This window comes from Sphingomonas asaccharolytica NBRC 15499, assembly GCF_001598355.1.
GTDB lineage: Bacteria > Pseudomonadota > Alphaproteobacteria > Sphingomonadales > Sphingomonadaceae > Sphingomonas > Sphingomonas asaccharolytica.
This window is the reverse complement of record NZ_BCYU01000023.1, coordinates 1-53482: the sequence shown is the minus strand read 5'-3', so window position 1 is coordinate 53482 and position 53482 is coordinate 1. Positions and strand designations below refer to the sequence as shown.

At 62.3% G+C, this 53482-nt stretch carries 65 protein-coding genes and 1 tRNA gene; 49 read left to right on the top strand and 17 right to left on the bottom strand.

From position 1 onward, the window contains the following. Positions 1–384 precede the first annotated feature (384 nt). Together SAS01S_RS08620 and SAS01S_RS08615 are read right to left on the bottom strand one after the other, a co-directional pair. A complete protein-coding gene (locus SAS01S_RS08620) occupies positions 385–1584 on the bottom strand; it encodes a tyrosine-type recombinase/integrase (protein ID WP_066807173.1) in 1200 nt (399 codons plus the stop codon). Next, on the bottom strand, positions 1565–2629 hold the full coding sequence (locus SAS01S_RS08615; RefSeq protein WP_066807171.1) for a hypothetical protein: 1065 nt from the start codon (positions 2627–2629) through the stop codon (positions 1565–1567). The genes SAS01S_RS08620 and SAS01S_RS08615 overlap by 20 nt, the downstream gene beginning before the upstream one ends. 152 nt (positions 2630–2781) lie before the next feature. Here SAS01S_RS08615 and SAS01S_RS08610 point away from each other — a divergent pair, with 152 nt between their 5' ends. From SAS01S_RS08610 to SAS01S_RS08560, 10 genes are all read left to right on the top strand, one after another. Then, positions 2782–2970 (top strand): helix-turn-helix domain-containing protein, encoded by a 189-nt coding sequence (locus SAS01S_RS08610; RefSeq protein WP_066807170.1) that lies wholly within the window; start codon positions 2782–2784, stop codon positions 2968–2970. 256 nt (positions 2971–3226) lie between these two features. Then, positions 3227–3847: a DUF1376 domain-containing protein gene (locus SAS01S_RS22165; RefSeq protein WP_169804922.1), complete on the top strand. Its 621-nt coding sequence runs from the start codon at positions 3227–3229 to the stop codon at positions 3845–3847. Continuing rightward, complete coding sequence (locus SAS01S_RS08600; RefSeq protein WP_066807166.1) at positions 3844–5310, top strand: DEAD/DEAH box helicase; 1467 nt, start codon at positions 3844–3846, stop codon at positions 5308–5310. Before SAS01S_RS22165 ends, SAS01S_RS08600 begins: the two co-directional genes overlap by 4 nt. After that, on the top strand, positions 5307–6263 hold the full coding sequence (locus tag SAS01S_RS08595; RefSeq protein WP_084238680.1) for a DUF7146 domain-containing protein: 957 nt from the start codon (positions 5307–5309) through the stop codon (positions 6261–6263). Before SAS01S_RS08600 ends, SAS01S_RS08595 begins: the two co-directional genes overlap by 4 nt. A gap of 2 nt (positions 6264–6265) precedes the next feature. After that, the gene (locus SAS01S_RS08590) at positions 6266–6631 is read left to right on the top strand and encodes a hypothetical protein (RefSeq protein WP_066807163.1); all 366 of its coding nucleotides are present in this window, start codon (positions 6266–6268) and stop codon (positions 6629–6631) included. After that, positions 6631–7275, top strand: coding sequence for a hypothetical protein (locus tag SAS01S_RS22480; RefSeq protein ID WP_169804921.1), 645 nt, complete (start codon positions 6631–6633; stop codon positions 7273–7275). Before SAS01S_RS08590 ends, SAS01S_RS22480 begins: the two co-directional genes overlap by 1 nt. A gap of 127 nt (positions 7276–7402) precedes the next feature. Beyond that, entirely contained in the window at positions 7403–7726 is a 324-nt protein-coding gene (locus SAS01S_RS08575) for a hypothetical protein (protein WP_066807160.1), read from the top strand. Between the two features lie 9 nt (positions 7727–7735). After that, complete coding sequence (locus SAS01S_RS08570; RefSeq protein WP_157082732.1) at positions 7736–8215, top strand: hypothetical protein; 480 nt, start codon at positions 7736–7738, stop codon at positions 8213–8215. After that, the gene (locus tag SAS01S_RS08565) at positions 8212–8781 is read left to right on the top strand and encodes a terminase small subunit (protein WP_066807156.1); all 570 of its coding nucleotides are present in this window, start codon (positions 8212–8214) and stop codon (positions 8779–8781) included. The genes SAS01S_RS08570 and SAS01S_RS08565 overlap by 4 nt, the downstream gene beginning before the upstream one ends. Beyond that, entirely contained in the window at positions 8762–10261 is a 1500-nt protein-coding gene (locus tag SAS01S_RS08560) for a terminase (protein WP_066807155.1), read from the top strand. The genes SAS01S_RS08565 and SAS01S_RS08560 overlap by 20 nt, the downstream gene beginning before the upstream one ends. A gap of 55 nt (positions 10262–10316) precedes the next feature. On the opposite strand, the gene SAS01S_RS08555 is transcribed toward SAS01S_RS08560, so the two are convergent. Continuing rightward, entirely contained in the window at positions 10317–10562 is a 246-nt protein-coding gene (locus tag SAS01S_RS08555; RefSeq protein ID WP_066807154.1) for a hypothetical protein, read from the bottom strand. Further along, positions 10555–10839, bottom strand: coding sequence for a hypothetical protein (locus SAS01S_RS08550; RefSeq protein WP_066807152.1), 285 nt, complete (start codon positions 10837–10839; stop codon positions 10555–10557). The genes SAS01S_RS08555 and SAS01S_RS08550 overlap by 8 nt, the downstream gene beginning before the upstream one ends. A 193-nt stretch (positions 10840–11032) precedes the next feature. Between SAS01S_RS08550 and SAS01S_RS22160 the strand changes: the two genes are divergently transcribed. From SAS01S_RS22160 to SAS01S_RS08515, 8 genes are read left to right on the top strand one after another with little or no spacing between them, the layout of a single operon-like run. Continuing rightward, complete coding sequence (locus SAS01S_RS22160; RefSeq protein WP_084238678.1) at positions 11033–11230, top strand: hypothetical protein; 198 nt, start codon at positions 11033–11035, stop codon at positions 11228–11230. Beyond that, positions 11230–12870 (top strand): portal protein, encoded by a 1641-nt coding sequence (locus SAS01S_RS08545; RefSeq protein WP_369405724.1) that lies wholly within the window; start codon positions 11230–11232, stop codon positions 12868–12870. The genes SAS01S_RS22160 and SAS01S_RS08545 overlap by 1 nt, the downstream gene beginning before the upstream one ends. Next, positions 12870–13292, top strand: a complete 423-nt coding sequence (locus SAS01S_RS08540) for a hypothetical protein (protein ID WP_066807148.1) — start codon at positions 12870–12872, stop codon at positions 13290–13292. The genes SAS01S_RS08545 and SAS01S_RS08540 overlap by 1 nt, the downstream gene beginning before the upstream one ends. Then, complete coding sequence (locus tag SAS01S_RS22770; protein WP_066807146.1) at positions 13289–13645, top strand: hypothetical protein; 357 nt, start codon at positions 13289–13291, stop codon at positions 13643–13645. The genes SAS01S_RS08540 and SAS01S_RS22770 overlap by 4 nt, the downstream gene beginning before the upstream one ends. Beyond that, positions 13581–14267 carry a hypothetical protein gene (locus tag SAS01S_RS08530; RefSeq protein WP_157082731.1) on the top strand — a complete coding sequence of 229 codons (687 nt, stop codon included), beginning with the start codon at positions 13581–13583 and terminating at the stop codon, positions 14265–14267. Before SAS01S_RS22770 ends, SAS01S_RS08530 begins: the two co-directional genes overlap by 65 nt. Before the next feature lie 16 nt (positions 14268–14283). After that, positions 14284–15309 carry a major capsid protein gene (locus SAS01S_RS08525; protein WP_066807142.1) on the top strand — a complete coding sequence of 342 codons (1026 nt, stop codon included), beginning with the start codon at positions 14284–14286 and terminating at the stop codon, positions 15307–15309. 23 nt (positions 15310–15332) lie between these two features. Next, on the top strand, positions 15333–15752 hold the full coding sequence (locus tag SAS01S_RS08520) for a Bbp16 family capsid cement protein (RefSeq protein ID WP_066807141.1): 420 nt from the start codon (positions 15333–15335) through the stop codon (positions 15750–15752). Positions 15753–15766: 14 nt separating this feature from the next. Beyond that, positions 15767–16132 (top strand): hypothetical protein, encoded by a 366-nt coding sequence (locus SAS01S_RS08515; RefSeq protein ID WP_066807140.1) that lies wholly within the window; start codon positions 15767–15769, stop codon positions 16130–16132. A gap of 84 nt (positions 16133–16216) precedes the next feature. On the opposite strand, the gene SAS01S_RS22475 is transcribed toward SAS01S_RS08515, so the two are convergent. Together SAS01S_RS22475 and SAS01S_RS08510 are read right to left on the bottom strand one after the other, a co-directional pair. Beyond that, positions 16217–16378, bottom strand: coding sequence for a hypothetical protein (locus SAS01S_RS22475; RefSeq protein WP_157082730.1), 162 nt, complete (start codon positions 16376–16378; stop codon positions 16217–16219). Positions 16379–16594: 216 nt separating this feature from the next. Next, entirely contained in the window at positions 16595–17170 is a 576-nt protein-coding gene (locus SAS01S_RS08510; protein WP_066807139.1) for a hypothetical protein, read from the bottom strand. Positions 17171–17409: 239 nt separating this feature from the next. Between SAS01S_RS08510 and SAS01S_RS08505 the strand changes: the two genes are divergently transcribed. From SAS01S_RS08505 to SAS01S_RS08475, 7 genes are read left to right on the top strand one after another with little or no spacing between them, the layout of a single operon-like run. Further along, on the top strand, positions 17410–18057 hold the full coding sequence (locus tag SAS01S_RS08505) for a phage connector family protein (RefSeq protein ID WP_066807137.1): 648 nt from the start codon (positions 17410–17412) through the stop codon (positions 18055–18057). Continuing rightward, complete coding sequence (locus tag SAS01S_RS23010; protein WP_084238676.1) at positions 18057–19076, top strand: phage tail protein; 1020 nt, start codon at positions 18057–18059, stop codon at positions 19074–19076. The genes SAS01S_RS08505 and SAS01S_RS23010 overlap by 1 nt, the downstream gene beginning before the upstream one ends. Continuing rightward, positions 19076–20872 carry a phage tail protein gene (locus SAS01S_RS08495; RefSeq protein WP_066807135.1) on the top strand — a complete coding sequence of 599 codons (1797 nt, stop codon included), beginning with the start codon at positions 19076–19078 and terminating at the stop codon, positions 20870–20872. Before SAS01S_RS23010 ends, SAS01S_RS08495 begins: the two co-directional genes overlap by 1 nt. Beyond that, complete coding sequence (locus SAS01S_RS08490; RefSeq protein ID WP_066807133.1) at positions 20850–21320, top strand: hypothetical protein; 471 nt, start codon at positions 20850–20852, stop codon at positions 21318–21320. The genes SAS01S_RS08495 and SAS01S_RS08490 overlap by 23 nt, the downstream gene beginning before the upstream one ends. Further along, positions 21313–21816: a virion core protein, T7 gp14 family gene (locus SAS01S_RS08485; protein WP_157082729.1), complete on the top strand. Its 504-nt coding sequence runs from the start codon at positions 21313–21315 to the stop codon at positions 21814–21816. Before SAS01S_RS08490 ends, SAS01S_RS08485 begins: the two co-directional genes overlap by 8 nt. A 56-nt stretch (positions 21817–21872) precedes the next feature. Further along, complete coding sequence (locus SAS01S_RS08480; RefSeq protein WP_066807130.1) at positions 21873–23996, top strand: transglycosylase SLT domain-containing protein; 2124 nt, start codon at positions 21873–21875, stop codon at positions 23994–23996. Further along, a complete protein-coding gene (locus tag SAS01S_RS08475) occupies positions 23996–30121 on the top strand; it encodes an LPD22 domain-containing protein (RefSeq protein ID WP_066807128.1) in 6126 nt (2041 codons plus the stop codon). The genes SAS01S_RS08480 and SAS01S_RS08475 overlap by 1 nt, the downstream gene beginning before the upstream one ends. Here SAS01S_RS08475 and SAS01S_RS08470 read toward each other — a convergent pair. Both SAS01S_RS08470 and SAS01S_RS08465 read right to left on the bottom strand, forming a co-directional pair. Next, positions 30096–30383, bottom strand: a complete 288-nt coding sequence (locus SAS01S_RS08470) for a hypothetical protein (protein ID WP_157082728.1) — start codon at positions 30381–30383, stop codon at positions 30096–30098. The two genes, SAS01S_RS08475 and SAS01S_RS08470, sit on opposite strands and share 26 nt — an antisense overlap. 41 nt (positions 30384–30424) lie before the next feature. Next, the gene (locus SAS01S_RS08465) at positions 30425–30796 is read right to left on the bottom strand and encodes a hypothetical protein (RefSeq protein ID WP_157082727.1); all 372 of its coding nucleotides are present in this window, start codon (positions 30794–30796) and stop codon (positions 30425–30427) included. A gap of 105 nt (positions 30797–30901) precedes the next feature. Between SAS01S_RS08465 and SAS01S_RS08460 the strand changes: the two genes are divergently transcribed. From SAS01S_RS08460 to SAS01S_RS08435, 6 genes are read left to right on the top strand one after another with little or no spacing between them, the layout of a single operon-like run. After that, positions 30902–33721, top strand: coding sequence for a hypothetical protein (locus SAS01S_RS08460; protein WP_157082726.1), 2820 nt, complete (start codon positions 30902–30904; stop codon positions 33719–33721). Between the two features lie 11 nt (positions 33722–33732). Then, positions 33733–33942, top strand: coding sequence for a hypothetical protein (locus tag SAS01S_RS08455; protein ID WP_066807123.1), 210 nt, complete (start codon positions 33733–33735; stop codon positions 33940–33942). Further along, the gene (locus tag SAS01S_RS08450; protein WP_157082725.1) at positions 33939–34268 is read left to right on the top strand and encodes a hypothetical protein; all 330 of its coding nucleotides are present in this window, start codon (positions 33939–33941) and stop codon (positions 34266–34268) included. The genes SAS01S_RS08455 and SAS01S_RS08450 overlap by 4 nt, the downstream gene beginning before the upstream one ends. Continuing rightward, on the top strand, positions 34265–34756 hold the full coding sequence (locus SAS01S_RS08445; RefSeq protein WP_066807117.1) for a D-Ala-D-Ala carboxypeptidase family metallohydrolase: 492 nt from the start codon (positions 34265–34267) through the stop codon (positions 34754–34756). The genes SAS01S_RS08450 and SAS01S_RS08445 overlap by 4 nt, the downstream gene beginning before the upstream one ends. Further along, positions 34753–35043, top strand: coding sequence for a hypothetical protein (locus SAS01S_RS08440; protein ID WP_066807115.1), 291 nt, complete (start codon positions 34753–34755; stop codon positions 35041–35043). The genes SAS01S_RS08445 and SAS01S_RS08440 overlap by 4 nt, the downstream gene beginning before the upstream one ends. Then, positions 35040–35408, top strand: coding sequence for a hypothetical protein (locus SAS01S_RS08435; protein WP_066807113.1), 369 nt, complete (start codon positions 35040–35042; stop codon positions 35406–35408). Before SAS01S_RS08440 ends, SAS01S_RS08435 begins: the two co-directional genes overlap by 4 nt. A 241-nt stretch (positions 35409–35649) precedes the next feature. On the opposite strand, the gene SAS01S_RS08430 is transcribed toward SAS01S_RS08435, so the two are convergent. From SAS01S_RS08430 to SAS01S_RS08420, 3 genes are all read right to left on the bottom strand, one after another. Beyond that, a complete protein-coding gene (locus SAS01S_RS08430) occupies positions 35650–36297 on the bottom strand; it encodes an SOS response-associated peptidase (RefSeq protein WP_066807111.1) in 648 nt (215 codons plus the stop codon). A 61-nt stretch (positions 36298–36358) separates the two neighbouring features. Continuing rightward, entirely contained in the window at positions 36359–36610 is a 252-nt protein-coding gene (locus tag SAS01S_RS08425) for a hypothetical protein (protein WP_157082723.1), read from the bottom strand. 71 nt (positions 36611–36681) lie between these two features. Beyond that, positions 36682–37344 (bottom strand): SOS response-associated peptidase family protein, encoded by a 663-nt coding sequence (locus SAS01S_RS08420; protein WP_066807107.1) that lies wholly within the window; start codon positions 37342–37344, stop codon positions 36682–36684. A 129-nt stretch (positions 37345–37473) separates the two neighbouring features. Between SAS01S_RS08420 and SAS01S_RS08415 the strand changes: the two genes are divergently transcribed. The 4 genes from SAS01S_RS08415 (at position 37474) to SAS01S_RS08405 (ending at position 39348) form a co-directional block, all read left to right on the top strand. Beyond that, positions 37474–37677 (top strand): hypothetical protein, encoded by a 204-nt coding sequence (locus tag SAS01S_RS08415; protein ID WP_066807105.1) that lies wholly within the window; start codon positions 37474–37476, stop codon positions 37675–37677. Beyond that, a complete protein-coding gene (locus SAS01S_RS08410; RefSeq protein WP_157082722.1) occupies positions 37677–37925 on the top strand; it encodes a hypothetical protein in 249 nt (82 codons plus the stop codon). Before SAS01S_RS08415 ends, SAS01S_RS08410 begins: the two co-directional genes overlap by 1 nt. 526 nt (positions 37926–38451) lie before the next feature. Continuing rightward, positions 38452–38628: a hypothetical protein gene (locus SAS01S_RS22460; RefSeq protein ID WP_157082721.1), complete on the top strand. Its 177-nt coding sequence runs from the start codon at positions 38452–38454 to the stop codon at positions 38626–38628. Between the two features lie 66 nt (positions 38629–38694). Beyond that, positions 38695–39348, top strand: coding sequence for a Fic family protein (locus tag SAS01S_RS08405; RefSeq protein ID WP_066807100.1), 654 nt, complete (start codon positions 38695–38697; stop codon positions 39346–39348). 59 nt (positions 39349–39407) lie between these two features. Here SAS01S_RS08405 and SAS01S_RS08400 read toward each other — a convergent pair whose 3' ends face one another. The 4 genes from SAS01S_RS08400 to SAS01S_RS08385 all read right to left on the bottom strand — a co-directional run bounded on the left by SAS01S_RS08400 (position 39408) and on the right by SAS01S_RS08385 (position 41856). Beyond that, positions 39408–39707, bottom strand: a complete 300-nt coding sequence (locus SAS01S_RS08400) for a hypothetical protein (RefSeq protein WP_066807098.1) — start codon at positions 39705–39707, stop codon at positions 39408–39410. A 502-nt stretch (positions 39708–40209) separates the two neighbouring features. After that, the gene (locus SAS01S_RS08395; protein ID WP_066807096.1) at positions 40210–40608 is read right to left on the bottom strand and encodes a retropepsin-like aspartic protease; all 399 of its coding nucleotides are present in this window, start codon (positions 40606–40608) and stop codon (positions 40210–40212) included. Between the two features lie 132 nt (positions 40609–40740). Next, a complete protein-coding gene (locus SAS01S_RS22455; RefSeq protein ID WP_157082720.1) occupies positions 40741–41106 on the bottom strand; it encodes a hypothetical protein in 366 nt (121 codons plus the stop codon). Positions 41107–41412: 306 nt separating this feature from the next. Continuing rightward, positions 41413–41856 (bottom strand): hypothetical protein, encoded by a 444-nt coding sequence (locus SAS01S_RS08385; protein WP_066807090.1) that lies wholly within the window; start codon positions 41854–41856, stop codon positions 41413–41415. Positions 41857–41982: 126 nt separating this feature from the next. Between SAS01S_RS08385 and SAS01S_RS08380 the strand changes: the two genes are divergently transcribed. Beyond that, positions 41983–42258 (top strand): helix-turn-helix domain-containing protein, encoded by a 276-nt coding sequence (locus SAS01S_RS08380; protein ID WP_245656815.1) that lies wholly within the window; start codon positions 41983–41985, stop codon positions 42256–42258. A 7-nt stretch (positions 42259–42265) separates the two neighbouring features. Then, entirely contained in the window at positions 42266–42460 is a 195-nt protein-coding gene (locus SAS01S_RS08375; RefSeq protein ID WP_066807087.1) for a DUF6961 family protein, read from the top strand. Positions 42461–42757: 297 nt separating this feature from the next. On the opposite strand, the gene SAS01S_RS08370 is transcribed toward SAS01S_RS08375, so the two are convergent. Next, positions 42758–42831: transfer RNA gene (locus SAS01S_RS08370), tRNA-Gln, on the bottom strand. Positions 42832–43001: 170 nt separating this feature from the next. Between SAS01S_RS08370 and SAS01S_RS08365 the strand changes: the two genes are divergently transcribed. From SAS01S_RS08365 to SAS01S_RS08315, 11 genes are all read left to right on the top strand, one after another. After that, complete coding sequence (locus tag SAS01S_RS08365; RefSeq protein WP_245656814.1) at positions 43002–44054, top strand: Ppx/GppA phosphatase family protein; 1053 nt, start codon at positions 43002–43004, stop codon at positions 44052–44054. Next, on the top strand, positions 44051–44719 hold the full coding sequence (locus SAS01S_RS08360) for an RlmE family RNA methyltransferase (RefSeq protein ID WP_066807086.1): 669 nt from the start codon (positions 44051–44053) through the stop codon (positions 44717–44719). The genes SAS01S_RS08365 and SAS01S_RS08360 overlap by 4 nt, the downstream gene beginning before the upstream one ends. A 294-nt stretch (positions 44720–45013) precedes the next feature. Next, complete coding sequence (locus SAS01S_RS08355) at positions 45014–45475, top strand: PAS domain-containing protein (RefSeq protein ID WP_245656813.1); 462 nt, start codon at positions 45014–45016, stop codon at positions 45473–45475. Between the two features lie 107 nt (positions 45476–45582). Next, positions 45583–46905: a glutamate--tRNA ligase gene (gltX, locus tag SAS01S_RS08350; protein ID WP_066807083.1), complete on the top strand. Its 1323-nt coding sequence runs from the start codon at positions 45583–45585 to the stop codon at positions 46903–46905. Positions 46906–46985: 80 nt separating this feature from the next. Continuing rightward, entirely contained in the window at positions 46986–47663 is a 678-nt protein-coding gene (locus tag SAS01S_RS08345) for an energy transducer TonB (protein WP_066807082.1), read from the top strand. Further along, the gene (locus SAS01S_RS08340; RefSeq protein WP_157082719.1) at positions 47660–48067 is read left to right on the top strand and encodes a hypothetical protein; all 408 of its coding nucleotides are present in this window, start codon (positions 47660–47662) and stop codon (positions 48065–48067) included. Before SAS01S_RS08345 ends, SAS01S_RS08340 begins: the two co-directional genes overlap by 4 nt. Before the next feature lie 169 nt (positions 48068–48236). After that, positions 48237–49187, top strand: a complete 951-nt coding sequence (gene ribD / locus SAS01S_RS08335) for a bifunctional diaminohydroxyphosphoribosylaminopyrimidine deaminase/5-amino-6-(5-phosphoribosylamino)uracil reductase RibD (RefSeq protein ID WP_066807187.1) — start codon at positions 48237–48239, stop codon at positions 49185–49187. Positions 49188–49217: 30 nt separating this feature from the next. Then, positions 49218–49823 (top strand): riboflavin synthase, encoded by a 606-nt coding sequence (locus SAS01S_RS08330; protein ID WP_066807079.1) that lies wholly within the window; start codon positions 49218–49220, stop codon positions 49821–49823. A 54-nt stretch (positions 49824–49877) separates the two neighbouring features. Then, positions 49878–51164, top strand: a complete 1287-nt coding sequence (ribB, locus tag SAS01S_RS08325) for a 3,4-dihydroxy-2-butanone-4-phosphate synthase (protein ID WP_066807078.1) — start codon at positions 49878–49880, stop codon at positions 51162–51164. Further along, a complete protein-coding gene (gene ribH, locus SAS01S_RS08320; RefSeq protein WP_066807073.1) occupies positions 51164–51583 on the top strand; it encodes a 6,7-dimethyl-8-ribityllumazine synthase in 420 nt (139 codons plus the stop codon). Before ribB ends, ribH begins: the two co-directional genes overlap by 1 nt. 1 nt (position 51584) lies before the next feature. Continuing rightward, positions 51585–52193, top strand: coding sequence for a hypothetical protein (locus tag SAS01S_RS08315; protein ID WP_066807071.1), 609 nt, complete (start codon positions 51585–51587; stop codon positions 52191–52193). A gap of 4 nt (positions 52194–52197) precedes the next feature. Here the strand turns inward: SAS01S_RS08315 and SAS01S_RS08310 are convergent, their stop codons facing one another. Next, positions 52198–52854, bottom strand: coding sequence for a TMEM175 family protein (locus SAS01S_RS08310; protein WP_066807069.1), 657 nt, complete (start codon positions 52852–52854; stop codon positions 52198–52200). A 177-nt stretch (positions 52855–53031) separates the two neighbouring features. On the opposite strand from SAS01S_RS08310, the gene SAS01S_RS08305 reads away from it, so the two are divergent. Then, positions 53032–53482: acetyl-coenzyme A synthetase N-terminal domain-containing protein (locus SAS01S_RS08305; RefSeq protein ID WP_157082718.1), on the top strand; the 451-nt coding region annotated here is incomplete at its 3' end.

The following is a 53482-nucleotide window of genomic DNA, read 5'->3' as shown; positions in this document are numbered from 1 at the left end:
CGGATCAGCCGATCCGGCTGATGCTAATTCGCGCCTGGGTATCCCGCATTCGTGCGCGCGCAAGGACCGGGCGAAGCCGCCCGGCCGCTACGTCGAGAATCGCGCGCATGGTCATGCCGATCGTTTAGAGTCGCATTTTGGCTTTGGCTAGCCGAACGTCCGCAGACGGATGCCCTCGCACGGGAACAGCGCCACGCGACTCCGCGAGCGCGGACGGCTGCGATGACGGCCTGCTTATCTGAAGATTGCTGGATGCCCCGTGAGGATTCGAACCTCAATTGACGGAGTCAGAGAACGTGCATGAAGCACGGTTTTCTGCGGGTTTCCGGGCTCGTGTCGCGTCCTTGTTGCACACACGCGCAAGCGAGATGCAACAAGGGGCGCTTAGGCAATGGCCTTAGGGGCGCTTTTCGGTTCTGTCATCACTGCCGCTTCGAGTTCGCCCATGACCGCCGCGTCATCATCCAGCGCGGCAAACAAGTGGCCGTAAGTGTCGAATGTGATCTGGATCGAGCTATGGCCCATCCACGTCTGAACGCGCTTCGCGTCAACCCGGCGCTCGATCCACAACGAGGCACAGGCGTGCCGTAGATCGTGCAGACCGTAGAGGCCCTCCATGAGGGGCGCGCCGTCCTTGTCCACCGCAGGCGCGCCGTTTTTGATGCTCGGTCGGCATAGCCCCGCCGCGATCTGTAATGGCTCCTGGAAGCCAATAACGAGGTTGGCGTGAAAGATCGGCGTCCCCTTCTGGCTGGGGAACACCAGCCTATCGGGGGAGGGCGGACACGCCAGCTTCCAGACGCGCAGCGCCGCAACGACCATCGGTGGGATCGGGATCGTGCGGAAGCCCGACTGCGACTTGGGCGGGCCGATGACGTTCTGGAAGTCGGCGCGACGATCGACGGTTATCTGGGCCCGCTGTAAATCGACGTTCGGCCACGGGAGCGCCCTCAATTCGGAAGCGCGCAACCCTGCGAACACGAATACCAGCGCCATCGGCAGGTCCATTGGTCGCCCGCCCTTGGCGGCGCCGATCAGCAGTCGGATATGCTCTTTCGACGGCGGGACGATCTTGGCCTTATCGCGACCGCTAACCTTGACCGTTACGTCCTCGGCGACGTTCTTGGACACGTAGCCCAGACGCTTCGCTTCTTTGATGATCGAATAGAGCGAGCCAAGCACGCGCTTGGCCATTGGTCGCGATCGGCCGCCGTCCAGTAGGTCATCGCGGAACTTCTCGACCATCGGCTGGGTGAGCTGGCTTAACTTTCGGGCACCCAGGAACGGGTTGATATGGAGTTTAACGTGCTGGCCGTAGGCGTCCAACGTCGACTGCTCCAATTGCTCCCGAGCGCCTCTGGCGAGCCAGTTTTCACCGGCCTTCGCGATCGTGATACTCTGGCTGTCGGCCGTGTGCGTGCCTGTTGCCACTTCATGCTTGGCAGTTGTGGCCCAAGCTTCCGCATCCTTCTTACGATCAAATTGCTTGGCGCGGCGCTTGCCCTGCGGGTCGCGATAATCGACCAGCCATGCCGTGCGGGCCTCGCCGCGCGGCGTCGTCCATTCACGCTTCCTGATCGACATCCGATCCTCCGGGAACTTCGGCAGCAATACGCAGAGCGGCTTGCCCGAATGGTGAGAGTTCGAAACTGAACGCCGACAGATCGTCGGTCGTCTCGAAGGCTTCAAAGACACCAAAATCTATTAGCTCGTGCATCCCCTCGCGCTTGGCGTCGGTGTCAATTAGGAAGTGAACGACACCGTTGCGAACGAACGTGCTGCTATATTCATCGATCATCGCCCGCGCCGTGGGGGATAGGCGGGGCATCATTTCACGCGCCCTTGCTTCTAGCGCCGCAGACGAAGTGGGCGGGTTCGTGGAGTAATCCGCCCTGTCGGCATCGCGAAAGGCTTGGGCAATTTCCGCACGCTTCTCGTCAGTAAGGTTCGCCCGAAATTCGCGCAGCTTATCGTCCAGACCCTCGATGCTGCGGCGCAGTTCATCCTCTTCGGCCAGAAGATCATCGCGCAATTCTGCGACGCTGGCGAATTTCAATTGGAAGGCGATCAGGTGGACTGCGTACTGCGTCAGCGACCCGCCATAAATGAACAGGGTTCGCTTGCGCTTGCTCAATACCGACCCTGCAACCGAAAGGTGCTTTGAGGCGTCGGCAGCCGGAACCGGGCGGATCGCTTCGTAGTCGTCGTACTCGCTAACACCATGCGCGGTGAGTTCAGCGAGAGCCTCTAGGTCAATCATCCAGAGCCAATCGGTGCCCTCGGTAAATTCGTCGGCTCCATAGCCTTCGGACGCTGCCTCTACTCTCTCCGCTTGGGTGAAAGTGCTGAGATAGACGGTCGAGCGCAGCGCAGACCAGTTGTGCTTCACGAGTGACGCGGCACGCTTTTGATCCATACCTGCCTGCATCAACTCAACCGCAATGGCGAGCTGCATCAGGTCACAAAAGGAGTAGGACGCCGCCTTACCCTTGCCCGGTCGCTCTCCGGTAGGAAGTCCGTTCTTAAGCAGGAACTTAAGCCTTCCCATGAAAGCAATCCGCTTGTCGATCGCGATGCCGTTTAAGGCAGACAACACTGCGTCGACCTGGCTGAAATTGAACTCAGTCATAGTCCCTTCCTAGCCGCCGCGCGCGCGGCGTTCTCAAATCGTTCCACGCGTGGGGCTTGCGCCCAACGGCACATTCTGGCAGAAGAACGGTTGCCGCTTTCTCAAGCCGCCTTTGGAAGCACAGAACGGTAATAGACGGAATAGGATGCAACATGCAAGAGCTTTCTGACGACCTGCTGGAAGGCGCCCAGGGCGCTGCTGCCTTCCTCAAGCTGCGCGGTGGACCGCGTGCGGTTTATCGGATGACCGAGGCGGGCCATTTGCCTGTCATCCGGAAGGGGCGCCGCCTCTTCTATCGCAAGTCTGACCTGACCAAGGCTTTTAGCGCCGAGGCAGCGTAATGGGTGCAGTCGGACACCTGCGGCCGAACGGCCAAGAGGTAGAGGAAGCGTGGAACGCGTTTCGCCTGCTTGTGCGGCAGGGGTTGGCCGAGCCTCGCTTGTTCTGGGACTGCGCCTGGATCAACCAGTATGCAGTCGCGGAAAGCCGCTTCCACGACCTGTTCGTTCGTTGGCAGCCACGCACTGAGGCCTGCTGAGCGAGATGGCGCGAGGCGGGCAATCTTTGGGCAGGCGCAAAGCAGCGGCGCGGGAACCGATGGTCCCTGCCGACTGCGATCTGCGCGATCTCCCCGGCGTGCTTCTCGATCGCACGTTGTCGACCAGTACGCTGGCGGCGGTGGCTTCGGCTGAGGAGTTTCGCGGCGCAATCCTGCTTTATCTCGCTGCGTACGAAGAAGTCCCTGCGGGATCGCTGCCGGATGATCCGCGCGTCCTGGCATTCAAGGCCCGGATACCGAACGAGCGCTGGTCCGCTTCGGCCGAGACCGTGCTGCGCGGCTGGGAGCTTTGCGCCGATGGCCGGTACTACCACCCTGTCACGGCCGAAAAGGTACTGGGTGCCTGGATCGGTCGCCTTACCAGTCGAGCCCGCAGCGCGTTAGGTAACGCGGCCCGCTGGGGCCGAGAAATTGATGCCGCCGATATTCAACGGCAATTAGAAGAGGCCGCCGCTGCGCTGGCCCGATTGGCCCCGGACTCGCCGATTCTGGCGAAGCTCAAAACTTCCCGCAGCGATCCCGCAAGGAATGCTCGGGCGATCCCACAAGGAAACCCAGACGGACTCCCCGCTGGATCGCAAGCTAAAGGTGAAGGTCTAGATAAGGGTCCTAGCCATAACAGCGCTCATGTTATTGAGTTAGGGAGTGCGCGCGGATGATGCGCGACCCCCGCGAGCATCAAACCAAAGCGGTGGCGCTGCTGCGCGACGGGTATCGTCGCGGCAAGCGCCGGCTGATACTCGAACTCGCCACTGGCGCGGGCAAGACTTTCATTGCCGCGATCATGATCGAAGCGGCGCGATTGAAAGGCATCCGCTGCCTGTTCATCGTCGATGCGATCAGCCTGATCGATCAGACGGTGGAAGCCCTCTACAGGGAGGGATTGACCGGGATCGGGGTGATCCAGGCCGATCATCCGATGACAGACTGGTCGAAGCCTATTCAGGTGGCATCGGTGCAAACGCTTCGACGGCGCGGCATGCCTGCCGGCATTGGGCTGGTCATTGTCGATGAAGCGCACTGCCAAGACGCATGGCTGACCGGGATCATGCAGAGCGGCGAATGGGCTGACACTCCCTTCATCGGGCTGTCGGCGACGCCGTGGGCGAAAGGTCTGGGCCTGACCTATGAGGAAAAGGTCACGCCCATCACAATGCGTGAGCTGATCGACCTGAAATTGCTTTCGCCGTTCCGGGTGTTCGCCTCTGCGCATCCCGATTTGTCGGGCGTCAAAATCGACCGCGGCGATTACCACGAAGGCCAGCTCGCGGACGTGATGAGCGACGCCAAGCTGATCGCGGACATTGTCCGAACATGGAAATCCCTGGGCGATAACCGCCCGACCGTCGCGTTCTGCGTCGATCGCGCGCACGCCAAAAAGGTCAAGACCCGCTTTATCGAGGCCGGGATACCGTGGGGTTACATCGACGCCTACACGGACCGAACGGAGCGCAAGCTTATCCGCGATCAACTCGATCGTGGTGAGATCAAGGGCGTTGCCAACGTCGGATGCCTGACGAAGGGCGTCGACTGGGCGCTAGGCTGCATCATTCTGGCGAGGCCGACGAAGTCGGAAATGCTGTTCGTCCAGATGGTGGGGCGCGGCCTGCGGGTGAACGATGGCATCCCCGACTGCGTCATCCTCGATCACGCAGACAACACCCTGCGCATGGGGTTCCCAACCGACATCCGGCACGAAGAGCTATGCAAGGCCGAGAAGGGCGAGCGGGCAAAGCGCGTCAACGAGGCGCCGCTGCCCAAGGAGTGCTCGGCCTGTTCCTACCTGAAACCGGCCAAGGTCCATCAATGTCCGGCATGCGGGTTCAAGCCTGAAAAGCAATCCGACGTCGAAGAAGCTGATGGCTTCCTGGTCGAGATCACCAAAACCAAAAAGCGCGCGACACTGGAAGAGAAGCAGGATTGGCACGCGATGCTGCGGTCGATCCAACGGGGCCGCAACTACGCCGCCGGCTGGGTAGCCAACACCTACCGCAAGCGGTTCGGCGTCTGGCCCAGGGGCATCGACGAGTCCGCCAGCAAGCCGCCTTCTCAGGAAGTGCTCAACTTCGTGCGCGGCCACACCATTCGATACGTCAAAGGCAGGGAGAAACAGGCGGCATGAAGCCTGAACTATCATCACAGACCCAAAACCGCTGGCGCTCGATCCTCCCAATGTACGGAATCGGCGACGGCTTCCTTACTGGCAAGCACGGGCCATGCCCGATCTGTGAGGGTAAGGACCGCTTCCGGTTTGACGACAAGGAAGGCCGGGGCACGTTCATATGCAGCGGTAACTGCGGCGCCGGTGACGGGGTCAAGCTCGTCATGCTCAAGACGGGCCGGTCGTTCGCTGAGGTTGCGGCTGACATTCGGCAGCGACTTGGCGAGACGTCCGCAGACGAGCCACGCGTTGCTCCCGACCGCGATCGGCAGCAACGGAATGCGGGCGCACTATGGGCGCAGGCCTCCCCGGTGTTCCGGGATGATGCGGGCACGTACCTGGCGCTACGTGGATTGAGCGGCGAATATCCCACAGCGCTGCGCTTTCATCCGGCTGCGCATGTTGTTGGCCACCCGACCCGCCGATCATTGCCGGCACTGCTCGCGTTGGTGACTGATAGTCAGGGCAATCACATCAACGTTCATCGGACCTTTCTCGAGAACGGTCGGAAGTCGGCGATTGAAGAACCGCGCAAGATGATGCCGGGAACGCTCCCGGACGACGCCGCGATTAGGCTTGGGAAGCACGATGGGCGGCTGGGCGTTGCGGAAGGGCTCGAAACCGCGCTGGCAGTGAAACAGCGGTTCGGGATCATGTGCTGGTCGCTGATCGATGCCGGCAAGCTCAAGAAATTCGCCATCCCGGATGGTGTCCGCGAACTGCATGTTTTCGGCGACAACGACGCCAATTTCGTTGGGCAAGCTGCTGCATTCGAGTTGGCGCGGCGCGCGAAGATGACGCCCGGCGGGCCAGAGGTGGTCGGTGTCCACATTCCCCCAGTCGTCGGCACCGACTGGGCTGATGCCCAACCCGACGAACTGACCCAATCCCTCGCGCCCCTGAAAGGAAATTGATCATGAGCGATGATCTATTCAGTTACTCGGCCGCGTCCGGCCCCGCCGCCGAAGCCGCTGGTATCGGGATCAAGCAAGCTGTCGACCATGCCGATCGAGTAGATCCCGGTTGGAGTGACCGGGCATTCGAAATGCTCGAAGGCTATGCGCTGACGCACTTCGAATTCATGACCGAGGAAGTTCGGGTCTGGGCGACTGAGGCAGGTTTGCCCCCGCCACCTGATGGCCGGGCTTGGGGCGCCGTTACGCTGCGGGCCGCGAAGGCCAAACTGATCGTTGTGTCGCGTTATCAGAATACCCGCGTGCCGCCCGCGCACGCAGCGCCGCGCGCCGTGTGGCGCAGCCAGATTTATCAGGAGGCAGCATAATGAGGCACCTTGCACCCGAACATCACGAACAGCGTCTGGCGCTCTATCGCCAAGGCGCGTCCGACCCCGAGATTGCGCGCCACGCTGGCGTTCATCGTGTGGCGATCCGTCTTTGGCGCGTGACGCACAATCTGCCGACCAACCGCCCCGATGCCGTCCATCTCAAAGCTGATGTTCGGCAAGAGCGAGCCCGCCAAGTCTTGGCCGCCGTGCCGACGCGAGAGATCGCGGCATCGCAAGGAGTTTCAGCCGAAGCGATATCCAGGTGGTGGCGGAAACGGGGGATTAAGCGCCCGCCGCGCCCGAAGAAGGCGCGACCAGCGGCCAAGGCGTTTCCTCCCATGCGTCGTCACCCGACGATGATCCGAATCCGAGAGGCGATCGGCTGGGGGCTCGCGCCCGACATTGTCGATGAAGTCGTTAGCGAAATGACGCTCGCGATTATCGAAGGAAAGCTGCGCGAGGACCGGATTGAAGCGGAGGTATCGCGCTACGTCAAAGCCGCCTTCGGCATGTTCGCCAGTCGTTACGGTCCCAGGTCGATTGATGAAGTGATCGGCAATGACGGGTTTCGCCTTGTCGACCTGATCCCGGATCAGAGCGCGAACGCTTGGCTAGAAGAAATGGGGGCGGTCTTCGGATGAGGCTCGCCACCACTGGTAGGAACAATTGATCTGAGCGGCGTCGGTCTGAACAAATGGCCGGCGCCGCCAATGAGCGGGGCGCACAATGGAACCTAGATTTAACACGCCGAAGCCGGTCCCGGCATACATGATGGACCTTCAAGCGGACCACAGGGCTGGTCCGCTGGAATCGCGACGGATTATTCTGGAAGCGATCTCGCGCGCGGCCGAGCGTGACGATATCTGTCCGAGCAGTGAGATACTGGCCGAACTGACCGGCCACGCGTCGTTGTCGACATTGGTCTATCACGTCCGCCAGCTTGAGGCCTTCGGGAAGATTAGCGTCATCCGCTATCAGCGGAGTCGCGTCGTCAGGGTTTCTGCGACAGGAAAGAGCACGGCGCGCTCTACCGAGACGCTTCCCCATTGGCGCGCACGTGGTTCGATTCACCGTGCCGCGCTTGCCGGGTAGGGGGCGTCAATGACTACGATTGCCACGGACGGAAAGAGCATGGCCGGCGATGGCCTATGTCTCGATCATACGGATACGATCGTCGACAAGGAGCGCCGCAAGGTGTTTCGGTTGAAGGATGGGCGTATCGTTGGTGGGGCGGGCAACAGCTTCGATGTGCGTGCGTGGATCGATTGGCTGGAAAATGACAAGGGCGGCGACTGCCCGATCTCGTCGGACCGCTTCGTCGGCCTGATCCTCAACCCAGACGGAACGGTGGACTGGGTTGACCACAAGGGGCGCGAGATCCGCACGCCGGCTCCATGCGCCTGCGGGACGGGTCAAGACTATGCCTACGGCGCGATGGCCACTGGTGCACCGCCAGCCAGGGCCGTGGCGGCTGCCTGCGAGCGTGACCCATACAGCGGCGGCGCCATCGTCGTTGAATATTGTGACGGCCGGGAAGGGGACGGCGGCGTCCTGTCTCTCGTGGGGCAGGTTGCCGCATGACGCCCAAGCAACAGCGCTTCGTCCAGGAATACCTCATCGACCTGAATGCCACCCGCGCATACCGAGCGGCTGGCTATTCGGGCAACGACAACGTGTGCGGTGTTGAAGGGCATAAGCTCCTAAACAACCCTAAGGTCGCCGCAGCGATTGGCGCTGCTCAGCAACGGCGGTCCGAGCGCACCGAAATCACCGCTGATCGCGTGCTGCAAGAGCTGGCCAAGATTGGCTTCGCGGACATGCGCCGTCTGCTGAAATGGACGGGCAATGATCCCCAGATGGACGAGAGCAAGAGCGAGGAAACAGGCGACGTCCAGATCAGCGTCGCTAACCTCGTCACGCTGTTCGACAGCGGGCAACTTGACGACGATACCGCCGCCGCGATTTCCGAGATCAGCCAGACGAAAGACGGCGCGCTCAAGGTGAAGCTGCACGACAAGCAAGCCGCGCTGGTCGCGATCGGCCGTCACCTGGGCATGTTCAAGGATCAATTGGACGTCAACGTAAGGGGATCGCTTGCCGAGCGTGTGGCAGCGGCAGAAAGCCGGTATGGATCAGGCCGAGATTGAGGCTCAAGAGCTTCTGGTGAAGCGCCTGCAAGGGTTCAAATATGACCCTCGCGGCTATGCCGAATATATCTTCCCTTGGGGATCGCCCATCCTGCCGGCGCCTGGGCTGCGGGAGTGGCAGGGCGAATGTCTCGACTACATTGGATCGCGCCTGCGAAACCCAGCGACGCGGTATCATCCGATCCGGCTCGCGGTCGCATCTGGCCACGGCGTCGGGAAGTCCGCAGAAATATCCATCATCGCCAAGTGGGCTATGGACTGCTTCGCTGATGCCCGCGTCGTCATCACCGCGAACACCGAAAGCCAGTTGCTTACCAAGACCGGCCCCGAGCTGGCGAAGTGGTGCGGGATGGCGCTTACGGCCGAGATGACCAAGTGTAATGCGACGTCCATCGTTTCCACTGCGCCGGGCCATGAGAAGAATTGGCGCGCCGATCTGGTGACGTGGAGCGCGAACAATCTCGAAGCGTTCGCCGGCCTGCACAATCAGGGCCGGATCATCGTCGTGATCTATGACGAAGCCAGCGGCATCGACGATCGTGTGTGGGAAGTGACGTTGGGCGCCCTGACCGACGAAGACACGATCATCATCTGGCTGGCGTTCGGGAACCCGACGAAGAACACGGGCAAGTTTCGCGAGTGCTTCGGGCGCTATCGCAATCTGTGGGCCGTGATGCAGCTCGACAGCCGCGAAGTGGAGGGCACAAACAAGGCTTATCTGGATGAGATCATCCGCACCTATGGCGAAGACAGCGATATCGCCAAGGTCCGGGTCAGGGGGCAGTTCCCTGCGGCGTCGTCGATGCAGTTCATCGCGTCCGATGTGGCGACGGCGGCACAGAAACGGGCTGCGACGCACTTGCCGAGCGATCCTGTGATCTTCGGGGTCGACTGTGCCCGGTTCGGCGACGATCATTCGACCTTGGCCATCCGCTGCGGGAAGGATGCTCGGTCGCGACCGTGGAAGCGGTGGCAGGGACAAGACACGATGTTGGTCGCGGGTGATATCGCCACCCAGGCGAACCTATGGCATCCGGACGCGATCTTCGTTGACGTAGGCGCGATGGGCGCCGGTGTCGTCGATCGGCTTCGCCAGCTTGGCTTCACCAACGTGATTGAAGTGAATTTCGGCGGGAAGGGCAGAGAGGCGGAATGGGCTGCCGGCGTACGCATCGCGACCGCGAACAAGTCGGCTGAGATATGGTCATCAATGCGGGCCTGGCTCAACACCGGCGCGATCCCTGACGAGCAACAGGTGTTCGATGATCTGACCGGCCGAGAGTACGGGTACAACGCTGAGCAGCAAATCCAGCTTGAGCGCAAAGAGCATATGAAGGCGCGCGGTCTCCCGTCGCCGGACGATGCTGACGCGCTGGCCTGCACCTTTGCGGAGCCCGTGCAGCCGCGCGCTGTGCCGGCGTATCTCAACCCTGCGAGCTATGTGAAGTCGAAGGGGTTTGATCGATACGAGGGGTTGTAACGCTGACTTCCGGCGCCAAAGCTCTCACGCCCTTGAGACACGGGCTTGCGGGTTATTACGCCCTCTTCCGCTTGGGCTTCGCCTTCCGACGAACATGGGCGTAAACCTTGCGGCTAGACACCTTGCCCGTCGAATAGGTGGATGGATAGCGCACCGTGCCCGACGTTACTGCCTTGTACAGCCCTGTCAGCGGCGCAAGGAAGGTGCGCGCACCCTCTGCTAATTCACGCTTAATGTAGTTGCCGTCAATCACGAAGCTGCCTTCGTGGCCGCGGGGCGCCTGCTTATCGCTATCAACCATCACGAACCTCGCGCCAAGAGCTCTTGCCGAATTTGATGAGTTCGGTGAGCAGAAACAGAAACCCGATTAGCACGTCGAATGCAAATAGGCCTCGCTCGGTCACCTCCGAAGCGGCCGGAAACCACGTTGGAGCGAACGGTGCCATACCGATCAGCTTAATGAATCCAGCAAGGAGCAGTTCCACCACCAAGATACCGCCCAACATAATGGCTCCGATGACGATGTGAACCACTAAGTCCCAAACCGGACGCAAGCTCTCCGGCACTTTGATTTGCATCACGACCCCCGTCTCACGGCGTCGTGTCCATCTTGATCGCGCCTGTCAATCCGGCCCTTGCTCGGAAATTGGTCCGAACTGGTTGAGTTGCCGTGGAGGCACCAAATCCCCCAGCGGCTCATGCACCGGCGAGCCTTCGATTCAACGCTCGCGAACTAGCCAATAACTGGGCTGCGGAACTGGAGCAGCCCGCATGTGCATTAGCACGCCCAAAACCCCCGACGTCCCTACAATCCCGGAGCGTCAGCCGACCAAGCTGCCCGACAACGGCGCGACTGCTGGTGTCGTCGACCAGAACGCGCGTCGCCGTCGCGGGCTTTACGCGTCGGTCTTCACCAATCCCCAGGGCTTAGGTGCTCCCTCCACCACGTCGACGAGCGTCCTCGGCTAATGGCCGAGAGCGTCCGCGCCTGCTGCTCCCGTCGCCTCGTGGAAATGAAGGCCTCGCGCATGCCGTTCGAGGCAGAGTGGAAGGACATCGCGAAATACGCAGCGCCGTCGCGCTCGCGGTTCCTCAATGGCGATAGCAAGCGCATTCGCTCGCCAAAGATGCTCGATGAGCACGGTATCTACGCATTCCGTACGTTGACCGGCGGAATGACGAGCGGGCTGTCGTCGCCGTCGCGCCCCTGGTTCACGCTCGCAACCTCCGAAGACCTGATGGAGGATTACGAGGTCAAAGCGTACCTCTCGGACGTGGAACGCGAGATGTACGCGTTCCTGGCGCGGACGAACTTCTACGCCGCCGCAAAGACCGGCTACACTGAGCTAGGCCTGTTCGGCACAGAAGCGTGCTTCATGGAGGAGCATGCTGAGCGCGGGGCCGTTTGCCACGCCCTCACCGCCGGCACGTACTGGGTCGCAACCTCCAATGCCTTGACTGTGGACACGCTCTATCGGCGCTCGCCGATGACGGTGAAGCAGGCGGTCGACAAGTTCGGAAACGCCGTCTCGCCGACCGTCCGCGCGGCGTACGACAGCTCGAAATACGATCAGATGGTCCCGGTATTCCACGCTCTGGAGCCGCGCACCGAATACGACGACAGCAAGATGGACTCGCGCAACATGCCGTGGCGGTCCGTCTACTGGGAGGAAGGCAGCGACCACGATGCCGTCCTGCGAGAGAGTGGCTATCGTGAACAGCCGTTCTGGGCGCCGCGCTGGGACACAATCGACAACGACCCGTGGGGCTATTCGCCCGGCATGGACGCGCTCCCGTCGCTGCGTGAGCTGCAAGCCCAAAACCGGCGCCGCAACGAGGCGATCGACCAGCTAGTCAAGCCCGAGAAGGTCGTTGACGCCAAGGTTCAGTTGACCGGCATGCCGGGCAGCATCGTGTCGGTGCCGGCGATCACTGAGCGCATGGCGATGGTTCCGTACCCCATGCCGTATCAAGCGGTCGCTGCGATCGAAACCCAGATCCAGAACAGCCGCGGTCAAGTCGATCGCGCCGCTTATGCCGATCTGTTCATGGCCATCACGAACATGCAGGGCATCCAGCCCCGCACCGTCGAAGAGATCGCCAGCCGCAACGAAGAGAAGCTGACCCAGCTCGGTCCCGTGATCGAGCGGGTGAATACCGAAAAGCTGGAAGTCGGCATCGACCGGACGTTCGGGATCATGCAGCGCAACGGCCTGTTGCCGCCCGCGCCCGACAAGCTCCACGGCGTCAATCTGCGCATCGATTTCGTGTCGATCCTGACCCAGATGCAGCGGATGGTTGGGCTCGGTCAGATCGAACGCACTGTGGCGTTCGTGGGTAACCTGGCGGCCCGCTTCCCTGAGGCGGCCGATAACCTCGATATCGACGAAACGGTCAACGAGTATGCCGATCGCGCGGGCATGCCCAAGAAGCTGATCCGCTCGGGCGATGCGGTGAAAGCTATCCGTGCTCAGCGGGCGCAACAGCAACAGGCGCAACAGATGGCGGCCGCCGCCCCGGCGATGCAACAGGGCGCTGACGCGGCTCGGTTACTCTCGGAAGCCGACGCGCACGGCACGTCGCTGCTCGATCGTGTGATGCCAGCCTGATGCCTCGCCAAGATTACACGGCGTGGTTCAACACCAGCCTGTCCCCAGAGGACGAGAAGAAATTCGAGGCGTGGGCGAAAGCGAATGGACGGACCGCCGACGTCGCCGACTACGATCTTAGGGGCGCGTGGAAGGATAATGCCAAGGAGGCCGAGAACGGCCACCTTCCCGACACGTACAAGAAGCCGAACCATCCGACCTTCTCGGACGAGAGCAAATACAGCAACCCCACGAACGGCGTCGGCGGCAAGTGGGAGCAGGATGCGAAGGGCAAGTGGGCCTACTACCCCAGCGACGCAAACCTCAAGAACATGAGCGCTGATGAGCTTCGCGCCTATTTCGCGAAGGAGGAGCCTGACGCATCCCTCGTGATGCCCCTCAATCAAAACCAAGCATGGTTCGCGCGGAAGCCGGTGAAATGACCGACCAGACCGACGCCGACATGAAGCAACTGATGGAGCTGCCGTCCTTTCGGCGCTTCTTATTTCGTTCGATTCAAACCGCCGGGCTTCTGTCGCACACAGCGTACGGGACCAATGGGTCAGATGGGCGTGATCTCGCTTTCAACGAGGGACGCAGGAGCCTGGGGTTCGAACTTCTACGCGAGGCGGAGGCGGCTTTGTCCGAACCGCTGCGGCACCCTCTCAACATCATGACTTTGGTGAGCGTGCTTCGCGAAGAAGCCCAGACTTCTGACCAGGAGAGAGCAAGTGGCAGGCGATACGACCGATACGGGGACAGTGACGGAAACGACGACGAGCAGCGCGCCGGCTGATGAAGCGGCTGTCGATACGTCGACCAAAGCCACTGACACGACCGCGGCAGATGACGAGGGCACTGTTCTCGGCGGCGAAGGCAAGCCTGAGAGCGAAGCAGCCACGACCACGGTCACGACCCCCGAAAAGTACGAGCTGACTGCGCCGGAAGGCGCGACGCTCGATCCGGAATCGATCGAGCTGGCGACGCCCATCTTCCAGAAACTCGGCCTGTCAAATGAGCAGGCGCAGGAGCTGATGCCTGTTGCGGCGGACTTTGCCAATCGCGCGGGGGCGGCGGCGATTGCCGCTCACCAGATCGACCAGGCCAAGTCATTTTCGGCTCTGACGCGCGAATGGGCCGAGAACGCGAAGGGCGATGCCGAGATCGGCGGCGCGAAATGGGATCAGACCGTGCAGTTGTCGGGCAAGGCGCTCGACCTGCTTGGTTTTCCCAAGGGCTCCGAGTTCCGCAAGGCGCTGAACGAAAGCGGCTTCGGCAATCATCCTGAATTCATCCGCGCTTTTCGTCGCATCGGCGAGCGCGTGAGCGAGGACACCTTTGAACGTGGGGGTGGCGATATCGCCAAGCCCAAGAGCGACCGGGAGCTTTTCTACCCGGATTACACACCAAAAAGCTGAGTGAGGGAGCGCTAAAATGGCGGTAGTTGGAGGCACGGTTAACACGCTGGTGGACATCGCCAAGCGCATGGACCCCGATGGCAAGATCGCGCGCATCGCGGAATTGCTGAACCAGGAAAACGAAGTCCTGGACGACATCGTCTGGAAGGAAGGCAACCTGCCGACCGGCGATCGGACGACCGTCCGCACGGGCCTCCCCGGCGTCGCATTCCGCGCGCTGAACGAAGGTGTGCCGCGCTCCAAGAGCACGACCAGCCAGTTCGACGAAGCGGCTGCCATGCTGGAGGGCTTCTCGGAAGTCGATCGGCAGGAAGCGATCCTGTCCGGCGATATCGCCGCGTTCCGCCTTTCTGAACAGGCGTCGTTCTTCGAAGCGATGAACCAGACGTTCACGTCGTACCTGTTCTACGGCAACTCGTCGGCCAACCCGAAGGCGTTCAACGGCTTTGCCCCGCGCTTCAACGCTATCGCGGGCAACACCACCACCGCCAATCAGATCATCGATGCCGGCGGCACCGGTACCGACAACCTGTCGGTCTGGCTCGTCGTCTGGGACGAGAACAAGGTCCGCGGTCTTTATCCGAAGGGGTCGAAGGCTGGCCTATTCCACGAGGATGCATCGGACACCACCGTCGCGTCGGACGGCTTCCCGCGCGGCACCGTGCTCTACGATCCGAACGGCAATCCCTACATGGGCTACCGCGACCACTATCAGTGGAACTGCGGCCTCTCTATCAAGGATTACCGCTACGTCGTCCGCATCGCGAATATCAGCCGTGCGGCGCTCAAGGCGGACATGTCGACCGGCGCCGATCTGCAAGACTTGCTGATCCAGGCGGCTGAGCGCGTCCAGAACCTCAACGGTCGCGCGGCCTTCTACGCACCGCGTTCCATCTCGACGATGCTGCGGCGCCAATTGGTCAAGGGCAAGAACGGCTTCCTCTCCTGGGAGGAAATCGGCGGGCGCAAGGTCATGGCCTTCGATGGCACACCGCTTCGTCGTGTCGACGCGCTGAACGTCAACGAGGCCCGCGTGGTCTGATCCGGGCAAGGGAGAATAGGACGATGTATACCGACGCACAGACCCGGTTCAGCGATGGTCAGGCCATCACGACGGGCACCCAGCTTTCGACCAATGCGTACGATGCTAGCTCGGCGCGCGATATCTCGCGAGGCAAGGAGCTTCGCGTCAAGGTGAGCGTCACCACGGCGTTCGTCGGCGGCACCAGCCTCCAGGCGAACATCGTGGAGAGCGCCAACAGCGACCTATCCAGCGCGACCGTCATCTCGACGGGTAACGTTGTTCCGGTCGCCAACCTTGGAGCAGGAGCCACGATTCGCGACACGCACATCCCTCAGACCAGCAAGCGCTATGTGGGGATCCAGTACGTGTCGGTCGGCACGTTCTCGGCCGGCGCGGTGTTCGCCGGCATCGTGCTCGATACCGACAGCAACACCTATTTTACGGCCAACACCGGCCTGTAACGGAGTGACGCGAGATGACTGACAAGATTATCGACGCGCTGGTGACGGGCGATCGGCCGTTGTTCAACGGGGGCGTCCTTCATTCGCCGGGCGAAGCGACCAAGCTCAACCTGACCGCGCTCGGCGTGAAGTCGATCGACGATCCGAACATGCCGGGCGTCGACCACTTCCCCACTGGCGGGGAGGCCATCGTGCCGATCGAGGTCGGCGCGGTCGCGCCGCACGCACCGAACCCGACTGCACCGCAGGGCATTCCGCCTGGCACGCAGCAGAGCGGTACGGGCCGTCTGCTCGCACCAGCGGCGGAAGCGGATAGCGCACTTTCTGTCGAGATCGAGGCGGAAGGGAGTGTCGACCCCTCCGCCAAGCCGAAGAAGTGAAATCGGTGAGTTATGCGAAGACACAGCGCGCAAGCATCAGTTTAGCTTGATGCTTGCGCGCTGCCTTTTAGGTCTAATCGACTTTTAGGGCTTCTGGTTCTGCGAGAGGACCGACGCCGCGATCTTACGCGTTTCAGCTGCGGTAATCTTCTCGCCGCGTAGAGCGCGCCCCGCAATTGATGAGGGGGTCTTGCCGCTGTCGCGTGAGACCGGCGGCTTTCCGCCGCCGGAAACCTTCTTTGCCATGAGAATGGCTCCTATTTTGACATGTTAACACGATAACGTTATCGAAGGAGCCGTGAGACGGCGCGAAGCGCCGCCCCACGGCCGGGTTTGTCAAGGTAACAAGAGAAGGGCGACGTAGCGCCAAGCGCCACCCGCCGACACTCTAACTGCCATGCCAAATCCTAAATCTCCGGGGGTCTGAACCGCCCCCGGTCGGTTGCCCTCGCAGGCATAGGTTCAACTGGTCCTGAGGTTTTCTAGCCAAACGGACTGGTCATCGGATGAAGGGGCTGCAACCCCTCCGGCGTCTGGGGCGGCATCTGCCGCCCCATTCTCGTTAAGCGCGTCAAATGCGCTTCGTTCTCCTAGGCCGAATTTCGCGCGTGCCATCTCCGTCACGCGATAGAGCCCTTCGTCATTTGCCTCGATAAAGCCTTGGGCAGCATAACCATCGAGAATTCGACGTACTTGCGCCGCCGTGGTCTCACGATTTTCTAGGCGCTTAATGATGGGCACATAGCGGACTGGATCGACCCATTCGGCTTCACCCAAGATCACGTGCTCCAAGACGCGCCGCCATCGCTGCGAGATAGCTCCGCGCTGGCGTCCACCCGCAGGTTTGACATCCCCGCCGCCATAGGATTGAGGCCTAACCGCAGCCCGTACTGGCCCGACGATGGCCCGTGGAACGGGCCCGAAAAGATGAAGCATCTTCTCCATGCCGGCCAACTCTGCCTTGTCCAGTTCGAGTGCTCGCTCCCGCGCCGCGATATCGGCGCGTTTCGCTGCGATGATGTCTTGGGCGTTGGTCATGGTAGGCACCTATAGCGGCATACGGATAGAAGCGCGAGTCATTTAAACGTTTAGCTCGTCTCAACCGTTGACGGTGCGGTCAAGGCGCTATCCGTATGGCCACCAGAGGCACAGATGGCCACATGCACATATCATTATATCGGCTGTTGGGCCGAGCTCGTGGCCCGATCTGCCAAGATTGTGCGACCACTCGGCCAATTCGATTCAAGCCGTGGCAGCGTGGCATTATCCGAACCGGCATGGCCGTCGTCGATACCTGCAACGTCGCGCTGGGCGAGATCGCGGCCGACACCATCGCGTCGATCGACGAAGGCTCGCTGTCGTCTAATCACTGCAAGCGGCACTATGATGACTGCGTCGCCGATCTCCTCGCCCTCCACGACTGGGGAGCGGCAATCAAGCGAGTGACGCTTGCCGAAACTATCAATGATCGCCCAGGCGAGTGGGCCTATTGCTATGCCAAGCCAGCGGACGCCGGGAACTTCCGACGGATACTGCCGCCTCTCAGCTCCAGCCCGGACAACAGTTATCCCGTCTGGGGATGGTGGACCGCCCCGCTTTGGCGGGCACTCGGTCCGCTGCCCTATGTTGAGGACGCGGGCAGCATCTACACGAACGTCGCCGGGGCAGTTCTCGAGTACACTGTTTCGACGCTGACGGAGGCGAACATGCGCCCGCTATTCCGTCGCGCCCTGGCCATGATGCTGGCCGCGCGCATCGCAATGCCTATCAAGAAGGACCGGCAGTTGCGCAACGACATGATTGCGCTCGCCGATAACGCTGTCCGGGTCGCGATGGCCGACGATCAAAATCGATATCCGCGTGTTCAACAGGAATATGTCAGCGAAATAGAGCTGGTCCGCGGCGGCTGGCCGGGACACGGCTGATGGCCCAGAGGTTCGCCGACGTAAATTTCAGCAAGGGCGAAGTGGCGCCCGAGATGTATGCGCGTTTCGACGTGCAAGCCTATTCGTCAGCGGCCAAACAAGCCCGCAACGTGCGCGTCCGGAAATATGGGGGGCTGGCAAAGCGCCTCGGTACTCGGTTCGTTGCCGAGGTCCACGATGCGACCAAGCCGGTTCGCTTAATCCCCTTCCAATTCTCGTTCGAGCAGGCGTACGCGCTCGAATTGGGGCAAGGCTACATGCGGCCCGCGGCCTTGGGCGGCATGGTGCTGGAGGTCGACGTTGCCATAACGGGCATTTCGTCGGCTACCAACGCCGTCATTGCGGCAGCCTATCATGACTATTCGGTCGGGGATGACGTGTACCTGACCGGCGGCGATGGCCCGATGGGCGACCTGCTCAACAACACCGTTTGGACCGTCACCTCCGTAATCGACGACGGGCATTTTGCGATCAACGCCAACACGACGGGCGTCACTTTCACCGGATGGACCGGCGGCGAAACCCGCGCCGCGCCTCCGCCTCCGCCCCCGCCACCGCCGCCTGTACCTGATCCGGTTCCCCCGCCACCTCCTCCGCCAGTTGGTGGAGGTGGCGGTGGTCATATCGGCTGCGTCGCCGCTGATCGCACGATGATCCGGCTAGCCAACAGTACCCATGACGGCCCTGGTGGCGAGCGCATCGCCCGCATGGTTCAAGTGGATGATTGGGTTTGGACCCGTGATCCCAAGACCGGCAAGATGGTCGCGGCGCGGATCGCGCGGGTTCGTATCGAGCGGGAGCCTGTTTGGTCGAAGAATGGCTTGCCCGATGGGACCGAACAACACCGTTCATGGATCGACGGCGGTTGGAAATATAGCGGCGAGATGGGTGAAGTTGCCGGTGAGGCAGATGTGTGGAAGGCGGAAATCCCGGGGGTCTACACGTTCCTGGCGCGGCACATCGATAGCGACACATGGGTTCTGTCCCACAACCTCAAAGAGAACCCGGAGCCCTATTGATGGGAGTGGCCCGGCTCTATCGCGTTGGCTCGCCCTATAACGGGGTGGAACTGGACGACATCGATTTCGAACAGACCGCCGATGTCATGTACATGGCGCACATCGATCATCCGCCCACGAAGCTGGTCCGGCACGCGCACGATGATTGGGAGTTCGTGACCGTAGCTTTCGGCCCCGTCGTCTCCTCGCCCACCGGGCTTTCGGTCACGCCGGACACTCCGAATACGGACGCAGACAATTCCGGCAACGCATACTTCCCCCAGCCGGCATCATACGTCGTTACCGCGATCGTGGATGACACGGAGCAAGAGTCGCGTCCGTCCGCTGCGGCCAGCGCGACCAACGATCTCACGCTTAAGCGCAACTATAACGCGATCTCCTGGACAGCCGTGGCGGGCGCTGACCGCTACCGCATCTACAAGTCAAACAACACGCAGGATTACGGCTACATCGGCACGACCGACAGCACGTCGTTCGTTGACGACAACATCGGCCCCGCGCTCGACAATGGGCCGCCAGTCGGCAACAATCCATTTGCTGCTGCGGGCGATTATCCATGTAGCGTCACGCTTTTCGAGCAGCGCCTAATCCTCGGTTACACTGCGAACAATCCGAACGCGATCTTCATGTCGAGATCGGCCGATTTCGAGAATTTCGATATCTCTCGGCCGCTTCGAGACGATGACGCAATCACGATCGGCGTCGTCGCCGGGCGGGTCAATTCGATCAACCAACTCGTCTCAACCACAACCCTTTTGGCGCTGACATCGGATGCCATTTTCAAGGTCGATGGGGCAACCGATGGCGGCTACCTGACCGCGACCCAGACGCGCGCACGCCGCCAGATCGGTCGGGGATCTGACCGCCTTGGGCCGCTGATCGTCGACAACGTCGTATTCTACCGGCCCAACGAGGGATCGAGCGTCCGCAGTATCGGCTATTCGTTCGAGCAAGACGGTTTCACCGCGCCAGACGTGTCGATCTATTCCCCTCACTTCTTCCGGAACTTCGGCATCAAGAGCTGGGCGTATTTGCAAGAGCCCGACGCGCTCATCGTCGCCGTCCGCTCGGACGGAAGGCTCCTTTGCTTCACGTTCGAGCAAGAGCAGCAAGTATCCGGTTGGACGCTGTGGGAAACCGATGGGCGGGTCGAGAGCGTCTGCGCGATTACGGAGAACGGCGAGGATCGCCTGTACCTCACAGTGTGGCGCACGATCGGCGGCGTCGACAAGCTCTATATCGAGCGCCTGGCCTCGTCGCTGTGGAGCGATTTCAGATCGAGCTGCTATCTCGATTGTGCAACTAGCTTCGCAGTAGACGAGCCTCGCACCGACTTCACTGGCTTGGCGTACCTCGAAGGCCGGTCGGTCGACGTGCTGGCCGATGGCGCGATCATCCGCGACCTCGTCGTGGCGGACGGCAAGATCAGCCTGCCTGATGCGTTCGGCCCCGCGTCGCAGGTTACTGTTGGCCTGCGCTACACGTCGCTGGTCGAAACTCTGCCGCTGATCATTGCGGGCGGCGCGACAGCCGGACGTCGGCAACAGGTCGGCGAGGCGGTGCTGGAGCTGATCGACAGCATGGACGTCTACGCCGGCCCGTCGATCGACAAGCTCTATCGCGTGAAAAGCCGTTCGGATGAGGCCTATGGCGATCCGGACACGCTGATGAACGGGTTTTACCGCTTCGACAACGAGAACCACGTGAGTGAGCAGATAACGGTGGTCATCAAACACGATGCGCCGGGACCATTTCACCTGACAGGCGCATTCCTTGACCCGGTCATTAGCGGTTGATGTAGTGCCGGCCCGGCCCGTCCATGTTGGGCCGATCGCCAGCCGGATGCGCGATGCGGATCGACAGGAGGCCGCGGCGTTCGGGCAAAGGCCCCGAGACGCGCTGCGCAACGGTATTATCGCCGGTCCAGCCTTTACCGCGCTTGTCCGCGGGGTGCCCGAAGCGATGTTCGGCTGGGTGGTAACCAGTGCCCTGGACAGCGAGGGACGACCTTGGATGCTGGGGACCGATGCAATCTACCAGCACGGGCGTGCGCTCCTGGCTCTGGGCCCTGAATGGTTGCGCCTCATGTTCGATTCAATCGCTCACGCCAGCAACGTAGTTAGCGCGGACAATGCACGGGCGATCCGGCTGCTCGAACGCTGGGGGTTCGTGGTCGAACAGGGTGAAACGATGATCGGCGGCGTTCCTTTTCGCACATTCTGGAAGGAGCGCGGCAATGTGTAACCCGGTCCTCGCGCTCACAGCAGCCACCACTGTCGTATCGGCCGTTGGCGCCGGGATGAGCGCTGCGCAGAGTGCGGCTACGTACAACTATCAGGCGAAGATCGCTGATCGAAACGCCCAATTGACGTCGCAGCAGGCGCAAGAAGCTCAGCTAAATAATCAGCTTGAAGCGCAACGCCTGTATCGCAAGGCGGGACAGACTGAGGGCTCACAAAACGCCGCGATGGCCGCAAATGGCGTCGACCTTGGATTTGGTAGCGCGCTCGATGTGCAGCGCGACACGGCGATGATGACGGCGGAGGATGCGGGCCAGCTTTATCGCCAAGGTTTCAACGATATCCGTGGCTACGATATCAAGGCATCCAACTATAAAGCGGAAGCCCAAGGCGCGCGTCAGGCGTCGTCCGGCGCGGTCACCAAGGGAATATTCGACGTTGCCAGCACCGTCTTGAGCGGCGCGACGTCAATGGCGAAATACAAGGCGGGCAGTAAGTAGTGCCCCGCGTAGCAGTCGCCGAAAATCAGGTTGGCCTAGCGCAACCGAACGAAACCATGTTCCGCCCGGCCAGCCTGGACGCGGGTTCCTCTGGCGGGATCGGCGCTGGCCTTCAAGGGCTCGGGCGTGCGCTAGGCGACTATGCCGAACAGGAAGCCCGTAATCAGGTCGTCTATAACGAGGCGGCAGCGAAGGACGCTTATAACTCGGCTGACAAGCAAGTCCGGGACATTCTCTACACTGGCGATAATGCGTATTTCTCGTTGAAGGGCGCGGCGGCGATCGATGCGAAGAAGCCTGCCACGGAGGCCATCGCTAAGATTCGCGAGACGGCGCTAGCGGCGCTCAAGAACAAGCAGCAGGCTCGCCTGTTCGGCAACGCGTTCGACAGCATGGTTGGCCCTGAACTGGCGAAGATTTCCACGTTCTCCGATCGCGAGCTGACGTCCTATGGCACGCTGCAATCTCAGTCCCGCCAGCAGGGAGCGGCGGATAGCGCGGTGCTCAATGCCGATGATCCGGCGCGCTTCCAGGCATTTGCCGCAACCGGCACCGGGGAGATCGAAGAAGAAGGCAAGCTGAGCGGATGGGACGCTTCCACAATTGCGCTCAAGAAACAGGATTACCTCTCGAATATCCGCACGCGCATCACGTCGGAAAAGATGATCGCCGATCCTGTCGGGGCGAAGGCGTACTTTGAGGCGAACAAGGGCGATTTCTCCGCGACCGATCGCACGAAGATCGAGGCCGCGCTGTTCGAGCCGCTGATGGAGCGACAGGCGTCGGCGGACGTCGATGGCCTGATGGGCGGCGCGTCTGGCGCGATGACGCCTGGCTCAACTTCGCCGGCTGTGCCCGCGTCGCCGACCAACGGGTCAACCTTGGCTCGGATGCAGGCGATTACAGCGTTCTCTGAGAGCCGTGGGCGCGAGCGCGACAAGAACGGAAACCTCGTGACGTCCTCCGCCGGTGCTCAGGGCAAGATGCAGGTTATGCCCGGCACCAACACCGATCCGGGTTTTGGTGTGCGCCCTGCCGCTGACAACAGTGATGCCGAGCGAACGCGAGTCGGCAACGACTATCTGGCGGCGATGGTGAAGCGCTACGGCGGCGACGCCACCAAGGCTTGGGCAGCGTATAACTGGGGGCCTGGCCATCTCGATTCCGCGATAGCTAAGTACGGCAGCGATTGGCTCCAGCACGCGCCGCAGGAGACGCGCGATTACGTCCATACCAACGTTGCCGCACTGGGCGGGCGGCCAGCCGGCGATCAGTCAGGCGTCGCACCCGCGAAGGACGACTTAGGCGGCCTTTACGCCGCGATCGACCGCCAGCCGTGGGACTATGACCGGAAGCGAATGGCGCGGGAGGAAGTGGATCGCCGTGTTTCGCGCGACGATCGACTTCGCGCGCGAGCGCAGGACGATGCGAAGGACCGAGCTTACGACATGATCGGAAAGTTGGGCGACAGCTTTACGTCGCTCAACCAGCTTCCCTCGGATGTCCGGAATTCACTCTCTCCCGAAGTGAGGCTGTCGCTCCAAGCCCAGGCCGAAAGCAACGCGAAGCCTAAGGCCGTAGCAGCCAATGGGGACAGGGTCGTCTTGCTACATCAGGAAGCTGCTCTGAACCCGGAACTCTTCCTGCGCGAGGATCTCAGGAAGTACCGGCCATACATGACGCCGGGCGAGTTCGATGAGCTGTCGACCACCCAAGCGAAGCTCCTGGCTAAGCCTGCCGAGCGTGTGGCGTACAGCCGGGTTTACGGCGCCATTAACATGTACGGCGCCGACGGCGGCCTGGGGTTCAACGCGAAGAAGGCGGGCGAATCCGACGAGATGTACAGGCAGCGCAAAACCGACTCGATGCAGGTATTCAACATCATGCGGAACACCCTGGACTCGGTTACCAAGGGTGAGCGCCAGCCGACCGATGGGGAGATCAAGACGGCTTTCGATAATGCCGTCATGAATACCACCTACACTGAGCCCGGTTGGATTTGGGGCACGAGCGAGAAGACCGTTCCGCGCTATCGTGATCCCACCGCACCGATCAACGGCATCGCTGTGCCGAGCGGCGAACGTGAGGCTATCCGGGCGCAGCTCAAAGCGGCGAAAATGCCGAGTGACGATCAGTCCATCGCTCGCATCTATTTCCAGCGCCAAGCGGCGAAGAACTAATGCCCGACGATTACAGCAAGGAAATCGCCGATATGGCGATGCGGCGCGCGGTGCTGGCAGTTGGTGCGAACAGTCCGCCGCCCGATGCAGCGGCAAAGGCCAACCGAATATCTCGCGCGACGGGCATCCCGGCGACTACGGTTGATAGCAATTTGGCGACGCTCGATCTGCGTGTCCGTGCGGAACAGGCTCGGCGGATACTCACCGACAAGCCGCAATTGGCGGCTTGGATGAGCAATCCGCGCAATGCGGCTGTCGCCAATGACGATCTCGACAAGATGACGAAGAATGACGGCGTTTGGCGTGCGCTTCCGGCGCCGACGCCTACGTTGGTCAACTCGCTCGCGGGCGTTTGGACCAGCCTTACCCAGAGCGCGGTCCAGGCACGATCTGGCCTGCTGCTGATGACGCACGACTGGCTGTCACCGTACATTGGAATTCCAGATTCCAAGCCCGGAGCGCCGCAGCTCGGCGATTACACCGTCCCGAACGCGATACGGAATTATCAGGTCGCACAGCTCAACATCGACAATGCCACGCCGCAATTCCAATCCAACTTCGGACGTTACATCTATGGCGGTGCGTCCTCGCTAGCCCAGATGGTTCCGAGCGTTGCGGTGGGCTTGGTAGCTGGCCCCGAAGCGGGATTGGGCGTCGCCGCGGCACAACAGGGAATTCCAGCCTACGCGAAGTACCGATCTCGCGGTGGCACGCCGGGCGAGGCCTTGGCTGGTGGCGTCGCGGAAGGCGCAATCGAGGCGATCACCGAAAAGCTGCCGATGGGGTTCCTCGTCGATAAGCTCGGCAAGGTTGGCGCTGGCAAGTTCATCACCGGGTATCTCGGGCGCGAGCTACCGGGCGAACTTGCCGCGACCTTGGGGCAAAACGCCGTCGACACCGCGATAGCGAATCCGAAGAAGACCTGGGGGCAGTTTTGGGATGAGCAACCCGATCAGCTTGCCCAGACTGCTGTCGCCACCCTTATGGCGGGCGGCTTTTTCGCGGGCGTGCACAGCGCAGCGCGACGTCTGGGAACGGATGCCCAGCCAGCTAACATCCCAGACGTGGACACTGCCAATGCGATAAACCGCGCGATGGATGCCGCTGCGGAAAGCAAGACCCGTGCACGCGACCCGGAAGCGTTCCGCGATTTCGTGTCGAGGTTCACCGATGGAACCAGCGCTGAACATCTGTTTGTGCCCGCTGAGGCGCTCGCCACGTATTTCCAGGATCATCACGTGGATTATCGCGACGACGATTTCTGGCACGGATACGCGAACCAAATCGACGAAGGGCTGGCGACTGGGGGAGATGTTGTCATCCCTACTGCGGACGCCGCCGCATACCTATCGGGAACGCCTGTTTGGGAGGCAATCAAGAAGGACGCGCGCGTTTCCCCTGGCGGCGCGTCGCTGAGCGAATTGGAGAGCCATCGCGCGCAATACGAAGACGCGATGGAGCGCATTGGCGGGGAGGTTGCGGAACAGATGCGCGCGGCCCGTGAAGCCGACGAACCGCGCCAGCGCGTCTATCAGGATATCCGCGATAAGCTGACGAATGCCGGCTACACCCAGGAAGCGGCGCACCTCAATGCCGAGCTGGTGGCACAGCGTTATGCAACGCGCGCGGAACGGACAGGCCAAGCGCTGACCGGGGATGAAACCGGCAATATCCACGTGAATGCTGTGCTGCCCGCAAACCTCGCGCCGATCGTCGCCAAGGATGCCGGCGACGTTCATCTACAAGGCGTCATCAATACCATGCGTCGTGGGCTCGGCGTCGTCTCTGATCGCAAGTTGTTTGGCGACACGTTGCTGGAATGGATCTCGAAGCACGGCGGGATCGAAGACAAAGGCGGCGACCTCAAGGCGATGGGCGCCGACACCTGGCACAAGGGAAAGCCCGGAAAGCGAAAGCTGATCCGACCCCACCGAGGCGGCAATCAGGCGTCTATGCTTGCCAGACGCGAGCAAGAGAACGCGAACACGCCCGACGAACTTGCCGTGCGAGCGCAACAGGCTGGCTATTTCCCGGCGGGCGAGCGGCCAACGGTCAACGACCTCTTCGACCGTATCGACAACGAGCTGCGCGGCAAGCCAACCTATGCGGTGCACACTGAGAATGCGCCGGAGGGCGTTGACGCTCGGGAGGCGGCCCGCGAGCTTGAACAAATTCTGGACCAACGTGGCGTAGATCCAGCGCGCGCAACCGACACGGAAATCCGAAGTGTGCTGCGCCAGTTCCAGCAAGAGCAGCAGGGCGGGCTTAGGCAGGCTGTCCAAAATACTGATGACCGCCGATCGCTCGAGCAGCCGGGCGGTGCCGGGCCGCGCGGGCAAATTACGTTCCGCAATGGCCAGTCGATCATCGACCTGTTCCAGACACGCAACGCTTCCACGTTCATTCATGAAATGAACCATCACTGGGCCGAAGAACTGATGGCGGACGCGCTGTCGGACGATGCGACCCCGCAAATTCAGGCTGACTGGAATGCGGTCGAACAATGGTTCGCCGCTAACGGCCACCCGGTCGTCAATGGGCAAATCCCGGTTGAGGCGCACGAGCTGTGGGCGCGCGGCGTCGAGCGGTTCCTGATGGAAGGCAAGGCTCCTTCGCCGGCTCTGCGCCGCGTGTTCGACGCCTTCCGGTCCTGGCTGCTCCATATCTATCAGTTGGTCGACAACCTGCGTTCGCCGATCACTCCGGAAATTCGCGATGTGATGGGCAGGCTGTTCGCGACCGACGAAGAGATAAAGCAGGCATCCGAGCGCCAGCACGTTGCCGACCTATTCGACGAAGCGGCCAAGGTCGGAATGAGCGAACAGGAGTTCGCGGCCTATAAGTCGCTGGCCACAGACGCTCGAAACGAGGCGCACGACCAACTCCTCTACAAGACCATGTCGACGATCCGGGCAGAGCGGACGCAGGCATGGAAGAGGGACGAAGCGAACATTCGGGGAGAGGTCACGACCCAGGTCAATCGCCGCCCCGAGTTCAAAGCCCTGCACTACCTTCGCACGGGCAAGATGCTCGACAACCCGGACATACCGGCCGAGCGCGTCAGCCTCGATAAGCAATGGCTGGTCGACCACTACGGGGAGGGCGTGCTGGCGCAACTCCCGAAGGGTGTACCGCCGCTCTACAAGGAAAACGGCGTTCACCCGGACGACGTCGCGGCGATGGTCGGTTTCGACACCGGCGACGAAATGGTTCGCACGTTGATTTCGCTCGAAGACCGGAAGCGCGAGCTGATGGGCAACGAGGACAAGCGTTCCGTGCGCCAAGCCCTGATCGACGAAGAAACCGCACAGGCGATGCATGAACGGTTTGGCGATCCACTAAACGATGGGTCGATCGAGGAAGAGGCCTTGGCCGCCGTCCAAAATGATCTCCAGGGCGAGAAGATGGCTACGGAACTGCGGCTGCTCGGCCGGCGCTCCAATCGCACCCCGACGCCCTATAGTCTCGCCAAGGATTGGGCTCGCGGCAAGGTCGCTGAGAGCACAGTCCAAGAGGCGACCAGCGGCGCCGCAATCCAACGCTATTCGCGTGCTGCTGCTAAGGCCGGCAAGGCTGCGGAAGCGGCGATGATTAAGGGCGATCTTGATGAGGCGTTCCGCCAGAAGCATGCCCAGATGCTCAACAATGCGCTGGTGTCGGAAGCGAACCGCGTACGCGAGGACGTCACGAAGGCCCGCGACCGGCTGGCGAACTATGCGAAGCGCCGCACGATCGCGAGCATGGACCAAGACTACCTTGAGCAAATCCACGATCTGTTGGAACGCGTGGAATTTCGCCCGCGTAGCCAGCGTTCAATCGAGCGGCAGCTTTCGTTCGAAGCGTGGGCGGCAGAGCGCGAAGCAGAGGGCCACGACGTCGTTGTTCCTGCATCCTTCGCCGACTCGCTGGGCTCTACACATTGGTCGCGGCTGTCGGTCGCAAAGCTCATGGGGCTCGATGAGGCTGTCCATCAAATCGCGCACCTGGGTCGCTTCAAGCAATCGCTGATCGACGGGCAGCAACAGCGCGAGTTTGAGGCGGTCGTGCGGGAGGCCGTGGAGGGCATCGGCAATCTCCGGACGCGCGCGCCAATCCAGTTCGATCCCTCTTGGTCGGACCGGATGAAAGCGGGAATCGAGGCATTCGATGCGGGCCTGCTAAAGATGGAAACGATCGTCGATTGGCTCGACGGCGGCAACTCGAACGGTGCGTTCAATCGCATCGTTTTCCGGCCAATCTCCGAAGCGCAATCGCGCTCTCAGGATATGACTGCGGAATATTTCCGACAGGTCCGTGAAGCGATGGAGGCGGTCCCTGACGTCGGCCGCTGGGCCGACCGTGTCCGCGTGCCCGAACTGATGGACCGAGAGACAGGCCAGCTACTCACGCTGACCCGGCAGCGCTTGGTGGCGATGGCGCTCAACATGGGCAACGAGGGCAATATCCAGCGGCTTTCGGAAGGGTATGGCTGGAACCGCGACGCGATCATGGCGGTGCTCAATCGGGAGCTGACGACCGACGATTGGCATTTCGTCCAAAAAGTCTGGGATATAGTCGGCACGCTCTGGCCTGAGATCGCGGCGCTCGAACGGCGCGTAAATGGCGTAGAGCCTGAAAAGGTCGATGCGGCACCTTTGGAAACGAGCGCTGGCACGATGCGCGGCGGTTACTATCCCGCCGTCTATGACACTACCCGCGATTTCAAAGCGGAGAGCCATGCGCAGAAAGCCAGCGACCTCCTGTCCACGACGTATACCCGCGCCACCACCCGCGCGTCGTCCACCAAGGATCGCCTGGAGAAGGTTCGCCGGCCTATCCTGCTCGACCTGGGCGTCATCAACCGTCACCTGGGCGAAGTCATTCACGACATCACGCACCGCGAAGCGATCATCAACGCGCACAAATTCCTGAGCAGCACGGACGTGAAGCGCGCCGTGAACGAAACACTCGGCCCGGCCATCCGTGGGCAGTTCCAACCCTGGCTCAAGCATGTCGCCAATCAATGGGCGGCCGAGCGCGCCGGCAACGAGGGCATCGGCAAGTTCATGGGGCGGCTGCGCGCCAACACCACGGCGGTCGGCATGGGGTTTCGAATGTCGACGGTCCTGACGCAGATTGCGGGATATTCCAATTCGCAGGAAGTGATCGGCGGCGCATGGCTGTCGCAAGCGATTGCGCATTCGACGGCACACCCGGTCGAGGCGATGAACTTCGTGATGGAGCGGTCGGGCGAAATTCGTCACCGCATGGACACGCTTGATCGCGATATTGGATCGCTGATGCGGCGGCTTGATGCGACGCCCCTCAAGAAGACATTCAGCGCGCCCCGCGACGCGATGAAGTTCATGTACCACGGGATCGGCTGGGCTGATCGTATCGTCGTCGTTCCAACTTGGATCGCGGCATACAACAAGGCCATCGCCGGTGGGGCAGTCGAAGCGTCTGCGGTCTATGAGGCCGATAAGGCTGTCCGCCAGTCGCAAGGCGCTGGCGCGGCGAAAGACCTAGCAGCGATCCAGCGCGGTACCGGGCGGTGGGGTGAGGCCCTGAAACTCGCCACGATGTTCTATAGCTACTTCTCAGCGGTCTATCAGCGCCAGCGGACGCTTGGTCGGGACGCGGCGACCTCGATACACGAAGGGCGCGTGTCGGACCTTCCTGGCCTGATGGCGCGGGCCTGGTGGCTGCTCATCGTGCCACCGGTGTTGTCTCAGCTGATCTCCGGTCATGGCCCCGGTGATGATGAAGATTGGGGCATGTGGTCATTCAAGCAAATGCTGTTCAACGCGCTCGGCCCCATCCCCGGTGTGCGCGATCTGATCCAGCCGGCTTGGGACCAAGCCACGAAAGGTCGCTCGTTCGGCTACCAACTTTCGCCGGTCCAACGCGCTGGCGAGACGATCGTGAACGTGGCCGGCGACGCGGGCAGCATATCGCAGGGGAAGAGCACGAAGCACGCCACCAAGGACGTACTGGACACCGTGGGCTACGTGACAGGCTTGGTTCCTGGACAGGTTTCGACCGCGACGCAGTTTCTTGTCGATGTGGGAAGCGGCTCGCAATCACCCGAGACAGCCGGCGACTGGTATCGAGGGCTGACTAGCGGGAAGGCTCAGAAAAAGTAGCGCGGCGATGTAGATCGTCGCCGATCCGAGCGCGCTCAAGGTCAGTTACGCGCCGGTTCAAATCGCCCGCCTCGTTGGCCTGGCCTTGCGGCTTGTGCGCCTTCGCGTCGGCGAGGGAGGACTGCAAATCTGCTTTGATTTTTGCCTGGGCGTCGCGCTTTGCAGCCGCCTGATTGATCTGGGCGGAATAGTCGTCCGTAGCCTTCTTCGGCTCAGTCTGCGAGCAGGCCGCCAACATCAAGAGCAGGATGATCGCTCGCATGGCCGCATGCATGCCACTAGCGAGACTCTGCCGCAAGCGCGCTAGAATTTGGCGGCGGGAAAGCCAGTGAAGCGCCCGGGGCTACACTTGCCAAAAGCCGTTATCGTGATCGTCCTGCTTGGCCCGGATATTGGTAAGGTGGTTTTCGACGCGAAACTGCCGTCCACGCGGTTTATCTTCATCCATATTTGCGCCCCACTGATCGGGTCACGCTCCCCGTTCTGGAGAACGATTTCGTCTTTTGTGGCCCCGGTCACGCCAAAAGTCCGCTCACATTTGTCATAGCACGCGCGCATTTGCTGGAGGTCAATACGTAACACAAAGACTTCGGTTGTCGGTGGGGTGTCGGAATACATCGTACCGGAGCACGTCAGATTGAACGCCACGCCCAGTGCAAGAACAACTCCCGACATCCCGCCCTCCTTCGAAGACCCGAAGGGTAGAGCGCTGGCGGTTCGATTCAAGCCATCGCGCTTGACCGATATCGGCACGGGAGACTTTCACCCTGAGGCGGCGGCATGGCGGTCGATAGTACAGACACCTACTCTGGCCCGTACACGACCAACGGGTCCACCACGGTGTTTCCGTTCACGTTCAAGGCACTAGCAACGAATGAGTTGATGGTGCTTCTGCGGAGTTCTGGCGGCGTCGACACGACCGTCAGTCCGAATGCCTATGCGGTCGCGCTGTCGGACGATGGCGGGGACGTAACATTCACGACCGCGCCGGCCACGGGTTCAATGCTCTACATTTTGAGCGACCCGTCGTTTGAACAAAAAATCCAGTTTGCGGACGGCGACAAGTGGCGCGCCGCGCCAGTTAACGAGGCAAACGACCGATCGGTGGTTCGCGATCTCGCGATCATAGGCAGGCTTGATCGTGCGCTGGTCGCGCCCGTCGACCAAGACCCCGTCGCCTATTTCAAATCGAGCGGCTTCAAGGGCGACAAAGGGGACACCGGCGGCAACGTCATGGCTGTTGGGCTGGCGAGCGACCTGATCTCTATGTCATCGCCTGTCGGAACAACCCTCATCGCGACCTCTGGCAACGCCCAGAAGGGCCTTGGGCAAGCGCAATACAAGCTGCTCGACCCCGTTACTGACGCGACTGCCTACAACGCACTTTCCGCAGCCAACAGCGTAAGCCTCACCGGACAGAACATCTGGTGGTTCCAGCTTATCGATGGCAAGCGCGCCGTGATCGCGGAGCCCGAGCCGTTCGCGGAGATGTTCGGGGCGGTGGGTGACGCTACGTACAACTCAACGACGGGGCTGTGGTCGGGCACCGACAACACCACAGCGCTACAGGCGTGGCTCGATTACTGCACCTATGTCGCGCGGTGCGCCGGGAGGATCGGGGCCGGCGCTTTCCTTCACACCGCTACGTTGCACGGCGGTTACGGGAATGCGTTCGTCTCCACGAATATTCGAGGGGCGGGGTATCGCTACGGCGGAGCAACTCTTGCTGGGACGGCGTTCGTCAACAATTTCAGCGATCAGCCGGCGTTCAATTTCGCAGGCCAGCGCTACGGGAACATCGAAGGCGTCACCTTCGTCGGTAGCTTCTACAAGTTTATCAGCGACGGCCACGCTTGCAGTCATTCCATCACGCCGTCGTTCGATGATACGGTTATGCGGCAGTGGCTTCCGCTGACCGCCGACGCGAGGGCGCTCAATCGCTACTCGACCTATGCCGCGATCACGATTGACGGGTTCAATGACAATAACGGCGCGATCAGCGGCACCGATCCCGAAACCGGCATCGCTTATACAACCTATGTGACGCCGACTTGGCCCGCTTGGACGGGGCTTGCGGCTGGTCGGGGCACCAAGGGCTTATCGTCGGGCATAACCATTGATTGTCAGTTCCGCGGCTTCGGCGCAGCGATGATTGTCCACCCCGGCAACACTGACGGAAACGGCGATTTCGTCAACGTGCGCAGCTCGTCGGTTGATTATTGCGTGTACGTTTTCTCTTATGGAAATTCGCAGGGCCGCAATCAGCAAGTAGGAAACATCTCGGGCGGAACGTGCTGGTGCGCCATCGCTACAAGTCGTCACGGACGTCAGAACGGCCGCCTCGGTGGCACGCTCGAAAGCATCAGCTTCTCGGGCCTGATGCGGCTGATGGAAATTCACTCCGTCTCGATCGTCACGTCGACCATTTTTCAACAGGCCTATATCGAGGGTGGATGGCAGCTTGGGACGTGCAACGGCGCGTCGGCAAGTGAGGGCGAGATGACGATCGCCTCGGGTACGTTCTCGCTGGCGCTGCAAGACTCGGTCGGTCGCGGTGTGCCGCCGTTCGTCTGGGGCCACCCAACCTCGGCCAATGGCACGTCGGCGGGCTTGCGCCTGTCGAGCGGTGCGATCACCGACTTTCCATATACGATGGATTTCCGCGCGACGAACCTGCGTCTCGATGGCGTGACGATCCGATCGTATCGCCTAGACACTGTCGGCCCCGCGACGATCCCGCTGTTCATGGCGCATGTCGCAAATGCCACTCTGGGCATCACAGTCCCGGCACTGAACGGTCGCCGCGCGGGCCATCGTCTCTACGTCGGGCTGCGCAACCTCAGCACGGGCGCGTTCTTCGCTCAGCAGCTTATCGATCACACGTCGAACGCGGTCGGCACGCGCGATCTCGGGTTGCCGATCTGGGTCCGCGCAGTACAGCCATCAGGTACGGCACCTTTTGAGGTCGTGACCGGACTTCCGACTCCGTCAACGATCGCGCCCACGGGCCTGACGCTCACCTCTGATAGCTCCGTCCTGGCCGGCGATAACGCCGCCGATCCTATCCGGCTAAGGTTGGAAGGGAATATCGGCGCCGGCAATGCCGCGGCCTTCGCGATGAACGGCGGCTGCGCGGGATCGATCATCCGTCACACCAACAGCGGCATGGCTTTCGCGATCTACTCCTACGACAATACAACCGGGGCGTTTAAGGCGCGCGCACTGACCAACTATCGCTTGGTTGGCGGCACCTATCAGACCTACGACGGAACCGTAATTGGCGCGACAGATCAGTTCAGCGCCTATTATTCCGGGTTCTCGACGCCGTCGCTGCCCTCTTATGCGACCTATGCCAGCGGAAGCACCGGCGTGACGGCGTTCCAACGCGGCAGCGGCGGGTCGATCGGTGCGACGGAAGTGGCCAATGGAGATCGCATCTTCGTCAACCCGAACATCGATACGCAGATCGGCAGCACGCAGAACCTTATCTCCGCACTCGACCTGACGGCCAAGACGTTCACGCTTCCGGCGAACGCCCTGGCGTCGTCAACTCGTCAGAGGGTGGTCGGCATTCTCCGCGCGCCCCCGGCCAATCTGTGACGGAGGGCGTAATGGACAATCCATATTGGGTGCGGGCCTATGAGGCCGAAGACGGTAGCGGCAGGATCGCGGGCTACGTCGTGGAGCGGGCGGGGCAGACTGGAAATCCGGAACTCGACAGCAACTATACGGCTGGCCCGATTGACGACGCGTCCGCGCGCAATGCCGCTCTGGCTGCGGCCGAGGCGCGCCGCGACGAATTGAATGGCGGTCCGGGGTGATGCTGATCGAAACGAGCATGACCGCTCAATTGATGGGGCCGCTCGGCGGCACGCTTGGCCTGGCGTTCGGCGCAGGCTGCATTGCGGGCTACGGCTTCGCGATCCAGACTGCTTATCGCGCCGTGAAAGCTCGTCTCGATAAGGTCGAAGGCGACGCACGCGAGGATCAATACCGCTGCGATTTCAAGATTGCCGGGCTGGAGGCGCGCCAACGTGAGCTTGAGGACATGCTCCTCGGACGCCGGCCGCTGGGCATGTTCACCCCTGTGCCGACGTACGAAGCCTTTGTCGCCGATCGCGATGAGCAATTGGGGAAAACGTCGTGACTCAGCTATCCGCACATTTCACGCTCGAAGAACTGACGCATTCCGACACCGCTATCGCGCACCGCATCCCAAACTCTCCGACGCCGGAACACCTCGCCAACGCGAAGAACTGGACGGTGCCCGGCATGGAACTGCTGCGCCATCTGCTCGGCGACACGGCGATCAACGTTCACGTCGCCTACCGGAATCCGCAGGTCAATGTGCTGGTGGGTGGTACGCCGACGTCGGCGCACCCCGAGTTTTTCGCCGTCGACTTCGACAGGCCGGGCGAGACGCCGCGCACCACGGCCACCCGGATCGCCGGTTTCATGAAAAAGGGTCTGATCCATATCGACCAGCTCATTCTGGAGCGAGCGCCCGGCCGCGTCGTGCACGTCAGCTTCGACCCGCGCGGCGCTAAGCCCGGCCAGCCGAGCCGCGCCCGCGGCATGATGGGTTACCAGCCCGGGGGGCCTGGCACGCCGATCGATTGGGGATATTTCAAATGACCGGCCCCGGCTGGCCCGACGCGCGCGGGTGGATCGGCATAGGCAGCTATGCGCTGGTGGTGCTGGTCGTGGTCCTCATCTGGCAGGATCGGACGCTGCTCAACAACGACTTCTTCAAGGTCATTGCGACCGCGATCATCCTGACCGGGTGGAACGGCGGCCCGCTGTCGTGGGCATACGCCGCGACCAAGAGCGGCGGCGAGCTGGCGGACCGGAACGCCGACCTCGTCCAGAAGCAAGCCGAGAACAGCCCGCCGATCGCGGACGAGGACGGAGGCAAGAAATGATCCCGCAATTCCTGAATGTCCGATTCGGGCCGACGCTCGCCAAAGTGATCTTCTTCGGCGGCCTGGCGCTGATCGCACTCGCGATTGTCGCCACGATCTATTTCGCCGGGCGCCACGACGGGAAGTCGGGCGAGGTCGTGAAGGAGCAGGCCCGCACGATCGACACGATCCAAAAGGTCGGGGTCGCGAACGACAATGCCGCCGCCGCCCGCGTCGACGATGCGAAGCGGCAGGACCAACAGAAACAGGAGTTGAACGATGCGCTCAAGAACGCTTCGGGTGGCGATGATGCTCGCCGTCGCACTGGCTGCGCCATCCTGCGCCAGCAGGGTCGTGACGTCTCTGCAATTCCCGCCTGCCGCTGACCTCAAGGTCGACGACGAGCCAGCCTATCCGGTGGCCGCGCTTGATGCTTGCCCGACCAACCTTCGTTCCGACCCGTGCCCGGCCGAGCAGGCAGAGCGCCAGTGGTGGAACGCTATGGTCGATTGGGGTCGCTTGCATCGTGACAAGGTGGCAAGGGTCTGCGGCTGGGCGCGCGATCTCAAGATGCCGCTGCCGGATAGTTATTGCGGCCAGCCGAGGGCGCCCGCGCTGTCCTGAATGTTAGTGTAAGGGCAGAACACCTTTCATTACGCTGCGAGGCCTTACCCAAAGTTCATCGGTCCGCGTCATCTTTATGAGCTTGTCGGGGAAGCAGCGCTGCTGAAACGAGACCGCCGTATCGAAGTCACCGTGTATCCAAGCGTCGTAATCGTCGGGCATGAGCAGGACCGGCATCCGGTCGTGTACCGGCCGGATCGCCTCATTGCAGTCGGTCATGACCATCGAATACACCGGTCCCCATTCGTCACTGACGCGCCAGAGGCCGGCCGCTGCGAAGATCGGCTGATCCCTCACGTTGAACCAAGTTCGGGTCTTGGCGCCCTTCGGCCCCTCGGCTTCGGCGAATGCCGTCAGGGGGATTAGGCAGCGCCATTGCGGTTTGGCCGCCAATCCCCGCCAGAATGACTTCTGGATGTCAGCGATGTTATTAACCGGCTTTGGCTTGGCGGTCGGCGACATTCCTTTGAGACGCAGCGGGAAGCCCCAGGTCATCGACTGCATGACGCGCTCGCCGGCTTCCTCGCGGACAACGGTGCCGGGCGTACCGGGGTAGGCTTCCTCAGGCGCGTTCGAGAACGATGGCACCTTTACGCCGAAATGCGCGGCGACCTCGGCCATGCTTTTGCGCATTGTGTAGAGATTGCACATGCCACTATCCTACCACGACGGGCCGACGATGCCATGGCTGCGTCCGACCCAAATGCGGACGCTACCGCTGCCCGTCGCTGCTGCGAAATCGGATTCCTTCGCCATCACGGATGAAGCGTGAGCGGTCGCCCTTGTGGCGCAAGTCCCACAGCGCCTGCTTCCGGCACTCCCCGTCATGGTTCACGCGCCACGCGACAAGGCGGCGCATTTCCTCGTCGGCGAAGATGATGTTGTGAGCCTCCTCAATGGAGACGTCGAACTCCTCGCGTGTTCGCTTCACCAGCTCGATGAAGTCGCGGTTCTGAAAGTCCACTGCCGCATCCTCTTCCTCGCTGGACGATAGATCGGCGAGAGTCCGCCTTCCACCCAATAGCGGACGCTACGCTATAGTAGCGCAATCTGCCCGGCAGCCGCAAACTCCGGCACGTCCCCACTCCGCCACCGATCGTCGGTATGCGTCACCTCGATGCGCTCCGCAGCCATCGGCGCCCGAAACTGAAATTCAATCACATCGCTGATCGAGCCGTGCAGCCAGCGCGCATACTCACCTTGCCCGAGCAGCACGGGCATCCTGTCGTTGTAGGGCATCACGGCATCGCTGGCGGTCATCGTCATGCCGGCGAACACGGGACCGACATCCGGCAAGTTCCGGCAGAAGCCGGCCCACGCAACCAACGGTTCGCCCTTCACGGAAAACCACGACCTCGTTTTCGATCCTTGATCGCCGGCAGGGTTCGCGAAGTGGGTGAGCGGGATCAGGCATCGATAGCGGGGGTCGACCACTAGCGTATCCCACATGGGGTTCGTCAGGTCTGCCACGAGCCCGATGATACCCGGCTCTTCGCCGCGGATAGCCGCTTTCAGTGTGCGTCGCGGAAAACCCCAGTGCGCCACCTTGAGCAATCGTCGCCCGCCATTCTCGATGACGATCGGACCTTCTAATCCCTCGGTCATCTCGCTTGGCATGGAAATGATGGGGGCGTCCTCGACGCCGAATTGGTCGGCGATCTCCTGCGATCCGACCTGGGCAACAAACAATCGGGCCACGCGTCATCACTCCTTTCACGACTCGGCTTGATCGAGGTCTAGCACGAATCGGTTGCCGCGTGTTCCGTTTTTGTTCTAGCCTTCCTCTCCGCCGCTGAGTCGGCGATTCGACATTGAAGGAGAACGGCCGTGCAGCATGATCCGCTGCTGCGTGCGATTGCGCGCGAGACATATGATGCCTGCTATCCAACGGAGGATTGGGCGCCGGTGCGATTCGAGGAAGCGGAACGCCTGGGCACGATCCACTATCGCCAGGCGGTCGAAGCGGCGCAACGGGCACGTGCCCTCACCGCAGCTAAGGGCGAGCAGCTTCCGTTGTTCGAGGCGGCCTGATGCAGGTCATTTCCCACGACGAGCTTCGAATGCGCATCGCGATCAAGCTCCAGGTGCTCAAGCCGTACAAGAAGCGCGAGTTAGGCATCAGCGGCCCGTCGATGCTCGAGGAAGTGGTGAATTCCGTGATGGATGTGCTCAATCGCACGATCGTCGTGCGGCCGGACTATCTCCCTGGCCTGCAACGCCCGGGCGTGTTCGGCGTCGACGAGCCTTGGCCGACTGGCTGCGAGCCCCGCGAGGGCTGATGTGGCACGCTACGGGCATGATGGGAGTCCGTTGCCAACCAATCTGCTGGAAGCCGCGGCCTGGCATTTCGCGGTCGTGGCGACGTGCCGACGGTGCGCGGCTTGGGGAGTATTCGATCCGCATGCTTTGTGGGCGCTCTTCGAGCGTCGCGGTTGGGACGTCGGGATGCAGAGCGTTGCGCGACGGCTGCGTTGCAAGCGTTGCGGTGCCGGTGCGTTCGTGTCCTGGTCGAAGGATCGCGAGCCGACGGTGATTTTGCCGATGCCGAGTGAGCGGCAGTGGAAGCGGGCTTTGAGCCGGCTGCGGAGTTGAAGATCCCGCGCACGGCAGAAGCGCGTGTTCAAACGTGGTTTTGGCGGAAAGCGCAGATAATTAGCTTAGTGGGATTCACGGCAGCGCCCGCACGTGTTAGAATTTTTGGCCGTTGATTCGCGGTTTAAAATATTCAGCGTTCGTTAAACCTTTTTTTCCGATGCGCGTTTATCTAACTGCGATAGCAATTTTCGGCAGGGGAAAGGAACCAAAATGGCTCAGTCCGCGCGCCTGAACGACTTGGTCGCTCGCGCCAAACTCCACAAGATGACCCCGGCTGAGCGCCGCGCTCAGCGAGTGAGCCTTGTGATGGGTCTTCGCGGCCATAATTCAACGCTCACCAAGGAGAAGGTTGAGACGCTTCTCGGCGAGCTTGAGGGCATTGCTTGACAGCACACCGATACTGCTCAGAATTAAGAGGCCCGGATAGTCCGGGCCTTTTTTTATGGGGCGTCCATGTTCGACACGAACTGGGATTTGATTTCGGGCGATGTGGCGCACGAAATCGAGGTGCTAAACCAATCGAGCCAGATCAATTTGATTGAAGCCCTCGTTAGGTTCTTCTTGCATCACTACGCTAACGACAGCGAACAGAGCGCCCAGCATCATCCCAACCAGAACGCTCTGCGAGAGTTGCACCGCACGGCCACGTTTCTATTGTTGGCCAAGCCGGGGATTTATCGAGATGGCCCCGTGCACCTCGCCAAAGAAGATGGAACAGTCGTGTACGTGCCGCCTTCTGCCGAAGAGGTGGAAGGGCACATGGATCGGCTATTTGGCCAAATTAGCGAACGATGGATGAACTCAATACCCGTCGAAATGGGAGCGTTTACGCTCTGGCTGATAAATTGGGTGCACCCCTTCAAAAACGGTAACGGACGCACTGCGCGGGCCTTTTGTTACACCTGTATATGTTTGAGAATGGGGTTCGTTCTTCCTGGTGCGCCAACGGTCCTCGAACTTATCAAAATGAATGATGACGAATATCAGAGTGCGCTGCGGGTAGCTGACGCAGGCTACAATGCGACCGGGGAGCCTGACCTCAGCGCAATGAACGATTTCATCGAACGGCTGCTGATCGAGCAGCTAAGTTCGGCTGTCGGCGACTAAGACCCTTTAAATCCACTACCGCCTATCGACCTTCCCCGTCACAGAGGTTAGCCCCGCATTCAATTTGCCGCCTTCCCCTCTTGCTCCTGAACCTGACGAAACACCGCCTCTAACTGCCGCGCCGTCTCAGCGAACTCCCGCCCCAACGCGGCACCCAAGCCGTCGAGCTCAACCGGCCCTCCGCCAACCATGCGCGCCGCGGCAAGTGATGCGAGCCCGCGCATGACGCCAATGAGCGTCGGAACGAAAATCTCATCGTCTAGGGGTAGGGTCCTGCCATCTGCCGATAAGCCGAACAGTGCCTGGCCGAGCGCCACGCGCACCTTCTCCGTGTAATCCTCGGTTTCCTGGTCGGTCATATCGCCTGGTCCTTCGCAGTGGGTCGAGCACTATAACGCATAAAAAACGCCCCGGTCGCGGGAGGGAGGCGACCGGGGCGGTGCGGGTGGGCACCAGCAGTTTCTGAATGCGGCCATCCTATTGAGTGAGCGCGGACCGGCAAGGCGGTCGGGTCATTCTGGACCATTTTCCAAAGGATAGCGCGATCAAGCACGGCGGGAGTCTGCCGATCCGCAGCGAGCGGCGCTGGAAAAACGATTTTGGTACGCTCTCAATATTGAACGGGACGCGGTTCGTATCGTTTTCCGCTTGCGCGGCGGTATCGCGCAATTTTTCGGAGTGTCTCGTGCGTATCTTCGGCTGGCTTTGCCATATAATCGGCCACCATCGGTCGAGAGCTCGTACAAGGATGGACAAGTTCGGTGACCGTCACAGTGTCTGCCGGATTTGCGGTCGACCTATGACAGAACGTCTCGATTGGGAGGTAGTGGACTAGGCAGAGCGAAGATGACCGACGTGCCGCTACGCACGGGTCATCACGAACACACCGTCCGTTGTTATCGAAATATCGAATCGTTCAAGGAAGTCGCGACCGATAAGGGCGTGATTGCTCAGGCCTTCTACGACCCCGACCTCGTGATTGGTGATCGTCCGCTTTTCTCCGCCGTCGAACTCTATACCGATGTCAACTAACGTTCGGGCAGCGATGGACGCTCCGGTCGGACCGAAGACCTGGAGCGAGCTCCCGCTCGTGGACAAAGCCAACGTGTCGGCAAGGGCTTTGCTGATCATCGTGTGGTCGTTTCCGGTATCGAACAGGCCGGCAACGGTGGCCCCCTTGCTCTTGAAATTGTTCATCACAAAAAGTTGGATGTAGATCGGGTCCTTAGGGTGGGTGCGATTGATCGTCAGCTTTGCCATTGCGTTTTAGTAAAGGATGTCGACGAAGCTTCCAACTTAACAGCGTATCGTCAACGGCTTGCGGGAGGACAGAAAATGGGCGCCCCGCCGATGCCGGGCGCCCGAATTCGCGTTTGATCGGCGGTCGATGCTTTAAGGTTCGCCATCCTCGGGATCGCCCGGTCCCCACACACCCTCACGCACCGGATAGCCAATGCCCGGCCCAGAGAATACGCCGTCGTCGCCAGCTTGACACCGATCAGCATCGCCATCTTCGGGCGGATCGCTAATCGGGCAACCAGCATCGCCATACGGGGACGTGGGCTCGTGGACGAAGAAGTCATCTTCTGCGTTGTTGCTATCTTCCTCGTCACCGTTCAGCTCGGCATCTGGATCGCCATCCAGTTGATCCAGCCGCTCAATCATCTTCTCGGTGAGCCGGGCCAGCACCGGACGTGGTAGACTAGGAATCGCGCGAAACATCGGCTCAAGCCGATCAAGGGGAATGATGGCGCCCATCACTCATCTCCCCACTTTATCTGGGCCACCAAACCGCGAATGTATCCGCGAAAATAGGCGTCAACTTTCTCCGCCACTCGCTCGCCAAGCACTCGGCCTTGGCGCAAATTTGCGACAAAGTTCGGGTCGTTCGCGATGATCCGCCCAAGCCGGGTTGGGCGGATACCAGTCTCCCGCAGATGCCGTTCAATTAGCGGAAGATGGGTTGGCGAACTGTACCGGCGCTCATGCTCTGCGAGGCTCGGTTTATATGGCGAGGAGGGCACGACGGCGCGCGCAGCGGAGTTGTTACGGAGGGCGTACACCTCATGCCTCCATCGCTTTGAGGGAGCGCATAGCCGCGATCATCAGCCGCGCGTTCCAGTCCAACATCCGGTCTTCGGCATCGACAGCGTCGAGATCTCCGCGCGTGACTGCGTCGTCCTGTTCCTGTGACAACGCCGCAGTCGAGTGATAGAGGGCACACCAGAGCTGGATCAGCACTCCCTTGGGGGTGCGAGCGTTGGTTGATCTGATGATCTCTTCGGCGGTGTCGACCACCGCCCAAAGGCGCTGCTCTTCCGCTAGGTCGTCTACGACTTTAAATGCTGCGTACGCCGTTTGCCGGCGTTCCCAGGCCGCTTCAATTGCATAGTCCGGCGACCCAGTCGGCGAGACTGCTTTGGTTGGCAGTGCTACGCACGCCACTGTGGCCAGCCCGACGCCACCGATGATGGTGCGCCGGGATGGCGATGTGTTAATACGGTCCATAGTCGTGTCCCTCTGTGCAGGGTTGCGATCAGGCCGGGTGCGGGGAGCTTCCACCTTCCCCATCCGGCCGCTAGCCGTTTGGTTAGCTAAAATGGTTATCGTGCCACTTTTGGGCTATGTCAACCGATGTGGTTGCTGTTGGCTAAATTGGTTGATATTACCGTTTGCATGAACCCAGGAACATGTAGGGCCGCTCGCGCTCTGATCGGGATGACGCAGGCGGAGCTTGCGCGCGCGGCGAGCGTGGGGCTGTCGACGATCAAGAATTATGAAGCGGGCGCGTACGTGCCGATCCCGAACAATTTGACGGCCATCCGTGCGGCTCTCGACGCGGCCGGCGTGGTATTCCTCGCCGATGGCGAATTGCTAGCTGGCGGTCCTGGGGTTCGATTGAAGGGCTGATTGCGGGATGGCGCTGCCTGAGTGGGAGCTATGGGCCTGTGCGCTCGCGATCGAGCGCCAATACGGTGACGATGCGCCGCGCCACATTGCCGAGAGGATCAGTGCGCTTGCCATCGCGGGCGATGAGGCGGGCGTGGAAACCTGGAAGGCGATAGCGAACCGCTACGACCAACTCAGCCCTGATCACGGCGGAACCGTTTAGGGAGCCAGACAACGGCGGGCGGCCCGCTCCTCACGACGCACCGACCGCCTGACCGTCGCCGTTATCCTCAAGCCGGCGGGGCTAGCGCCATCATAACCCGTTCAACCGTCCGATGAAATCGGACAGTTGCCATTTTTTGACCGACCACCTTGTTGCACCCGTGTTGCACGGAGTGGCCGAGATTGCCCGGTAATCGACGGAAATCTGCGGTTTCCAGAAGCAACATGCGGCATTGTCTAAGCAACACGCTTCCGCGTCCAGTGGACGATTAAGTTTTTGTTTTATAAGAGGAAATCCTGGATGCCCCGTGAGGATTCGAACCTCAATTGACGGAGTCAGAGTCCGTAGTCTTACCTTTAGACGACGGGGCAACAGGCGGCGGGCTCTAGGCGGGCTGGCGCGACCGGTCAAGGCCTTGGACGCAACCGGCGAGATCGCCGATCGGGCCTTCGCTTGTCGCATCGCGCCAGTTCGGTTAGGCTCGGCGCCAAGCAGCGGAGGGCTATGGGCCGGACCGCAAGAATATAAGAGTTACGACGGCATGGGGGACGTTCCCGCCAATATGCCGCACCGGCAGCGCGCCGCCCCGATGGGCAAGCCCGCCGCCCGTCCGGCCCGCATCCCGAACAAGCGCTGGGGCGATGCACCGCATTACGCCGCGCTCGATCTCGGCACCAACAATTGCCGCCTGCTGATCGCGCGGCCGCAAGGTAATGGCTTCGCCGTGGTCGACGCCTTTTCGCGGATCGTGCGGCTGGGCGAGGGGCTCGCTTCGAGCGGACGGCTGTCCGATGCGGCGATCGACCGCACCATCGCCGCGCTGAAGATTTGTGCCGACAAGCTGCGCCGCCGCAACGTGCTGGTCGCGCGGTCGGTCGCGACCGAGGCGTGCCGCCAGGCGGCTAACGGCGCCGAATTCATCGAGCGCGCCTATCGCGAGACCGGCATCCGGCTCGATATCATCTCCCCCGAGGAAGAGGCGCGGCTGGCGGTGCTCGGCTGCCACGCGCTGATGGAGCCGGGCGACGGACCGGCGCTGATCTTCGATATCGGCGGCGGATCGACCGAATTGGTGCTGATCGACCTGTCGGGCGATCATCCGCGCGTGCTCGACTGGCATTCGGCGCGCTGGGGCGTGGTCTCGCTGACCGAACATGCCGGCGGCGGCGAGAGCGCCGAGGCGCTGGGCGAATCCTATGCGCGGATGCGGGCGCTGGCGACCGAGAGCTTCGCCGCGTTCGCCAAGCGTGTACCGGCGAATTTGACCGCGCCGCGGCTGCTCGGCACCAGCGGCACCGTCACCACCCTGGCCAGCGTGTTTCTCGAACTCGATCATTATGACCGCGCCAAGGTCGACGGGCTGATCGTCCCGACCGAATCGATGCGCCGCATCTCGGCCGAATTGTCCGGCATGTCGGTCGCCGAGCGATCGCGCTTTCCGTGCATTGGCGGGGAGCGTGCCGATCTGGTCGTGGCGGGCTGCGCGATCCTCGAATCGATCCTCGATCTGTGGCCGGCCGAGCGGTTAGGCGTTGCCGACCGCGGCATCCGCGAGGGCATCTTGCGCCGCCTGATGGGAGCGCAACGGCCATGAGGGGCGGCGGTGGCGGACACACCCGCGTGCGCACCTCGCGCAATCGCACGCCGCAATCGACGCGCTGGCTCGAACGGCAATTGAACGACCCGTACGTCAAGCGCGCCAAGGCGGAAGGCTATCGCAGCCGCGCGGCGTACAAATTGATCGAACTCGACGAGAAATTCGGATTCCTCAAAAGCGCGAGCCGCGTGGTCGACCTGGGGCTGGCGCCGGGTGGCTGGTCGCAAGTGGTGCGGCGTCAGGTGCCTAAGGCGGCGATCGTCGGCATCGACCTGTTGCCGGTCGATCCGATCGACGGCGTGACCATCCTGCAGATGGATTTCATGGACGACGCCGCGCCCGGACGGCTGATCGAGGAACTGGGCGGCGCGCCCGATCTCGTCATGTCGGACATGGCGGCGAACACGGTCGGGCATCCGCAGACCGATGCGTTGCGGACGTTGGCCTTGGTCGAAACCGCGCTGGCCTTCGCGATCGATGTGCTCAAGCCCGGCGGGACCTTCGTGTCGAAAGTGTTTGCGGGCGGCGCCGATTCGACGCTGGTCGCCGAAATGAAGCGCAATTTCGCGACGGTGAAGCACGCCAAACCGCCGTCGAGCCGCAAAGGCTCGGTCGAATGGTTCGTGGTAGCGCAGGGGTTCAAGGGTCGCGCGGCGGAATAGCCGCGCTATTCCGCGAGTCAGCGCGACCCCGGCCGGCGGAGCCTAAGGCTCCGACCGACGGCGCGGCTTTTGCCGCGACGGGGATGCCTGTCTAAATCCGGACGTCGTTAGTTGGGTGGGAAGCGGCCATTCCTCAGCGATGCCGAGAGCCTCAGGAAGGTCACGAACGAACTGCTCATGCAGCGTCTTTCGACTTGCCGTTTCGGGTAGGCCGCCGAAACCTATTGGACACACTTTCGGCGTCATAGGATTCCCTTGACCGGGCCGATCATGGCATGCCGGAACAGAGCGAGCGTGAGCTATGCCTTGCCGCTGACCCATAGCTGGCCGTTGTTCGAGCAACATCAGCGCTTCGACCTCGGCTGTCTGCTCGACGAGCCGGGTGAGGCGCTGGTCGTCCCAGGGCGTTATTCCGAGCTCGTGGCGGCGCGCGGCATTGGGCTATGGGAGTGCAATTTGTCCGACAATGCGCTGAGCTGGACGGACGGGGTGTTCGACCTGTTCGGCTTGCCGCGCGGCGCGATTCTCGCTCGGGACGAGATCGCCGCTTTATATGCAGAGCCATCGCGCGCCGCGATGGAACGGCTGCGCGCTTATGCCATCAAGCACCGGCGCGGCTTTACGCTCGACGCCGAAATCATGCCGGTGAACGGGCCGCCGAAATGGATGCGCCTCATCGCCGCGCCGGTCTGCGTCGGGCGTCAGGTCGTTCGGCTCCATGGCATCAAGCAGGATGTCAGCGCCGCCTATGTCTGACGACAATTCGAAGCGATAGCGCCGCGTCTGCTGGGACGGAATGACGCGGGGACATCCGCCACCGTCCGTGCATTGCCGCCCACGCCCACTCGCCCTAAGTCGCGGGCATGACCGTCACCCGTTTCGCGCCGAGTCCGACCGGCAATCTCCATATCGGCAATATCCGTACCGCGATCCTCAACTGGCTGTTCGCGCGCTCGACCGGTGGGCGGTTCGTGCTCCGGATCGACGATACCGATGTCGAGCGTAGCGAGGAGCGCTATGTCGAGTCGATCCGCGCCGATCTCGCCTGGCTGGGGCTGGCACCCGATGAGGAGGTGAGACAGTCCGAGCGGTTCACACTGTACGAACGCCGCTTCGACGATCTGCGTGCGGCGGGGCGGATCTATCCCGCTTACGAGACGCAGCAGGAGCTCGAGCTCAAGCGCAAGATCCTGCTCGGACGGGGTCTGCCGCCCGTCTATGATCGCGCCGCGCTGGCGCTCAGCGATGCCGATCGCGCGAAGCTCGAGGCTGACGGCATCCGCCCGCATTGGCGGTTCAAGCTCGATCCGGGCGCGATCGAATGGCACGATCTGATCCGCGGTCCCCAGCATTTCGACGCCGCGACGATGAGCGATCCGGTGATCCGCCGCGCCGACGGATCGTGGCTCTATATGCTGCCGTCCGTGATCGACGATGTCGATATGGGTATCAGCCATGTCGTGCGTGGCGAGGACCATGTCTCCAACACCGCGCTCCAGCTGCAGATGTTCGTCGCGATGAACGCGCCGCTGCCGACCTTCGCGCATGCCGCGTTGCTGACCGGAGCGGAAGGCAAATTGTCGAAGCGGCTCGGCTCGCTCGGCGTCGAGCATTTCCGCGGCGAGGGGATCGAGCCGCAGGCGATCGTCGCCTTGCTCGCGCGGATCGGCACCAGCGATCCGGTCGAGCCGTTAGTCGATCCCGCACCGCTGACCGCCGCGTTCGATTTCTCGCGCTTCGGCCGCGCGCCGGCGCGGTTCGACGAGGGCGAGCTTGCCCAGCTCAATGCGCGGATCGTCCACCAGCTCGAGTTCGCAGCGGTCGCCGATCGCCTGCCTGCGGGCATGGACGGCGCTGCCTGGGAAGCGATCCGGCCCAATCTGACCACCATCGCCGGCGCGGCCGATTGGTGGCACGTGGTGGAGGGGCCGATCTCGGCCGCCGCCGATCCCGAAGATCGCGAGTTCCTGGCCACCGCCCATCGCATCGTCGGCGAGATCGACTGGACTGGCGATCCCTGGCACGCGCTGACCGGCGCGCTCAAGGACGCGACGGGGCGCAAGGGCAAACCTTTATTTCTACCGCTCCGCCGAGCGCTGACCGGGATGGACCACGGTCCCGACATGGCTGCTCTACTGCCGCTGATCGGCCGTGACCGCGCCCTGGAGCGGCTCGCGTCCGGATAACAGCGAGCATCTTGACGGCCATATGTAATGTTGTATCATCTCCGAGTCGCGGCATCCGAGACCGTGAAAGGAGAGACGATATGGCGACTTATGGTGACCGTTATGGCGCAGGCCCGGCGTTCAGGCCGGGTAGCTTGGCGCTGGCACTGGGACTGACCGTGGGCCCGATCGCGGCGTTGGTGATGGGGCTGCAGATCACCACTGTTATGAAAAAGCCCGATATCTTTGAGGGATATCGGGTCATCGAACCGCCGCCGCCCCCTCCGATCAAGCTGGAACCTCCGAAAACCGAGACCAAGACCCCCCCGATCGAGACAGTCTACACGCCGCCGGTGCAGCCGCTGCCGCTACCGCCGATCAATCCGTTGCCGACCACCCGCGAGGTGCAACCGCCGAATCCCGGGGCTGCGATCGGCACTAGTCCGGATCCGACGCCCGCTGTGATCCCGACGCCTATCGCCAAGCCGGTCATGGTCGATGCGTTCATCGATCCACGCTATCAGGGCCTGCTCCAGCCGCCTTATCCGCCCGAGGAGCAACGCGCCGGCAATAGCGGCCGTGTCGTGCTGCGCGTGCTGGTCGGCACAGACGGCCGGGTGAAGCAGGTCGAAAAGGTGTCGGCTGCGTCGGACGCCTTCTTCGCCGCCGCGCAGCGCCAGGCGCTGGGCAAATGGCGGTTCAAGCCGGCGACCCAGGACGGCGTGCCGATCGAGCAATGGAAGACGATGAGTCTGCGGTTCGTGCTCAACGAGCAGTGACCGTTTCGGTCGCGGGGCTGGCCTGTTGCCAGTCCCGTGACTATCTTGAGCCGATGGGAAGTTTCCTCGGCCGCTACAATCCGTTTCGCGCGTTGCTCGACCTGCGCCGCTATCTCGGCACGCGCAAGAAATACGAAATCCTGATCCTGTTCGGCTCTCTGATGCTCTGCATCCTGATCGTCGGGGGCTTCGCCGCCGGTTCGACCGTCCAGCGCGAATGGCGGCGGCCGACCATCATCTACGTCCAGTCGTGGCGCGCCGACCGCAGCGATGCGGAGATCGTCGCGCAGCAGAAGATCGACGGCGACAAGAAGAAGATCGAGGACGCCAAGCAGAAGAAGGAAGACGACGAGCGAAAGGCCGCGTTCAAGCGCCTGAACGACAAGCTGTCGCCTTGGTTGTAGGGGGGCGTCGCATCGCGACCGGCTCGTGCTCCTGCGGAAGCAGGAGCCCAGGGTTGTTGAGGGAATCGCGTGTGGCCCTAGGCTCCTGCGTTCGCAGGAGAACGGGCCGGCTTGGATCTGATCCGACGTCGGCGACGCCATGCTGAAGCACACAAGCGACCCGCGTTTCATGGCTGCCGCGCTGGCGCTCGCCGAGCGCGGGCGCGGGCGGACGGCGCCCAATCCCAATGTCGGCTGCGTGATCGTGAGGGATGGCCGCGTCGTCGGGCGCGGCTGGACCCAGCCCGGCGGGCGGCCGCATGCCGAGGCGATGGCACTGGCAATGGCGGGCGAGGCGGCGAACGGCGCGGCAGTCTATGTGACCCTCGAACCTTGTGCGCACCAGTCGCCGCGCGGGCCGGCGTGCAGCGATCTACTGGTCGGCGCGGGCGTCGCCCAGGTGGTGATCGCGCTCGGCGACCCCGATCCGCGCACCGATGGCCAGGGCATTGCTCGGCTCCGCGCGGCCGGTATCGCGGTGACCGCGGGGGTGATGGCCGAAGAGGCGCGGCGCTCGATGGCCGGGTTCCTCACCCGCCGCGCGGCAGGGCGGCCGCATGTGACGCTCAAGCTCGCCACCTCGCTCGACGGCTGCATCGCACGCGCCGACGGCGAATCGAAATGGATCACCGGCGACGCGGCGCGCGCCCATGCCCATCTCGAACGCGCGCGGCACGAGGCGATCCTTGTCGGCCGCGGCACCGCCGAAGCCGATGCGCCGCGGCTCGATGTTCGGCTCGGCGGGCTCGAACAGCATAGCCCGCGGCGCCTGTTGATGACTCGCCATCGCGGTGACCACGAGCATTGGGACTGGGTCGATTCGCCCGCGGCGATCGCCGGGCTTGAGCAGATCGATCATGTCCTGGTCGAAGGCGGCGCCGGCGCGGCCTCGGCATTCCTCGCCGACGACTTGGTCGATCGCCTGTTGCTCTATCGCGCGCCGATCCTGATCGGCGGCGGGCGTCCGGCGCTCGGCGACATCGGGCTTGGCCATCTCGCCGACGCGCATGGCCGCTGGCGGTTGCACGACGCGCGGATGTTGGGCATCGACCGGCTGGAAATCTACGAACGCACCCGCTGACGAGCGTCGGCGCAGCTTGGGAAATTAGCGATGTTCACCGGCATCATCTCCGATATCGGCACGATCCGCTCGATCGAGCATCGTGGCGACCTGCGCGCGGTAGTTGCAACCGCTTACGACACGAGCGGGGTCGATCTCGGCGCGTCGATCTCGTGCTCGGGCGTGTGCCTGACCGTGATCGACAAGGGGCCGGGCTGGTTCACCGTCGACATATCGGGCGAAACCGTCTCGCGCACCGCGCAGGGGCAATGGAGCGAGGGGCGCAAGCTCAACCTCGAACGCGCGATGAAGCTGGGCGACGAGCTCGGCGGGCATATCGTTACGGGGCATGTCGACGGCGTTGCCGAAGTGGTACGGGTCGAGCCGTCGGGCGATTCGAAGACGATCGCCTTCCGCGTCGCGCGCGACCTCGCGCCCTATATCGCCGCCAAGGGATCGGTGACGGTCGACGGCGTCTCGCTGACGGTCAATATGGTCAGCGACGGGGCGGAGGGCACCGAGTTCACGGTCAATCTGATCCCCCATACCCAGGCCGTGACGACCCTCGGCGCGATCGAAGCAGGACAGGCGGTCAATATCGAGATCGACGTGCTGGCCCGTTACCTCAGCCGGATGCGGTCGTTGCTCGAAAAATAGCTACAATGTGATTCCTGCTTGAATTTATCACATTGCAATGTGATATTCGACCTTATGAGCACCATGCTGATCGATCGCGTTCGCGATCTCGTCTCCTCGGGCGGCATTTCGCGCTCGGGGCTTGCCCGCGCTGCCGGGCTCCACGCCAATTCGCTGCGGACGCTCGACGAGCCCGAATGGAATCCGACCGCCGACACGTTGCGCAAGCTCGAATCCTATCTCGACCTGCGCGAGAAGCGCCCCGCGCTGGTGCCGATCGAGGAGATCATCGAGGAAGCGCGCAACGGCCGGATGTTCATTCTAGTCGACGACGAGGATCGTGAGAATGAGGGCGATCTGATCATCCCGGCGCAGATGGCGACTCCCGACGCGATCAACTTCATGGCGCGCCACGGCCGCGGCCTCATTTGCTTGTCGATGACCAAGGCGCGGATCGAGCAGCTCGGGCTCGATCTGATGAGCCGCAACAACGGCACGCGGCACGAAACCGCCTTCACCGTCTCGATCGAAGCGCGCGAGGGCGTCACCACCGGGATATCAGCACATGACCGCGCGCGCACCGTTTCGGTCGCGATCGACGCGAGCAAGGGGCGCGACGACATCGTCACCCCGGGCCATGTCTTCCCGCTGGTCGCACGCGACGGCGGCGTGTTGGTTCGCGCCGGCCATACCGAGGCAGCGGTCGACGTCTCGCGGCTCGCCGGGCTTAATCCGTCGGGCGTGATCTGCGAGATCATGAAGGACGACGGCACGATGGCGCGGATGGACGACCTCGTTGCCTTCGCGCAGGAGCACAAGCTCAAGATCGGCACGATCCGTGACCTGATCGCCTATCGTCGCCAGCACGACCATCTAGTCGAGCGTCGTGCCGAGGCGCGCTTCACCAGCCGTTGGGGCGGCGAGTGGACGGCGCGGACCTATTACAACAAGGCCACCGGCACCGAGCAGATCGCGCTGATCAAGGGGCATATCGACCCCGACAAGCCGACTCTGGTCCGGATGCACGCGATGAGCGTGTTCGCCGATTTGTTCGGTGAGGAAGGCAAGCGCGCCGGCCTGCTCGAGCGATCGATGGAGATCATCGGCAAAGCGGGGGCGGGCGTCGTCGTGCTGTTGTCGCCGTCGGGCGCGACCGGGTTCAGCCAAGCGCTGCAGCACAAGGCCGGGGCACCGATGCCCGACGAGTTGCGCGACTATGGCGTCGGCGCGCAGATCCTGACCGAATTGGGGGTCGAAGACATGATCCTCCTGACCAACACGCATCACATATTGGTCGCATTGGACGGCTATGGCCTGTCTATCGTAGGAGAACGCGCGATCGACCTGGGGGGATTGGATTGATGGCGCGGATATTGATCGTCGAAGCACGCTTCTACGACCATCTCAACGACATGCTGCTCGCCGGCGCGCGCCGCGCGATCGAGGAAGCGGGCCATGCGCACGAGACGGTGACCGTTCCCGGCGCGCTCGAAATCCCCGGCGCGCTCGCGCTGGCGGTGGAGAGCGGGCGTTATGACGCTTATGTCGCGATCGGCGTGGTGATCCGCGGCGAGACCTATCATTTCGAGATCGTCTCGAACGAAAGCGCCCGCGGCATCATGGCGCTGACGATGGACGGCATCGCCATCGGCAACGGCATCCTCACGACCGAGAACGAAGCCCAGGCGATCTATCGCGCCGATCCCGATCAGGCCGACAAGGGCGGTGGAGCGGCCAAGGCCGCGCTGGCGATGCTCGACCTTCGGCAGAAGTTCGGCTGACATGCCGTCCGAGCCGCCGCCGTCGCGCTATCGCGTGATCGAGCGCGGCGGCCGCCTGCAAGTGATCGACACCTGGGCGGCGAAGCGGCCGCCGGCGATGGCGGATCATGCGGAGTCGGACTCGATCGATGTTGACGCGTCCGATCAGACCTTGACCGATACCGTGACGGACGCCTGGCCTGACTCTGCGCCATCGTGGCCGGAACCGGTCGGCATATCGGGCGTGGCGCCGGTGGCGTCGGATCGGCCGGCATTTTCCACACCGCCGTTGCGCGAGTCGCAGATCGTCGCCGGCCCGCCCGAGTTGCTGCGCAATATCGCTGCCGCCATCGGCGGCAACAAGCGCGACGGCGACGGGCGGCTATTGCTCACGACCGCGCGCTTCTACGACAGCCGGGCGCCGCGCACGATCACGCTCGATCTCAACGGGGAGCGCGAAGTCGGGCTCGTGGTGCTCGTCGCGCTCGCGGTGGCCGCCGGCGCCGTGCTGTTCACCGCGACCCTGGGCTGGCCGGGCATCGTCGTCGGTGTAATCGCGGTCGGGCTGGTGCGTCAGGCCAATCAGATCGCGACGCCGTGGCTCGACCGGCTGGCCGCGCGGACGCGCTGAACCCTCAGACTCTCCGGATCACGCCGCGGCGATGGAGGTAGTCGAGCAGCTTGCGCCATAGCGGCATCGACATCAGCGCAGGTTGCCCGAACCAGGGATTGACGAAGCAGAACAGCAAGGCGGTCGTCGTCCCGAGCAACACCGCCCAGCCGCGCCGCCGGATAAGGGCGGCATATTCGGGGTCGAGATCGTCGGCCGCGACCGGCGGCGCCACCGCCATGCTGTTGTTCCACAGATTGCAGATCGCGACGAGCAGCAGCCAGCCGGAATAGGCGACCGCCGGGACTAGCTTGCCGTAATAGTCGCTGACCAAGGCGGTGAAGAACGGCATCCCGGCGACCGAGCATAACAGGAACAGATTGGGCATCAGCAATTTGGGCGACCAATGTCGCGCGCAATCGAACGCGCGATGATGCCCGCTCCAGAACGCGCCGATCACGAAGAAGGACACGAAAAAGCCGATGAAATGCGGAGTCAGATGGGCGAGCGCCTGTAGGAAAGCGGTGTCTGATGCGGCGTAGGGCAGCGTCGGCACCTTGAGCTCGATGACCAGCAAGGTGATCGAAATCGCGAACACCGCGTCGGAAAAGAATACCAGCCGTTCAAGCGCATGCGCCGGCGCGCCGTGATGCATCGGCTGGTCGTTTGGCCCGTCGCTCATCAGCTTTCCCCCTGCGAAATCCTACCGTGGCACGGCGCGGCGGCGCTTGCCAACCGCCCATTGCTACCGCCAATAGGGAGGGCGTTCGAGCATCGCGCGGAAAAAGTGGGCAACGGTTTTCCGCGACGCGATGCGACCACAAACGATTAGGGCGGCATGCCGCCCTAAGGAGAGAGCATGTCCGAGCAGAGCGTCTATCCGGTACCGGCAGATTGGGCCAAGCGCGCGAAGGTCAATCGCGCAGCCTATGAAAGGCTGCACGGGCGCAGCCTAGCAGATCCCGGCACCTTCTGGCTCGAACAGGCGCGCCGGCTCGACTGGATCAAGCGGCCCGAAATGGCCGGCGACTGGTCGTTCGGGCAGGACGATTTCCGCATCAGCTGGTTCGCCGACGGCGTGCTCAACGCCTCCGCCAATTGCCTCGATCGCCATCTCGCCACGCGCGGCGACACGGTGGCGCTGATCTGGGAGCCCGACGATCCCACCGAGCAGCCGCGGCGCATCACGTATCGCGAGCTCCACCGCGACGTCTGCCGCTTCGCCAATGCGCTGAAGGACCAAGGCGTCGCCAAGGGCGATCGCGTCACCATCTATATGCCGATGATCCCCGAAGCGGCGGTCGCGATCC

What these genes read in the sequence shown, in the direction of transcription:
- SAS01S_RS22160 (WP_084238678.1), top strand. Translation starts at nt 11,033, where the DNA reads ATGTGCATTAGCACGCCCAAAACCCCCGACGTCCCTACAATCCCGGAG.
- ribD (WP_066807187.1), top strand. Translation starts at nt 48,237, where the DNA reads ATGGCTGCCGCGCTGGCGCTCGCCGAGCGCGGGCGCGGGCGGACGGCG.
- SAS01S_RS08515 (WP_066807140.1), top strand. Translation starts at nt 15,767, where the DNA reads ATGACTGACAAGATTATCGACGCGCTGGTGACGGGCGATCGGCCGTTG.
- SAS01S_RS08385 (WP_066807090.1), bottom strand. Translation starts at nt 41,856, where the DNA reads ATGGACCGTATTAACACATCGCCATCCCGGCGCACCATCATCGGTGGC.
- SAS01S_RS08360 (WP_066807086.1), top strand. Translation starts at nt 44,051, where the DNA reads ATGAGGGGCGGCGGTGGCGGACACACCCGCGTGCGCACCTCGCGCAAT.
- SAS01S_RS08555 (WP_066807154.1), bottom strand. Translation starts at nt 10,562, where the DNA reads ATGGTTGATAGCGATAAGCAGGCGCCCCGCGGCCACGAAGGCAGCTTC.
- SAS01S_RS08570 (WP_157082732.1), top strand. Translation starts at nt 7,736, where the DNA reads ATGACTACGATTGCCACGGACGGAAAGAGCATGGCCGGCGATGGCCTA.
- SAS01S_RS08600 (WP_066807166.1), top strand. Translation starts at nt 3,844, where the DNA reads ATGATGCGCGACCCCCGCGAGCATCAAACCAAAGCGGTGGCGCTGCTG.
- SAS01S_RS23010 (WP_084238676.1), top strand. Translation starts at nt 18,057, where the DNA reads ATGGCCCAGAGGTTCGCCGACGTAAATTTCAGCAAGGGCGAAGTGGCG.
- SAS01S_RS08455 (WP_066807123.1), top strand. Translation starts at nt 33,733, where the DNA reads ATGGACAATCCATATTGGGTGCGGGCCTATGAGGCCGAAGACGGTAGC.
- SAS01S_RS08485 (WP_157082729.1), top strand. Translation starts at nt 21,313, where the DNA reads ATGTGTAACCCGGTCCTCGCGCTCACAGCAGCCACCACTGTCGTATCG.
- SAS01S_RS08465 (WP_157082727.1), bottom strand. Translation starts at nt 30,796, where the DNA reads ATGTCGGGAGTTGTTCTTGCACTGGGCGTGGCGTTCAATCTGACGTGC.
- SAS01S_RS22770 (WP_066807146.1), top strand. Translation starts at nt 13,289, where the DNA reads ATGACCGACCAGACCGACGCCGACATGAAGCAACTGATGGAGCTGCCG.
- SAS01S_RS08395 (WP_066807096.1), bottom strand. Translation starts at nt 40,608, where the DNA reads ATGGCAAAGCTGACGATCAATCGCACCCACCCTAAGGACCCGATCTAC.
- SAS01S_RS22475 (WP_157082730.1), bottom strand. Translation starts at nt 16,378, where the DNA reads ATGGCAAAGAAGGTTTCCGGCGGCGGAAAGCCGCCGGTCTCACGCGAC.
- ribB (WP_066807078.1), top strand. Translation starts at nt 49,878, where the DNA reads ATGAGCACCATGCTGATCGATCGCGTTCGCGATCTCGTCTCCTCGGGC.
- SAS01S_RS08405 (WP_066807100.1), top strand. Translation starts at nt 38,695, where the DNA reads ATGTTCGACACGAACTGGGATTTGATTTCGGGCGATGTGGCGCACGAA.
- SAS01S_RS08595 (WP_084238680.1), top strand. Translation starts at nt 5,307, where the DNA reads ATGAAGCCTGAACTATCATCACAGACCCAAAACCGCTGGCGCTCGATC.
- SAS01S_RS08430 (WP_066807111.1), bottom strand. Translation starts at nt 36,297, where the DNA reads ATGTGCAATCTCTACACAATGCGCAAAAGCATGGCCGAGGTCGCCGCG.
- SAS01S_RS08380 (WP_245656815.1), top strand. Translation starts at nt 41,983, where the DNA reads ATGTGGTTGCTGTTGGCTAAATTGGTTGATATTACCGTTTGCATGAAC.
- SAS01S_RS08560 (WP_066807155.1), top strand. Translation starts at nt 8,762, where the DNA reads ATGGATCAGGCCGAGATTGAGGCTCAAGAGCTTCTGGTGAAGCGCCTG.
- SAS01S_RS08520 (WP_066807141.1), top strand. Translation starts at nt 15,333, where the DNA reads ATGTATACCGACGCACAGACCCGGTTCAGCGATGGTCAGGCCATCACG.
- SAS01S_RS08310 (WP_066807069.1), bottom strand. Translation starts at nt 52,854, where the DNA reads ATGAGCGACGGGCCAAACGACCAGCCGATGCATCACGGCGCGCCGGCG.
- SAS01S_RS08545 (WP_369405724.1), top strand. Translation starts at nt 11,230, where the DNA reads ATGGCCGAGAGCGTCCGCGCCTGCTGCTCCCGTCGCCTCGTGGAAATG.
- SAS01S_RS08475 (WP_066807128.1), top strand. Translation starts at nt 23,996, where the DNA reads ATGCCCGACGATTACAGCAAGGAAATCGCCGATATGGCGATGCGGCGC.
- SAS01S_RS08345 (WP_066807082.1), top strand. Translation starts at nt 46,986, where the DNA reads ATGGCGACTTATGGTGACCGTTATGGCGCAGGCCCGGCGTTCAGGCCG.
- SAS01S_RS08540 (WP_066807148.1), top strand. Translation starts at nt 12,870, where the DNA reads ATGCCTCGCCAAGATTACACGGCGTGGTTCAACACCAGCCTGTCCCCA.
- SAS01S_RS08460 (WP_157082726.1), top strand. Translation starts at nt 30,902, where the DNA reads ATGGCGGTCGATAGTACAGACACCTACTCTGGCCCGTACACGACCAAC.
- SAS01S_RS08440 (WP_066807115.1), top strand. Translation starts at nt 34,753, where the DNA reads ATGACCGGCCCCGGCTGGCCCGACGCGCGCGGGTGGATCGGCATAGGC.
- SAS01S_RS08410 (WP_157082722.1), top strand. Translation starts at nt 37,677, where the DNA reads ATGCAGGTCATTTCCCACGACGAGCTTCGAATGCGCATCGCGATCAAG.
- SAS01S_RS08315 (WP_066807071.1), top strand. Translation starts at nt 51,585, where the DNA reads ATGCCGTCCGAGCCGCCGCCGTCGCGCTATCGCGTGATCGAGCGCGGC.
- SAS01S_RS08590 (WP_066807163.1), top strand. Translation starts at nt 6,266, where the DNA reads ATGAGCGATGATCTATTCAGTTACTCGGCCGCGTCCGGCCCCGCCGCC.
- SAS01S_RS08565 (WP_066807156.1), top strand. Translation starts at nt 8,212, where the DNA reads ATGACGCCCAAGCAACAGCGCTTCGTCCAGGAATACCTCATCGACCTG.
- SAS01S_RS08365 (WP_245656814.1), top strand. Translation starts at nt 43,002, where the DNA reads ATGGGGGACGTTCCCGCCAATATGCCGCACCGGCAGCGCGCCGCCCCG.
- SAS01S_RS08400 (WP_066807098.1), bottom strand. Translation starts at nt 39,707, where the DNA reads ATGACCGACCAGGAAACCGAGGATTACACGGAGAAGGTGCGCGTGGCG.
- gltX (WP_066807083.1), top strand. Translation starts at nt 45,583, where the DNA reads ATGACCGTCACCCGTTTCGCGCCGAGTCCGACCGGCAATCTCCATATC.
- SAS01S_RS08575 (WP_066807160.1), top strand. Translation starts at nt 7,403, where the DNA reads ATGATGGACCTTCAAGCGGACCACAGGGCTGGTCCGCTGGAATCGCGA.
- SAS01S_RS08330 (WP_066807079.1), top strand. Translation starts at nt 49,218, where the DNA reads ATGTTCACCGGCATCATCTCCGATATCGGCACGATCCGCTCGATCGAG.
- SAS01S_RS08620 (WP_066807173.1), bottom strand. Translation starts at nt 1,584, where the DNA reads ATGTCGATCAGGAAGCGTGAATGGACGACGCCGCGCGGCGAGGCCCGC.
- SAS01S_RS08550 (WP_066807152.1), bottom strand. Translation starts at nt 10,839, where the DNA reads ATGCAAATCAAAGTGCCGGAGAGCTTGCGTCCGGTTTGGGACTTAGTG.
- SAS01S_RS08505 (WP_066807137.1), top strand. Translation starts at nt 17,410, where the DNA reads ATGGCCGTCGTCGATACCTGCAACGTCGCGCTGGGCGAGATCGCGGCC.
- SAS01S_RS08435 (WP_066807113.1), top strand. Translation starts at nt 35,040, where the DNA reads ATGATCCCGCAATTCCTGAATGTCCGATTCGGGCCGACGCTCGCCAAA.
- SAS01S_RS22165 (WP_169804922.1), top strand. Translation starts at nt 3,227, where the DNA reads ATGGTCCCTGCCGACTGCGATCTGCGCGATCTCCCCGGCGTGCTTCTC.
- SAS01S_RS08375 (WP_066807087.1), top strand. Translation starts at nt 42,266, where the DNA reads ATGGCGCTGCCTGAGTGGGAGCTATGGGCCTGTGCGCTCGCGATCGAG.
- ribH (WP_066807073.1), top strand. Translation starts at nt 51,164, where the DNA reads ATGGCGCGGATATTGATCGTCGAAGCACGCTTCTACGACCATCTCAAC.
- SAS01S_RS08470 (WP_157082728.1), bottom strand. Translation starts at nt 30,383, where the DNA reads ATGCGAGCGATCATCCTGCTCTTGATGTTGGCGGCCTGCTCGCAGACT.
- SAS01S_RS08510 (WP_066807139.1), bottom strand. Translation starts at nt 17,170, where the DNA reads ATGACCAACGCCCAAGACATCATCGCAGCGAAACGCGCCGATATCGCG.
- SAS01S_RS08615 (WP_066807171.1), bottom strand. Translation starts at nt 2,629, where the DNA reads ATGACTGAGTTCAATTTCAGCCAGGTCGACGCAGTGTTGTCTGCCTTA.
- SAS01S_RS08495 (WP_066807135.1), top strand. Translation starts at nt 19,076, where the DNA reads ATGGGAGTGGCCCGGCTCTATCGCGTTGGCTCGCCCTATAACGGGGTG.
- SAS01S_RS22455 (WP_157082720.1), bottom strand. Translation starts at nt 41,106, where the DNA reads ATGGGCGCCATCATTCCCCTTGATCGGCTTGAGCCGATGTTTCGCGCG.
- SAS01S_RS08480 (WP_066807130.1), top strand. Translation starts at nt 21,873, where the DNA reads ATGTTCCGCCCGGCCAGCCTGGACGCGGGTTCCTCTGGCGGGATCGGC.
- SAS01S_RS22460 (WP_157082721.1), top strand. Translation starts at nt 38,452, where the DNA reads ATGGCTCAGTCCGCGCGCCTGAACGACTTGGTCGCTCGCGCCAAACTC.
- SAS01S_RS08610 (WP_066807170.1), top strand. Translation starts at nt 2,782, where the DNA reads ATGCAAGAGCTTTCTGACGACCTGCTGGAAGGCGCCCAGGGCGCTGCT.
- SAS01S_RS08525 (WP_066807142.1), top strand. Translation starts at nt 14,284, where the DNA reads ATGGCGGTAGTTGGAGGCACGGTTAACACGCTGGTGGACATCGCCAAG.
- SAS01S_RS22480 (WP_169804921.1), top strand. Translation starts at nt 6,631, where the DNA reads ATGAGGCACCTTGCACCCGAACATCACGAACAGCGTCTGGCGCTCTAT.